The following is a 56,598-nucleotide window of genomic DNA, read 5'->3' as shown; positions in this document are numbered from 1 at the left end:
CGCCGGCCAGGGCTTCGGCTTTTTCGTAGCCCAGTTTTTTGGCCACAGCCGCCGCGCGGTTGGCACGGGCGCCAGAGGCACACACCAGCACCACGGGCAGGCTTTTGTTCTTGACGAGGCTGGGCAGGCGCTCTTCGAGTTGGCCCAGGGGCACGTTTTTAGCGCCACCCACGTGGCCTGCGGCAAATTCCTCGGCTTCGCATACGTCGATGACGACGGCTTTTTCCCGGTTGATGAGTTGCACGGCCTGGGCCGGGGAAAGCGAGCCAGCGCTAGCGCTGCGCAGTGTGGGCCACAGCAGCATGCTGCCCGATGCGAGGGCTACGACGAGCAAATACCAGTTGTCGATGAAGAATTTCACGAAGATTCCTTGGGTTGGCAAACAGAGCAATTTTAGAATGTAAGGTTTTGACCCGCTCTTTCTAGGGAAACCATGCACAAACTCGTTCTGATCCGCCACGGCGAATCCACCTGGAACCTTGAAAACCGCTTCACCGGCTGGACCGACGTGGACCTCACCCCCACGGGCGTGGACCAGGCCAAGAACGCCGGCCGCCTGCTCAAGGCCGAGGGTTACGAGTTTGATGTGGCCTACACCAGCGTGCTCAAGCGCGCCACGCGCACCCTGTGGCATGCCCTGGACGAGATGGACCGCACTTGGTTGCCCGTGGTGCACAGCTGGCGCCTGAACGAGCGCCACTACGGCGCGCTGCAGGGCCTGAACAAGGGCGACATGGCCAAGCAATATGGCGATGAGCAGGTGCTGGTGTGGCGCCGCAGCTACGACACCCCCCCGCCAGCGCTGGAAGCCACCGACCCCCGCAGCGAGCGCAGCGACATCCGCTACAGCCAGCTCAGCCCCGAGCAAATCCCGCTGACCGAGTGCCTCAAGGACACCGTGGCCCGCGTGCTGCCGTTCTGGAACGACACCATGGCCCCGGCCATTCGCTCGGGCCAGCGCGTGGTGGTGGCTGCGCACGGCAATTCCATCCGCGCCCTGGTCAAGTACCTGGACAACATCTCCGACGGCGACATCGTGGGCCTGAACATTCCCAACGGGATTCCGCTGGTTTACGAGCTGGACGAGAACCTCAAGCCCATCCGCCACTACTATCTGGGCGATGCAGAAGCTGCGGCCAAGGCCGCTGCAGCCGTGGCTTCGCAAGGCAAAGCGTAAAGACGCTGTAAATCTGCGGGAAAATCCCTCCAGATCCTGCCAAAGTGAGCGCCCGCGCGGAACTGCGACGGGCGCGGCCCTTCCAAGGTGTATATTGAAGCGGTAAAAGGTGTTGTATGGGCCAGAAACTCAAAATTGCAGGATGGGTGTCGGTAGGTGTGGTGGCCGGTGCGCTGACCACCGTGTCATTGCAGACCGTGGCACGCGGTGCCATGGTGCCGCTTCCGCTGGAAGAAATGCAGCAGCTGTCTGCCGTGTTTGGCCTTGTCAGGACCGACTATGTCGAGCCTGTGGATGACAAGAAGCTCATGACCGATGCCATCTCGGGCATGGTCTCTAGCCTGGACCCGCACTCGCAGTATTTCGACAAGAAGTCGTTCAAGGAATTCCGCGAAGGCACCACGGGCCGCTTTGTGGGCGTGGGCATCGAGATCACGCAGGAAGAGGGCCTCATCAAGGTGGTGTCCCCCATCGAGGGCTCACCTGCCTTCCGCGCTGGGCTCAAGACCAACGACCTGATCACCAAGATCGACGACACCGCCGTCAAGGGCCTGTCGCTCAGCGATTCGGTCAAGCGCATGCGTGGCGAGCCCAACACCAAGGTCACGCTCACCATCTTCCGCAAGGACGAAAACCGCTCCTTCCCGGTGACCATCATCCGTGAAGAAATCAAGACCCAGTCCGTCAAAGGCAAGGTGATGGAGCCAGGTTACGCCTGGATCCGCTTGTCTCAGTTCCAGGAACGTACGGTGGACGATTTTGTGCGCAAGGTCGAAGACGTCTACAAGCAAGACCCTAACCTGAAGGGCCTGGTGCTGGACTTGCGCAACGACCCCGGTGGTTTGCTGGATGCGGCGGTGGCGATCTCGGCAGCTTTCTTGCCTGAGAACGTGACCGTGGTCAGCACCAACGGCCAGTTGGCTGAGAGCAAAGCGACTTACAAGGCGTCGCCCGAGTTTTACCAGCGCCGCAGCGGCAGCGACCCTCTGCGCCGCCTGCCCGCAGGCATCAAGACGGTGCCCCTGGTGGTGCTGGTCAACGAAGGCTCCGCCTCTGCCAGCGAAATCGTGGCCGGTGCGTTGCAAGACCACAAGCGCGCCACCATCATGGGCAGCCAGACCTTCGGTAAGGGCTCGGTGCAAACGGTGCGGCCTTTGGGGCCGGACACGGGCATCAAGCTCACCACCGCCCGCTACTACACCCCCAGCGGCAAGTCCATCCAGGCCAAGGGCATCGTGCCTGACGTCATGATCGACGAGTCGGAAGAGGGCAATGTGTTTGCCGCCCTGCGCATGCGTGAAGCCGACCTGGACAAGCACCTGGGCAGCGGTCAAGGCGAAGAGCAAAAGGATGAGGCCCGCGAAAAGGCCCGTGAGGAAGCGCGCAAGCGTCTGGAAGAAGAAGCCAAAAAGCCAGCGGCGGAGCGCAAGCTGCCCGAGTTTGGTACCGACAAGGACTTCCAGCTCACCCAGGCGCTCAACAAGCTCAAGGGCCGCGAAGTGCTGGTGAGCAAGACGCTGACCGAGCGCAAGGAAGAAAAGAAGGAAAACTAAGCCCCGCTTGGTTTTCTGTGAACAAGGCCGGGCTCCCGCAAGGAGCCCGGCCTTTTTAACGTGGTGGATGACAAACAATGACCGATGAACAGCTGCTGCGCTACTCGCGCCACATCCTGCTCGATGAGGTAGGGATTGAAGGACAGGAGCGGGTGCTGGCCGCGCATGCATTGGTCATTGGTGCCGGTGGGTTGGGCTCGCCAGCTGCCTTGTACCTGGGCTCTGCCGGGGTGGGGCGCCTCACGTTGGTAGACCACGATGTGGTCGACCTGACCAATCTGCAGCGCCAGGTGGCCCACACCACCGACCGGGTGGGGCAGCCCAAGGTAGCGTCGGCTGCGCAGGCGGTGCACGCCATCAACCCCGATGTGCACATCACGACCTTGCAGCAGAAGGCCGATGAAGCGCTGCTCGACACCTGGGTGCCCCAGGCCAGCGTGGTGCTGGACTGCAGCGACAACTACACCACACGCCATGCCGTCAATGCAGCCTGCATTCGCCATGGTGTGCCTTTGGTGGCGGGGGCGGTGATCCGGTTTGATGGCCAGATCATGGTGTTCGACCCACGCGATGCGGCGTCGCCCTGCTACGCGTGCATGTTTGCGCCGGATGCAGAGTTTGAAGAGGTGCAATGCTCAACCATGGGCGTCTTTGCGCCGCTGGTGGGGTGATAGGCGCCATGCAGGCGGCAGAGGCGCTCAAGCTGGTGTCAGGGGCTGCGCCAGCGATGACGGGGCGGCTCTTGATGCTGGACGGACGCAGCATGGAGTGGAGCACGATGAACGTGCCGCGCGACAGCGGCTGCAAGGTTTGCGGCCATCGCGGCCTGTAACGACAGGCCTGCCGATTGGGCAGGGAGTAGGAATATTCCTACGGTCTGCGCCAGTGCTGGCTGGCAAAATTGTAAAAAAGATGCACGTACAGTAAGGGCTCGGCCGCACCTCGTTTGTGGGAGGCCAGAGCATTGGGCCAGCCTGTGAAACTCCGTACCTACATTGTTGAAGACAACGCCACCATCCGCGAAAATCTCATTGGCACTCTGGAAGAGCTTGCGTCGATAGAGCCTGTAGGTTTCGCCGAAACCGAGGACGAAGGCAAGACCTGGCTCACAGAGCGCGCAGCCCAGTGGGACTTGGCGATTGTGGATCTCTTCTTGCGCCAAGGCAGCGGCCTGGGGGTGCTGGAGGCTTGCCGTGCACGCAACCCCGATCAAAAAATGGTGGTGCTGAGCAACTACGCCACCCCTGACATCCGCATGCGCTGCGCCCAACTGGGCGTGGATGCGGTGTTTGACAAGTCCAACGAAATCGATGCGCTGGTGGATTACTGCATGGAACGCAGCCGCCCCTGAGGTGCGCTTTGCAGTGATCTTGCGGTGGTGCTGACTGTGTTTGCGCACTGTCGCCCAAGCGGTTTGGCCCATCGTTGGGAGTCGCTCTCCTCACGCGCAGGAGACCCTTGTACGGCGGCTTGCGTACCTGTGGCAAGGCCTAGGGCGCGGCGCAACCCTGGCCCATCGGGCAGGCAAAGCCTGCCCTCCCTGTCAATCAATCAGCTGGTTTTTGAGCGCGTAGTACGTCAGGTCGCTGTTGGACGAGAGTGCCATTTTTTCCATCAGCCGCGTGCGGTAGGTGCTGACGGTTTTGACGCTCAGCGACAAGTCTTTGGCAATGTCTCCGGCGGTTTCGCCTTTGGCCAGTTTCAAGAAGACCTGGAACTCGCGTTCGGACAGTTGTTCATGCGGCGGGGCATCGTCCTTGCGGTTGAGCTGCTGCGCAAGCAGGTCTGCTACGGTGGGGTGAGGTAGCGTTTGCCCAGCGAGATGACGCGAATCGCCTCCACGATCTCGGAAGGTTCGCACTCCTTGTTCAGATAGCCGCTGGCACCCTGGCGGATGAGGTTGATGGCGTAGTGTTCTTCAGGGTAGCCGCTCAGGATGAGGATGCCCATGTCTGGCGCTTTGGCACGCAGCATGGCCAGTGCATCCAGGCCGCTTTGGCCAGGCATCGACAGGTCCATCAGCAGCACGTCGATTTCATGGTTGCGCACCAGGTCGATGGCCTCACGGCCGTTAGACGCTTCGCCTTCCACCCGCAGATCAACATGCTCCGACAGGAACTGGCGCAAGCCGGTGCGAACAATTGCGTGGTCATCCACAATGCCAATTTTGATCATTGAACGTTCTTTCAAAAGGGCGGACAAGCCGCCTGCGGTGAGATGTTGAAACCCTGCGGTGGGTGCTGCTGGGCAGATAGCGCGCAGCACGCAGACCGTGAAACTTTATCCTGATTCCAATCTATGACACTGCAAGCAACCTTTCGGCGCTGGCTTCCCAAGGTGCGGCGCATGGCGCTGAGCCTGCCCATGGCCCTGCTCGCCGCCGCAGTATTGGTGGGTATCAACGAAACGGGGCACATGCGCTCGCAGGATGCCGTGCGCCAGATGAGCCAGTGGCAGGTAACGCGCGGTGCAGTCAACAGTTTGCTGCAAAGCATGCTGGACGCGGAAACGGGCCAGCGGGGTTATCTGCTCACGGGCAACGACACCTACCTGGAGCCCTACGACAAGGCCATGACGGCGGTGCAAAGCCATCTGGATACGCTGCGCAACCAGTTTGTGGATTCGAAAGAAGATTTGCAAGAGGTGGCCCACCTGTCGCGCCAGGTGTCGCGCAAGTTGGCCGAGATGGAGCTGAGCCTGCGGCTGCGCAGGCAAGGCAATGAAGATGCCTGGAAGTTCGTCTTGCACACCGACATGGGGCGCGAGAACATGGACGAAATCCGAAAGCACGCGCATGCGCTGATTGAGCGCAGCTCGGCCAAGGTCCAGCTGGGGCAGGAGCAGGTTCTGCAATCGCTGATGCTCTCGCGCATTGGCATTGCGACGGTGACGGCAATTGGCCTGCTGGCGTTTTTCATGTACCTGCGCCAAGCCCATGCGCTGCTGTTGGTCAACCAGCGCGAGCAGGCGTTGCTGGAGCATGAGCGCGACCGGCTGGAGGGCCTGGTGCGCGAGCGCACGGCCACATTGTCAGAACTGGCCAACCACCTGCAGCAAGTGCGCGAAGACGAGCGCGGCCACCTGGCCCGCGAGCTGCATGATGAACTGGGTGCATTGCTCACGGCCGCCAAGCTTGATGTAGCGCGATTGAAGTCCAAGATCGACGCCACCGTGCCGGATGTGGCAGAGCGCTTGAAGCATCTGACCGAAACGCTCAACAGCGGCATCGCCCTCAAGCGCCGCATCATTGAAGACCTGCGCCCGTCGTCCCTGTCGCACTTGGGGCTGACGGCCGCGCTGGAAATTTTGACCCGCGAGTACGCACAGCGCGCTGGCATCGAGGTGGAAACCAACCTCGAGCAGGTGGAGCTGCCTGGGGGCGCGCAGTTGACTGTTTACCGCATGGTGCAAGAAGCGCTGACCAACATTGGCAAATACGCCCAGGCCAGCAAAGTGCTGGTGTCAGTGCACGCCCACCCCAAACACGTGGCGGTGCAGGTGCATGACAACGGCACGGGTTTTGACCCTGCCAGCGTGCGCGTCTCTTCGCACGGCCTTGCGGGCATGCGCCACCGCGTGGAAGCAGCGGGTGGCCGCTTGAGCGTGCATTCCAGCCCCGGTAACGGCACGCTGTTGTCGGCCGTGCTGCCGCTGCAGCGCTGAACTGCTGCGCTCTTTCCGACCCGAGGCAGGTTGGGCAGAGTCTGCTTGCGCGCCCAGTGCACCTTTGAACAGGTTCTTGGTGCCCTGGCGAGGGTGATGGCGGCAGTGCGTCTTCCTTGGCGCTATGGAGCGCGCGCTGGGGCCGTGCCCCCTGTCCATCCCACACCCCAACATAGCCCCTACTGACGCTCCCAAGCAGCGCCACCCTCTGCGTCCGCCGGCATGCCTGCTACGGCGTGCGTCTTTCTCGGTGCGATTTCTCCATCCCATTTCGCTCTGTGCGGGTCTTGGGCAGGCCCCGTCCTACAAGGCAGCCGTCTGCGTGCTGACAAGCGCCTGCGCTGGCTACCGGCATCGGCCGCTGGCTGCGCGACCTACAGTGGACTCCAGTGTGTTGTTTCACAACTCCATGCACACCAAACCGGGCTTGCAGACATGCGCAATGTGCTGGTGGGACGTGTGCAATGACTTGCGGACCTTCATGCCAGGCGCTGCGTCGGAGGCGCTTTTTTAGTCAGGTTCCTAACCCGCCAGCAACGCTCTGGCACTTTTTGGGAGATGGTGATGTTGCATTACGCAGTTGTTTTTCTGGTGATCGCGCTGGTGGCCGCAATTTTTGGCTTTGGCGGCATTGCCGCGGGTGCCGTGGGCATCGCAAAGATTTTGTTCTTTGTGTTTGTGATCATGGCCGTGGTGACGTTCGTGTTCGGCCTGCTCAAGCGGGGCTGATTCGGGATACAGCGCTCAGGCGCACAGATGCCCCCATTCCTCATTGCCCCTGGCGGGGCTCGCATTTCACTTTCACTCTTCAGGAGTTTTCGATGAGCTTTCAAACCACTACCGACAAAATGAACCATGCCGCTCGCAACCTGGCCGACGATGTCCTGCAAAGCGCTGAAGAAGCCGTGAAGGCCACTCGCACCTTGGCCGATGGGTCTTTGGATGCGGCACAAGACCGGGTGCGCCAGTTGCGCGAGGAAGCCAGTCCCGCGATCCAGGACTTGGCCTCGCGCGCTCAAGACATTGCTGTGCGCAGCATTGACTATTGCGCCCACACCAGCGACCGCGCACGACGCCAACTGCGCCACGCCTCTGAAGCCACTTCGCGTTATGTGTCGCAGCAGCCCGGCAAGTCGGTGGCCATCGCAGTGGCGTCTGGTGCTGCGTTGGGGGCTCTGGCCCTGTGGCTATCGCGCCGCAACAGCGCGCATTGAATCGATTTTCTCTGCGGGCGCAGGGGCGGGTGCCATGCCTGGCACGCACCTTTGCGCCAGCCTCAATCCCTTGGCCACGGAGGGTGCAACAGGCCAGTGGGTTGATTGTGTTGTCAGCACCCGCGTTCTCCAATCTCCAACGAAGGAATTCCCATGAAATACGCACGTGCCCTTGCTTTTGCTGCCGTGACCGGCATCACCGTTCTGGCCGCTACGGGTTGCTCCGTGGCCCGAGACCAGCAGACTGTGGGTGCCTACGTCGATGACGCAGGCATCACCACCTCCGTGAAGGCCAAGATGGCAGAAGACAAAACCGTTTCCGCCACCTCCATCAGCGTGGAGACCTTGAACGGCACCGTACAGCTGTCTGGCTTTGCCAAGTCGCAGGCCGAGAAGAACCAGGCCGAAAACATCGCCCGCAACACCAAGCATGTGCGCGAAGTGCGCAACAGCATCGTGGTGCGCCCTTGATGTTGTAATGCCTTGACGGATCGAGGGGCTGCGAAGGCCCCTGGACCCAACAGCGACAGGGCGCAGGTGCCCACGCAGTCCCCGTCGCTCATCGCAAGCCCACCCGTTGCCATGCAGCGGGTGGGTTTGTTTTTTTCCAGAGTCTTGCCGCATGGGCCCATGCTTGCTGCATGGGGCGTGTGCGGACGAACCTGCTCAAGGGGTAAGCTTCGGCACCATGCGCGTATTCAATTGCGACCACTGCGGTCACCTGGTTTTTTTTGACAGCGTGCAATGCCTGCACTGCGGCAGCACGTTGGCATTTGTGCCCGACCAGCTCAGCATGGCGGCGCTGACCCCTGCACCCCAGGATGGCCCTGACCTGTGGCGGCGTATGGGCGAGCGCGGCGGCTCGGCCCACAGCGGCAAGCTCTACCGCATGTGCCACAACCGCACGGCCCACGGTGCCTGCAACTTTGCGGTGCCTGCCAACGACTATTCGCCGCTGTGCGTCTCGTGCCGGCAGACACGCGTGCTGCCAGACCTTTCAGAGCCCGCCAACCTGGGGCGCTGGCAACAGGTCGAGGCCGCCAAAAGGCAGCTTTTTTACACCCTGGCGCGCCTGGGGCTGGAGCCCGTGCCGGGCCGATCGGGCCCCGTGTTTGAGTTTCTGGCCGACTGGCCTGGCGGCCCAGAGGTGCTGACGGGCCACCTGGGCGGCACCATCACCCTGAATGTGGCCGAGGCCGATGACGACGAGCGCGCCCGCCGGCGCATTGCATTGGGCGAGCCCTACCGCACGCTGATTGGCCATTTGCGGCACGAGTCCGGGCATTTTTACTGGGACCAACTGGTGCGCGATGGCGGCAGGCTCGATGCCTTTCGCAGCGTGTTTGGCGACGAGCGGCAAGACTATGCCCAGGCCCTGAGCGCGCACTACGCCAAGGGCAACGACCTGGGTGACTGGGCGCAGCGCCATGTGAGCGCTTATGCGTCAGCGCACCCCTGGGAAGACTGGGCCGAAACCTGGGCGCACTACCTGCACCTGGTGGACTTGCTGGAAACCGCAGCCAGCTACCAAACTACGGTGATGGTGCCCGAGCCGCATGCTTCTTGGCTGCACAGCATGCAAGACCCCTTTGGCACCCCGCCGCCGGGGTTTGACGACATGGTGCGCCAATGGGTGCCGCTCACCCTGCTGCTCAACAGCCTGAACCGCAGCCTGGGGCAAAGCGATGCCTACCCGTTTGCCTTGTCGGCCGGGGCCATGGGCAAGCTCCGGTTTGTGCACGAGCTGGTGCAGTCTGTGCGGCTGGCGGACGACGCCCGTCGCAGCGACATGCAGTGAGTTTGCTATAAAAAATATAGCTGCTAGCGCTTATTTATCAAGCGCTAGAGGCCAATTTTTTTATGAATTAGATGGTCGTGCATGACTTCAGACAGCCTGGACCAGTCCCCAATGGTTGTCTAGCCTGGCTTGGTGCAACGCGCCCGGGTGGGTGAGTGCCTGCGTGCTGACGGGGGCTCCAGGCACCCGCTGGAGCAACAGGCTCTGGCCCAGGCCACCGGCCCACAGCCGGGCCCCGTCGGATGCCAGCGCGCACACTTCTGCCAGCGCAATCTGCCCGGTGCGCAGCCCTTGGGCATTGAACAGCACTGCGCAGCCTGCCTTGGGGCAGCTCACGGCCCAGCCCTCGGGCGTGGCCACAATGCTGCCGCCATAGCCCTGCAAGTTGGTCGGCGCTTGCACAGGGGGCACGGGGGCCTCCGCCAGCGCACTGGCTCCAGTCTGCGCTGAATGGCCCACCTGGGGCTCTGCGTGCAACGCCTGCCCATCAAAGCGGGCGTGCACGGGGGCGGCGTGGCGCAGGGCCGGGTCATCGTGCTCAGCCTGCAGCGCAATGCCCAGCACCGTGCCCGCCGGGTTCCAGGCCAGGTGGCGCAGGCTCAGGCGCGGGTCGTCCAGCCGCCACTGGCCCAGCAACTCGCCGGTGGTGCCATCCAGCCGCACCAGCGATGAGTCCATGCGGTGCATGTCGCGCTTGGCACGGCCGGTTTCGGGGGCCGTGGGCACGCCACCGTTGGCCACGATGAGGGTGGGGGCGCCGGTTTTGCTGCTGGCGCTGTGGCGGTCCCAGATCAGCTCGTGCGCATCCATGCCATGGGTAGGCCATTCGGCCACTTTCTCCAGCGTGCGCGCATCGCGCACGCCCACCAGGCTGGCGCCGGTTTCCACGTCGGTTTCTGTGGTGTAGAGCGTTTGGCCGTCTGGGCCCGCCAGCACATGGCCGTTGAAGGTGCGGTCTGGAAACGCAGCCTCGGCGGTCTGCCACCGCCACAGCGGTGCTGTGTGGCGGCCCGGGTGCCAGCGCACCATCCAGTCACCAGGGCGGCGGGCCACGGCCAGCACCGATCCATCGGGCAAGGCGACCACCCCGTGGGGGCGCGAGGGCACTTCCAACGCCGCTTGCACGCGCAGCTGCAGGCCCGCCACCGACAGCAGCCCAATGTGAAAGCTGCCCTGCGCCTCCCACGCCGCGGCCAAGGTGGCGCTGTTGGTGTGGGTGGCGTTGTTGGTGTGGGTGGCGTTGTTGGGGCGGGTGCTGGCTGCGGCAGCCTGCCCTGTGCGGGGCAGCAGCGCCCAGGTACTCAGCCCCCCCAGGCCTGCCATCAGGGCCAGGGCGGTGCGGCGCTGCAGCGCCGCTGGCGCAGTCTGGCCCGTAGCTGCTGTGGGCTCAATCCCCATCGGCATCAGAAAAACCAATGCTCACCTGCAGCGCAGGCGCCACTTCCGACTCGGCCAGGAACTTGAGCGCCGCCAGATCGCGCGCCGCCTGCTGGATGGCGGGCTTGCCTTTGACCCCGGCCTTTTGCACCTGCGCCATCGAGGCATCCACCTTCTGCGCCGCCTGGTGGAGCTTGTCGGCCAGCGGGTTCATGCCCTTGCCACGCAGATAGGTCTCCAGCGGCACCAGCGCTTCGCCGGGGGCGGGCGTGGGCGCTTGGGCGGGTTGCTGCGTCACGGTGCTCAGCCCCTTCCAGGTGGCGGCCCAGGCGGCCAGCGTGTCCTGGCTGGCGCTGCGTGGGTACTCGGGCGGCTTGCTGCCCTGGGCTGCGCGCAGGGGCTTTTCCATGTGGGCCCAGCGCAGGCGCTCAATGCCGCCCACCCACTGGTTCACGAATTCGCTCATGGCCTGGGTGGACTGCTCTTGCTGTTCCTCGGCACCCCAGTCACTGGACGCCGTGCGGGCAAAGTCGGCGGCCACAGCGGTGGCCTCGCGGGCCACGTCCAAGGCCACTTCGTGCGCGTAGCTGCAGGCGGGCGTGCCGGGCTGTGCGGGGCGCGTCCACAGCAGCCATTCCAGCGCTGGCAGGCCCTTGGCAGGGGTGCCGATGCGTTCAAAAGCCTTGGCGCCCTGGGGTTGTGCCTGGATGGCTTTTTCAACCAGTGCGGGGCGTGTGGGGGCGAAGTCGATGGCGCGCTGCGTGCGGCGCGCAATCACCGGGCCGATGGCGATGGCCGAGAGTTCTTCCCAAGCGCGGGTGGTGCTCAGCCATGCGTTGCGGGCTGATTCCAGTGCGGCCTTGGATACGTTGGTGTCCGCGTTGCCACTGCACATTGCCGCCATCGCGTTGGTCAGTGCCTGCGCGCTGCGGTCAAACGCCTGCGCCCGAGGCAGGCCCCAGTGGCCGTAAATGCCTTGCAGTGCGTGCACCGTGTCATAAAACGGCACGGCCTCGCGTTGCCAGGTGGGCGCTGCGTGGGGGGGCGTGTTTTTGACCTGTGCATGGGCAGCCAAGTGCAGGGCTGGCGCGACGGTCAGCAGCAGCGCGCACAGTGTCCATGCCTGGCTCAACGGTTTGCGCGTGCTTGCAGGTGTGCTTGTGCGGCTTTGGGGTGCATGGGTCATAGCGATTCCACAAATTTCACGAGCGCTTCGCGGTCAGCCTTCTTCATCTTGAGCACCTGGTCTTTGGCTGCCTCGGCCTCACCACCGTGCCACAGCACGGCCTCCAGCACACCCCGGGCGCGACCATCGTGCAGCAGGCGGGTGTGGCCGTTCACGTCCTTGATGAGGCCGGTGCCCCACAGCGGCGGGGTTTTCCACTGGCGGCCATTGGCGCCAAAGTCAGGGCGGCCATCGGCCAGGCGCTCGCCCATGTCGTGCAGCAGCAAGTCGGTGTAGGGCCAGATGCGCTGGCCGCTCAGTGCCTTGCTCGTCAGGTGCGGAAAGGGGCCGGTTTGCGTGACGTAGCTTGGTCGGTGGCAGGTGGCGCACTGGGCCTGCGCAAACAAGGCCTGGCCGCGCAGCACCTGGGCATCGTTGATGCTGCGGCGCGCAGGCGGCGCCAGCGTGGCCTGGTAGAAGATCACGTCGGCCAGGGTCTTGTCGTCAATCTCCACGCCCGGCTGTCCTTGCACTGCCGCGCTTTGGCCGCTGGGCGCAGCCAGGCAGTCTTTTTGCGCAGGGGTGCAGGCCTCGGCGGCAAAGTGGCGCGAGGTGATGCCCATGTCGCCCACAAACGCACCGCCCGTCTGGTGCGCAATGGTGGCCACGTTGGCCTTCCAGCCAAAGCGGCCCAGCATCATGCGGCCCGAGGGCGCATCCCACACCTGGTTGGTCGTGCCCTTGATGGGGCCTGCCGCAGCGGCTTGGTCCGCCGCATTGGCCAGGATGTCGGCCTCGGCAATGGCTTCGAGCAGGCCCACGCCGATGATCTGCGGCGCAATGCGGGGGCTCAGCATCACGTCGGGGTGCATAGGGCCGTAGCCCAGGTCGGCAAAGCCGTACGCGGGCTTTTGCAGCGCGTAGGGCGTGCCATCGGCAAACTTGCCTTTGACGGTGTCGTAGCGCAGCGTCACGCGGCCCTCGGGCTTCACGCCCTGGATGGCTGCGTTGTTGAACTGGTCGCCATAGGTGGGCTCGTGCTTGGGCCCGCCATGCGCATCGGCGCCAGGGATGGACAGGCGAATCAGCAGCGCCACCGTCGGGTCTTTGGTCTCGCCCAGGCGGTTGAAGATGGCTGGCGGCTCGCCCCGGCCGTCCTGCACATGGCAGCCGCCGCACGATCGCGCAATGAAGTGTGGCCCCAGGCCATCGCGGGCCTTGGTGGAGGCGGGGGCTTCCACCCAGTTGCGCCGAAAGAACGAGTTGCCAATGACAAAGCGCGTGCGCTCCTCATCGCTGAGGTTGGCGGCGGGGAACGAGAACGCATTGCGCCCCGTGGCAAACACCGTGGTCTCTCCGCCCGTTTTTTCACCCAAGGGGTCGGGTTGGGGCGCGGCCGTCAAAAGGCCCACGCTCAGGCAGGCTAGGGCGGCGAAACCGGTGCTGGCTGCTGCCAGGCGCGCGGCGCGCCGGCGGCGAATGGCTTGCGGACGCTGCATGCTCAAGGCTGCACCAGGGTCAGTTTGGTGATGCCAATGGCATTGGCAGCGGCGACCAGGTCCTTGCTTTGCTGCGTCAGGCTGTCGATGGTCTTCTGGATGCGCTGGCGGCCCGGTGCTTCCTTGCCGCCAATGATCTCGCGGTCAAACGGGGCCTGAATGCCCTCGGCCGCAGCCACCGATGCGGCGATTTGCTGCGTGGTCTTTTCGGCCAGAGCCGCGTCCTTCGCGGCCACCAGGTCGCGCAGCGATGGGCCCATGAGCACCGTGCCATCGGCCTGCTTGTACTGGCCCAGCCACACGTTTTGGATGCCCAGCGCGTTGGTCACTGCGTCGCGGTGGGTGTTGTCCGAGAAGCACGAGTGCTCGTCTTCCTGGTCCTGGCTGTTGAGGGCCACCTCCAGCCGTTCGCCCGCCAGCTCGCCGCGCGAGAGCGAGCCCAGGCCCACCAGCATCTTGCGCACCGATTCGCGGTTGCCCTTGACGAAGCGGGCGCGGTAGTTGTTCTTGGCGTCCGGGGCCCAGGCCTTCACCAGCGTGGTGAGGTCATCGATGAGCAGCTCGGTCACCACGTTCAGGTACTGGCGGCGGCGGTCGGCGTTGGGGGCCTTGCCGTCCACAAAGTCTTCAAAGTTGCGATCGCCCGGGCCGGTCTCCGACAGGTCCTGGCCCCACAGGAAGAACTCGATGGCGTGCCAGCCCGTTGCAATGTTCTCCTCGCCGCCGCGCTCGTTTTGCGCCGAGAGGTTTTTCTTGTTGATGACGAACTTGCGGTTGTTCACCAGGCCTGCATTGGGCTTGCCCTGCACGCTGTCCACAAACGACTCGTCCATGGGCCACGCGTTGATGCGGCCCTCAGGCCCGTTGTCGTTGTCGATGGGGCCGCCATAAAAGCGGAAGGCTTCCGTCTGCCCATAGAACTCGCGCGCCGCCAGCCAGGTCTTGCGCGCCTCGGCCAGCGTGGCGGCCGAGGGCTGCGCGGTGAAGGCTGTTACCGCCGTTTGCAGGGCCTTGGCAGCGGTAAGGGTGTCGCTGTAGCTGGTGTGCACCAAGTGTGCGTAGTGCGCCACCACTTGGGGGGCTGCTACGGCGGCTGCCGCAGCCTGGGGGGCGGCCACCGCCGCTGGGCTGGAAGGAGCCTGGGCTTGGGCCACCGATGCGGCCGAGCCCAGTGCACTGATCAGGAGTGCCATGACAGGCATGGTTTTGGTGAAAGGTGTGTGCATGATGGGCTCCTTAGAGATGGCTTGGCCTGTGCGCTGCCGCAGCAGTGCATGGCCAGGGATAGGAAGAAGGTGCGTGCGGCAGAGGTGCCAACGCTAGGGGGGCTGGGCACGCAAGCTGATCGCTGGGGCGTGCCGCAGTGAATTGTAAGTTAATAAGAGTGATTTGCATTTAATGCAGTACCTGACGCCAGGGAATACTTGACCCTGTGGAGGCACTGCGCGGCAGGCTTTGCCGTGCGGGTGCTGGTCGGGTGGTTGGTTGCTCCGGTGTTGCCCACGCCAGCAAAAAAGCCAGCCGGGCTGTATGGCCCGGCTGGCTTTTGTTGTGCCCCTTTTGCTGGGGGCAAGGCTTGTGCTTAGCCCAGTTTCATCTGGCTGGGTGTCCCGGTGAGGTAGCCCACAGCAGCGCCCGACTTGTTTTTGTAGTTGGCGCGGATCATCGGGTCCAGCGTGTCTTTGACGACGCTGTGAATGCTGCCCCAGTCGCCAGCATGCTGGAAGTTGCTCATGATGTAGGTCCAGCCGTTGATCTCGTCCACAGCGTGCAGGCCGGTGGATTCGCCACCTGCCGGGATCGACATCAGGCGCGACAGCTGCTTGGTGTCCACGTTGTAGGCCCACAAGAAGTTGTTGACGTGCTGGCTGCTGTCTTCGCCGATGAACAGCGTGCGCAGCTTTTCCGAGAACTTCAGGTTGTCGGGGTTGCAGATCTTGTTGGGGTTGCCGGTGTTACCCAGCGCGTCAGCGGTGATGTCTTCGCCTGCAAGCAGAGCCTTGGTGTCCACGGGCATCCATTCGCTGTTGATGGCGCCGCCGTCGGTGTCCTTTTGGCTGCCGCGCAGGTTCAGTGCCATGACGGCACCGGCCGACAGCTGCTTGGGCACCGAGATGCCGTTGCCGGGCACGTTGGCTGCGTTGCCTGCCACCATGGAGCTTTGCACGTTCTGCAGTGCAGAGTAGGCAATCTTGTCCTTGGCGTTGACGGTGGTGCCTTCCATTTTGGTGAAGCCCAGGCTGGCGCCCTTGAAGGCGGCGTAGCGGTGGGTTTCGAGGAAGGCTGCGGCCTTCTCCATGCCGGGGTTGATCTTGATCCACTCGGTCTTGCCGTTAGCCACGATCTTGGTGAACGTGGCGTCCTTCGGGTCAGCGCTCACCACGGTCATGATGTCCGTGGGCTTGAGCGTGTTGGCCAGGTTCTCGATCTCGGTGCTGGTGGCAGAGCCCAGCTTGATCCAGGTGAGCGCAGCGGCGCTGTTGGCTGCGGGGTCGATGGAGAAGCCAGAGCCCACCTTGGCCACATACAGCGAGCCCGAGGACAGGTCTTTTTCCTTGTCGGCCACAAACACAAAGTAGGCGCTGTTGGTGGCGTCATCGCCCATCAATGCCGTGCGCTGGTCGGGCATGACCTGCACCAGCTCGTGCGAAATGCGGCCCATGCAGAAGTGCTTCTTGATGCTGGCCGTGCCATCGGCGTTGACGGTCACTTCGGGCATGTGGCCGTAGTGGTAGGGGTTGGCCGTGGCTTCGTTGCCATACAGGTTCTTGCTGTAGGCCTTGAACATGGTGTTGCTGGCGATGCTGAAGGCATCGGGTTCGTACTCTTCGCTGGACAGGTGCGTGCCCCATGGCGAGAGGCTGGCGCCGCAGGTGATCCACAGGCCGTGCACCTTGGAGGTGTCCACGTTGTGGTACTTCACCAGGCTGAGCTTGCCTGTGTCCTGGTCTTGGTCCAGCGTCAGCACGGCGATGGGCGATGGCAGCTTGCCGTACATGTCGGTCTTGCCGTCTTGCGCCCAGGTGGTGTATTCAAACTGCACCACGGCAAACACAGGCTTGCCCTTGACGCCGTCCACCTTGGCATTGGCCACGGTCAGCAGCGAGGTGCCATCGGGCGAGTCAGAGAAGAACTGGCGCTCAGACCCTGCCACGGAGGTGTCCGTGATGGCCTTGTTGTTGATGTCGTAGTAGCCGCCAGCCAGCAGCTTGCCGCCCTTGCCATCAGACACCATGTCGCCCGTGACGAAGAAGGGCTGGTAGGCCAGTTGGAAAGAGCGCACGGAGTTGTCGCTCAGGGTCACGTTCAGTGCCGAGCCCACTGTGGTGGTTGCCATGGCGGCTGGGTTGGCCAGCGTGGGTGCGGCCATTGAGGTAAAGCTGGCGGAAACAAAGCTGGCACTGGTGCTGTCGCTACCACCGCCGCAGGCTGTCAAAAAGGAGGTGGCAGCCGTTGCGCCCAGGGGGAGCATGGGAACCCCCGCCAGAAATTGCAGTGCTTTGCGGCGGGTGGTCAGCGAGGATTGGGACATGTCTTGGTATTTCCAGTGGGGTATTGCGTTACTGCAGACCACACCACGTTCGACCCAGTGGGCCAGGCACTGCGGTCGGTGGTCGTGATCACCAGCCAGCGATGCTAGAAATATCCTGTGACACTTCGTTGATGCTTTTGTGACGATTGCGTGACGGGCATCCACTACCTGTGGCGGCCCGTGTGCGCACGCGGTACCCGGCAAATTTCTTGAGGTGGGGGGTGAGAGACCTACCAAACACCAAAGTCAGTGGCCTGGGCGGCTTGTTGCGGGGCTCTGGGCCGCTCAGTAGGGGCTGTTTTCGCCGTAAGACGGCTGCACGGTGCGCGCAGGCTTGGGCGCCGCACTGGCTGGCGCCGGGTAGTTCATCTGCCCGCTGCCATCCTTGGTGCCTTTGCGCCCGGCAATCTGCCACGCCGTGCGCTGGCCGATCAGGCTGGCCAGAAACTCCAGCTCTTCGTCGGTGTGGTTGATGGCGCCCGCAGGCGTGAGCAGCCGACCATTGCGCGGCGCGGTCTCGGCCCAGAAGGATTGGTGGTACACCGACTGGCTGACCAGGCTTTCGCTGCCAGCGGCCAGGTCCACCGTGCCATAGCAATTGCAGAAATAGCCCCGCAGGGCCTGCTCGGGGAACACCTCGGCATACACCCCTGTGCCCCGGATGCCTGCGGTGAGGGTGGGCAGGGCCACTTGCCGGTCTGTGCCCTTGCCCCACACGCTGGCCACTGCGCCGGTCAGCAAACGCAGCACCTTGACGGTGGTGGACTCCTCGCCCTTGCCGTCGCCCTCGAGCGCGACACGCGTGTTCTGCCGCAGCATGAAGGCGCTGCTGCCCACGGCAAATACGGCAGTGGAGCCTGGGCCGGTCTCAATGCGGTCGCCCGTGGCAATGCTGTCGTGTGCCGTCAGCGCCTGGCCATTGCGCAGCACGTCCCCGCGCAGCTCAACGATGTTGCTGCGGGACTGGGCTTGCGCTGCCATCCAGCCACCGGTGGCGGCCCATGCGGCGGCGGCTTGCAGCAGGCCGCGACGCCGGTGCCAGCGCAGCTCGTCTTCAGTTCGGCCCAGTAGTTGGGGCGTCGGAGGGTGGTGTGTCATGGGGTGCCTCGTGCAGCAGGCTCTCGGGCGGCTCAAAGCAGTCCCTGAAGATAAACACCGCGCAGGTCAGGATCATGGTGGCCATCATCATGGCGGCGGCCATCAGCAGGCTGCCAATGCCCTCGCCACCCAGCCCCAGCAGCAGCGAGATGATGCTGATCACCAGCGCCCCCAGCACCCCAATGCCCAGCCAGGTGAAGAGGAACACCAGGCAGGCCCCGGCGTTGCGCACGCAGGCCATCATGCTGAAGAACAAGGCCTTGACGGGCGGGACACCGTGCCAGTGCACCAGGCCCGGCGCATGCCAGAACAGCAGCGACAGGGGGAGTGACAGCAAGGTGGCCAGCCACATGGCTTTCTGAAAGCTCGGGTCTGACGTCATTTGCGCGGTGACTGGCGTGCCGTCCATGTACACCTGCACAAAGCGCCCGCCATCAACCAGCGCCGACAGGCCCATGATGCCCAGAAAGCCCAGCGCATACAGCACGCCCAGCAGCAGCATGTGGCGCAGGTGCTGGCGGCCTTTGCGGAAGGTGACCAGCAGCAGCGCCGGTGTGGGGCGGTGGCCCTGGATGGACTCGCCCGTGGCCACCATCATGGCCAGGGTGACGGAGGGCAGCAGCACCAGCGAGGCAATGCTGCCCAGCACGGGCACGCTGGCCAGCAGTTGCATCGCAACAAACGAAATAAAGAACAGCGCCGCCAGGGCCATGGGCTGGCGCCGGAACGCTTGCACGCCCAGTTTGACCCAGGTGAAGCCAGTCTTGGCGGGAACGATGTGGAGTTTCATGGAGTGGGTGGTGGTGTGGTCCGTGGCGGGCGGTGTGTGTGCCTGCTAGCTCATCGCGCGCCAGAGAGTGAATTTACCCCAGCGCGCTGCAGCCGGTCTGGGCAAAGGGCTATCGCCTGGGGTTGTGCTGGTGCGGGGCCCGAGGTTGAGGGGCGCTGCTGGCCCCGCAAACCCACCGTGTGCGCCGGTGCAGACGGCACCAGGCAACGCTTTGGCGCTTTGGCGTTGCAGAGGCGCGATGGATGGATCGATGGGACGTCAGGCTTGCACCGGGTGCGCAATGCGCCCCTGCAGCACCCGCTCAAAGTGGGTCGGGTCGTGCGGTTTGAGCATGGACGCCTCGCGGGGCAGGTAAAAGTCCCACAGGCGCGAGATCCAAAAGCGCAGCGCCCCGGCGCGCAGCATGGCGGGCAGCAGCTCGCGCTCTGCCGCTGTCAGGGGGCGCACGGACTGGTAGGCGGTGAGCATGGCCGTGGCGCGCTCGGTGTGGTGTGTGCCGGTGGGCAGGTCAATGCACCAGTCGTTCAGGCACACCGCCAGGTCAAACAGCCAGGTGTCCACGCCCGCAAAGTAAAAGTCGAAGAAGCCCGTCAGGGTGTCCTCGGCAAACATCACGTTGTCGCGGAACAGGTCGGCATGCACCGGGCCACGGGGCAGGGCGGCGTAGGTGGACGACGCTGCCACATGGTTCTGGTAGGCCAGCTCTGACTGCAGCAGCGCGGCCTGGGCAGTGTCCAGGTGCGGCAGCACCACGGGCACGGTTTCGTTCCACCAGGGCAGGCCGCGCAGGTTGGGCTGGTGGCGGTCAAAATCGCGCCCCACCAGGTGCATGCGCGCCAGCATGGCGCCCACGGCGGCGCAGTGCACGGGCTCGGGGGCCAGCTGGCTCTTGCCGCGCAGCTTGCTCACCACCGCCGCAGGTTTGCCCGCCACGGTGTGCAGGATTTCGCCGTACTTGTCGCCACGCGGCTCGGGCACGGGGATGCCGCCGTGCGCCAGGTGCTTCATCAGGTGCAGGTAAAACGGCAACTGCTCTGCCGTCAGGCGCTCAAACAGCGTCAGGACGAACTCGCCTTGCGAGCTGGTCAAAAAATAGTTGGTGTTTTCAATGCCGCCCTCAATGCCGCGCAGTTCCACCAGTTCGCCAATTTGCAATCGGCGCAGCACTTCGCGTGCATCTTTTTTGGAGACTTCGGTAAAAACAGCCATCGTTCAGCTCAGCAGGGGAGAAAGTAAGGGGCGGGGAGTCACGGGCCCAGCCCGTGCCGGGGCCATGGCCCCCATGCGGGTGCGGGGGCAGGGCGTGCAGTGCGGCGGGCCCTCAAGGCAGGCCCGCGCAGGGGTTCAGAACTTCATCACGTTCCACACACGCGGGGCGGTGTTGGTCTCCGCACCGCTGTTGCTGCCAGCGCGGCTGCGGGCGCCGTCGGGCGATTTCACTTCATAGGCGGGCATCTCGCTGCCCTTGGGCTGCACGTTGATGCTTTGCGTCTGGCCACCCACACGCACCTCGTCCACGCGGCTGCCGCCGTCTTCCACCCGAATGCGCTCGGTGCGCTGGTTGGTGCGGCCTTCAAGTTGCTCTGGATTTGATAGCTGCTCGCGCTTTTCCGTTGTGCCCTGAGGGGCATTTTGGTTCGTATTTTGGGCCAGCAGGGGGCTGGACGCCAGGCCCAGCAAAAGGAAGAGGTGGAGTGCGCGCATGGGGCCGATTGTAGAGCGCCGTCCAGAGGCAGCCTGCCCGTGCACAATCCGTGCATGACTGACAAAAAGACCCTGGTGCTGGTGGATGGCTCCAGCTACCTCTACCGCGCCTTTCACGCCATGCCCGACCTGCGGGCCGTGCCGGGTGACCCGAGCAGCGCCGCCACGGGCGCCATCCGCGGCATGATCAACATGATGCAGGCGCTGCGCAAAGAGGTGCGCGCCGACTACGCCGTCTGCGTGTTCGACGCCTCGGGCCCCACCTTTCGCGATGCCCTGTACACCGAATACAAGGCCACACGCTCGCCCATGCCCGACGACCTGCGCAGCCAGATCGAGCCCATTCACCAGGTGGTGGACCTGCTGGGCTGGAAGGTGGTAGCCGTGCCCGGCGTGGAGGCCGACGATGTGATCGCCACCTTGGCCAACGCAGCAGCCGCACAGGGCATTGAGGTCATTGTGTCCAGCGGCGACAAAGACTTGAGCCAACTGGTCAACGAGCACATCACCATCATCGACACCATGAGCGGCAAGCGCCGCGATGTGGCGGGTGTGACGGCAGAGTTTGGCGTGCCACCCACGCTGATGGTGGACTACCAGGCCCTGGTGGGTGACACCGTGGACAACGTGCCCGGCGTGACCAAGGTGGGCCCAAAGACGGCCGCCAAGTGGCTGGAGGAATACGGCTCGCTCGACAACCTGATTGCCAACGCCGAAGCCATCAAGGGTGTGGCGGGCAACAACCTGCGCGAGGCGATTGCCAGCGGGCAGCTGGCATTGAGCCGCCAGCTGGTCACCATGAAGACCGATTGCGCGCTGGCCGACTACATCCCCGGTTTGCCCGCGTTTGACGACATCACACTCGACGCACCGGACAACACCGGCTTGCTGCCGTTTTACGAAAAGTACGGCTTCAAGGGCCTGGCCAGTGCGATCAAGGGCGCAGCGGCACCCGCCACCACAGCCCCCACCGTCGCCATGCCCGGCCAAAGCGGTGATCTGTTTGCCGACCACTCTGCCAGCACCGTGGCAGAAGAGGCCCAGCACCGCACCGTGGTGTACGACACCATCCTCAACTGGGCCGACTTTGACCAGTGGCTGGAGCGCCTGCAGAAAGCCCCACTCACGGCCATCGACACCGAAACCGATTCCCTCGACGAAATGCGCGCGCAAATCGTCGGCATCTCTTTCAGCGTGCAGCCCGGCGAAGCCGCCTACATCCCCCTGCGCCACGAAGGGCCTGACGCGCCCGCGCAACTGCCGCTGGACGAAGTGCTCGCCCGCCTCAAGCCCTGGCTGCAAGACGCCAAACACCACAAGCTCGGCCAGCACATCAAATACGACCGCCATGTGTTCGCCAACCACGGCATCGAGGTGCAGGGCTACGCGCACGACACCATGCTGCAAAGCTACGTGCTCGAAGTGCACAAGCCCCACAACCTGACCAGCCTGGCCGAGCGCCACACGGGCCGCAAAGGCATCACCTACGAAGACCTGTGCGGCAAAGGCGCGCACCAGATCCCGTTTGCGCAAGTGCCCGTGGACAAGGCCGCCGCCTACTCGTGCGAAGACTCCGACCAGACCCTGGACGTACACAACGCCCTGTGGCCCCTGCTGCAGGCCGATGACAAACTGCGCTTCATCTACGAGCTGGAGATTGCCAGCAGCGAAGCCCTGTACCGGATCGAGCGCAACGGCGTGCTGATTGACGCGCCCACCCTGGCCGCCCAAAGCCACGAGCTGGGCCAGCGCATCCTGCAGCTCGAAACCGAGGCGTATGAGATTGCAGGCCAGCCCTTCAACCTGAGCAGCCCCAAGCAGCTCGGCGAAATCTTCTTCGACAAGCTGGGCATGCCGGTTGTGAAGAAGACCGCCACCGGCGCACGCAGCACCGACGAAGAAGTGCTGGAAAAGCTGGCCGAGGACTACCCCCTGCCCGCCAAGCTGCTGGAGCACCGCAGCCTCGTCAAGCTCAAAGGCACCTACACCGACAAGCTCGCCCAACTGGCCCTGCCACGCACCGGCCGCGTGCACACGCACTACGCGCAGGCCGTGGCCGTCACAGGCCGCTTGTCCAGCAACGACCCCAACCTGCAGAACATCCCCATCCGCACCCCCGAAGGCCGCCGCGTGCGCGAGGCCTTTGTGGCCCCCGCAGGCCGCGTGATTGCGAGTGCCGACTACTCGCAGATCGAGCTGCGCATCATGGCCCACCTGAGCGGCGACCACTCGCTGCTGCACGCCTTCCACGCCGGGCTGGACGTGCATCGCGCCACCGCTGCCGAAGTGTTTGGGGTGGAGGTCGATCAGGTCACCAGCGAGCAACGCCGCTACGCCAAGGTCATCAACTTTGGCCTCATCTACGGCATGAGCAGCTTTGGCCTGGCCAAGAACTTAGGGATAGAGACCAAAGCAGCTGCCGCCTACATCGACAAATACTTCCAGCGCTACCCCGGCGTAAAGCAGTACATGGACGACACCAAGGCCGCCGCCAAGTCCATGGGCTATGTCGAGACCGTGTTTGGCCGTCGCCTGTACCTGCCCGAAATCAACTCCCCCAACGGCCCCCGCCGCGCGGGCGCCGAACGCGCTGCCATCAACGCCCCCATGCAGGGCACGGCGGCCGATCTGATCAAGCTGGCGATGGTGGCGGTTCAGAAGGAGCTGGACGCGCACAAGCCGGGCATCCAAATGATCATGCAGGTGCACGACGAACTGGTGTTCGAGCTGCCCGAGGGCGAGGTGGACTGGCTCAAGACCCACATCCCGCGCCTGATGGCCGAGGTTGCGGCGCTGAAGGTGCCGTTACTGGCTGAGGTGGGGGTGGGGGCTAATTGGGATAAGGCGCATTGAAGCCCAGTGATAAGCGAGGCAGGTCAACATGTTTAAGTGTTTTTGGCCTGTAGTGCCTGTCTACTAAGCGCTGGCAGCTATGAAATTAGAAGCAGTAACCTGTTCCATAAGCCTACCGAGCCTGTATTCTGAGTTTTAGGGTTTGTTGTCCCGCCTTTGAAGTGCTGTGGACGTTCAGGCATTGGATGATGAAGGGATGCGGAGTTTTCGTAGTGCTTAGGGCGCCAGATTTGGCACCTGAACTTCGGCATCATGATTTGGTAAGGAGCGTGCCTATGGATGCGATCAATTGGAGTCAGGTAGTGACGCTTGGAATACCAGGTGTGTTGGTTGTAGCTGGTTGGTTCTTTGCTCATTGGCTCACAGTAAGACGCGAACTTTTTTCTAAAAGGCGTGTTGACCGTCTGCGTGCCCTTGAAGCTGCATACATGCGTATTTCTTCATCCAGCAATCGTCCTTTGACGATTGAAACGATAGAGCGGATAGAGACTTTCGTTGCTGAAATCCAGCTGTATGGCACCCCGTACCAAGTAAAGCTCATGAATGAGGCGGTAGAGAGTTTTCTCAAGCCTGATTTCAAGGTTAACTGGGATCAATTGCTCGAAGATCTGCGAGATACGATCAGAGCGGAACTGCGCCTTGAAAAAGTCACTGGCCCTGTTTGGTGGCTGCGATTGCCCCAGTCCCCAACAATGCCTCTCTCGCGAGTTTCATTTGCCGAAAAGCTGCGGCAACGCAAGGGGGCCTAACATTTTGTTTTGCCCAGCTTGCATTGGCGGAGCGATACCCTTCTTGCTGTTCTCAAGCACTTTGCGCACCTTGCTTTTTATGGCGCAATTCGTACTTGATAGTGCTCTCCATCTTCTGTCTGGGTAGGTGGATGCCCCTCGCCGCTTCCCGCTAAAGCTGGTGACCGACGACGCTGTGGCAAGCCAAGTCTGCAATTAGTTGGGCGTTGCAATTCCTGTCCTGAAGATCTAGCTAACGTCGATCATTTGCCCCAACCCAGCAGCAAATCAAACGTGTCGCTAGACTCATCCGGCTAACTGTTCGCTACCCCGCTAACCTCCATCTTTCAGCCCGGAGCCCTTGCATGTCCAACCCCACCCCCTACACCCCACCCGCCATCTGGCAATGGAACAAAGAAAACGGCGGCCAGTTCGCCAGCATCAACCGGCCTGTTGCCGGGGCTACGCACGATAAAGAGCTGCCTGTGGGCAAGCACCCGTTGCAGCTCTATTCGATGGGCACGCCCAATGGCGTGAAAGTCACTGTCATGCTGGAAGAGCTGCTGGCGCTGGGCCACAGCGGGGCGGAGTACGACGCGTGGTTGATCCGCATTGGCGATGGCGACCAGTTTGGCAGCGGGTTTGTGGGCATCAACCCCAACTCCAAGATCCCCGCGTTGCAAGACCGCACGGATCCGGCCAACCCGGTGCGCGTGTTTGAGTCCGGCGCCATCCTGATGTACTTGGCCGAGAAGTTCGGCAGCGCCTTCTTGCCCAAAGACGGCGCGGCGCGGGCCGAGTGCTTGTCGTGGCTGTTCTGGCAGATGGGCAGTGCACCTTTCGTGGGCGGCGGGTTTGGGCATTTTTATGCTTACGCGCCGGTCAAGATCGAATACGCGATTGACCGCTATGCGATGGAAACCAAGCGCCAGCTCGATGTGCTGAACCAGCGCTTGGCCGTGACGGAGTACGTGGCGGGCCATGAGTACACCGTGGCCGACATGGCGATCTGGCCCTGGTATGGGCTGATGGTGAAGGGCGAGGCCTACGACGCGGGCGAGTTTTTGCAGGTGCATGAATACACCCATGTGCTGCGCTGGGCCGAGCAGATTGCCCAGCGCCGCGCAGTGCAGCGTGGCCGCATGGTGAACCGGGTGCGCGGTGACTTGGCGAGCCAGTTGCATGAGCGGCACGACGCCAGCGATTTTGAGATGAAGACGCAGGACAAGCTGGCTGCGGCCCCGAAGGCTTGATGGTGTTGAAGTAAAAATGGCCGCTAGCGCTTGATAGATAAGCGCTAGCAGCTATATTTTTGATAGTGAAATGCGCGCAAAGCGCCCTGGAGTCCAGGGCGCTTTGTCGTTTATGCCGACCCTTCCAGCCGCGTTTTGTAGAGCTGCAGCACGGTCTGCGCAAAGTTGTCGAGCAGGGCATGGGCCCACCAGTTGGCGTAGGTGTTGAAGTCGGTGGACACGCGGTAGCTGACGCGCAGGTGCAGCCGGGTGCCGCCCGCCTCTGGAGTGAGGGTGTAGGCGGTGTCGTTGAGGTCAAAGTAGGCGCCGCCAATGGCGACGTGGTCGTCCAGTGCGCCAGCGGGGATGGAGTCGGGCCCGAAGCGGTAGGTCCAGCGCAGGTGGCGGCCGGGTTCCCATTCCTGGATGATTTCGTCAAAGTGCACGCCCTTGGCCCAGCGGCTTTTGCGCACGCGCTCGGTGCCTTCTTGCACCGTCACGGCCTCCACGGGCGGGGGCACGCCAATGCGGTAGGTCCAGGCGGTATCTACTTCGTGCGGCTGGATGTTGCGGATGTGGGTGATGCCTTCCCACACCACCGAGGCGGGGGCGTTGATCCACAGGCTGCGCTCTACCTGCCCCATTTGGTTGGGTGCGCCCTGCGGCATGACCAGCGCGGCAACCAGGGGCAGCACGGCAAAGCCATAGGCGGCGTGGCGGGGCCAGCGGGTGAGGCGGCATACCAGACCCATGCACAGCCCGCCCGCCATGCCCATGAAGGTGAACAGCGGCACGATGACGATGGCGCAGATCATCCCTTCGATCAGCACCAGCATGGAGCCGATGACGACCAGGCAGGTGGCCAGCGCCGGGGCCCAGGCGTAATACGACCAACTGCGCCGCTGCTGCCGCTCGGCCAGGTACACCGTGATGGCCCCGGTGGCCAGGGGCGCCAGCCAGATGAAGGCGCCCACCATGGCCGACCAGCGGCTGCTGGGTGCGCCGCTGAACGCCAGGCGCAGCAGCACGCCAAACACCATGCCGCAGACGATGGGGGCGAACTTGCCAAAGGGCAGACGTGAGGGGTTGTCGGCAGCGTCCCATGGCGAAGGGTCTACAGGCTCGATGGGCTCTGCGGGGGGCTTGGTGGGGCTGTCAGACATGGTTCCTCCCGGGATGTGTTGTGGTTTGTCGTTCGTCTGGATGAGAAAGATCCGTTCGGGCTGAGCTTGTGGAAGCCTTGCGCTGCGCTTCGACAGGCTCAGCGTGAACGGTGTGGGGTGATTGGATGCCGTGCCTTGTGCCGTGCCCTGTGTCTGTGGCCAGTGGCATTGGGCTCACCCACCCCACAGCGCGGGCTTGTTCACCATCAGCGCAAAGACCACGGCCATGGCGATGAAGGCGGGGTAGCCCAGGCCTTCCCACCAGCGCTGCAGGCGCACGTATTGCGCGGGCAGCGGGGTGCCTGCGGCGTGGGCGGCCTGGGCCATGCGGGCCATGCGGATCTGGATGGTCACCACGGGCAGCCAGCAGGCACCGGCGAGCAGGTACAGCGCAATCGACAAGGCCAGCCACGGGGTGGTGATGGGCCAGCCTGCCATGTGGGCCATGGCAATGCCCGTGAGCGGCTGCACGATCACGGCGGGGGTCGTAAACCACCAGTCGGCCCGCACCACCAGGCGGCCCACCACGGCCTGCGCGGCCACGCTGCCGCTGCGGTTGGCAAAGAACAGGTAGAACGCAGAGCCCAGGCCCGTGCCCACCAGCAGAACGCTGGAGATGATGTGGAGGGTCTTGAGAACGAGATAGGTGTTCATGGTGCGGTTTCCTCGTTGCGGGCGGAGCTGGTTCCTAAAACCACCAGGATGGCGGCGATGGGCAGGTTCTTGAGCAGGGAGCCGAGTGGATCGAGCCACAGGTGGGGCAGCAGCACGGTGGCGGTGAGGGTCATCACCCCCATCAGGCCTAGGGCGGCCCATGCGCTGTGGCGGCCGGGCCAGCGCCACAGCGCTATGCCCATCAGCAGGTCGGCCGCTGCGCCGCCCCAGATGAGGGCTTGTATCCATGCGTCGTCTGTCAGCCCGGCCTGGCGCAGCAGGGCATCGCCTTGCGTGCGGTGGGTGATGGCGCTGACCACGGCGGTGCCCAGCCACACGGCCACCAGGCTGGCGCGCAGAAGTCTGAGAGATGGGCCGGTGGGGGCGGGCAGTGGGGCTGGGTGGTGTACGGATTGGGTCATGAGGGGGCTCCGGGGTGGAGGGCGTCAGGCGCTGCGGCGGCGGGGGATGGGGCCCAGGCGCGCTCTACCAGCTGGCTGTAGTGCGTGGCGGGGTGGCCCAGCAGGGCTTGCAGCGGCGCAGGGTCGGCCACGTTGTCGGTGGCCAGCATGGCCAGCGTTTCGCTGCACCAGGGGGACACCGGCACCCAGTCGCCCAGCCGGGCCGACAGGCGGGTGAGCGGCGTGGGCAGCCGCAGCGCATGGGCGGGCGGATGGCCGCGCTGCGCCCGCAGGCTGGCTATCAGCGCGGCCATGGGCAGGGCCTCTGGGCCCACGCAGGGCACCACGCCGCGCACGTGGCTGTGGCTGCCCAGCAGCGCCACCACGGCATCGGCCAGGTCGTGCACGGCCACGGGCTGGACGCGTGCGGTGAGCACCGGCCCAGGCAGCGCCAGCACGGGCAGGCGGGCCAGCCGCATGAACAGGGTGGCACTGGCGCCACCGTGGCCAAACACCACGCTGGGGCGCAGCACCACGCCGCGCAGGGGGCTGGTGGAATCGTTGGTGACCGCTGCCAGGCCCAGCAGGTGCTCGTCGGCAGCGCGCTTGGTGCGGGCGTAGCGGGTGGTGCCGGTCTGCACGCCCAGGGCCGATATTTGCACCACATGCCGCACGCCCGCTTGTCGGCAGGCCTCAAACAGCGCCACGGGGGTGTGGTGGTGCACGGCATCGATGGGGCGGGCGGTGGTGCTGCGCAGCACGCCCACGGCGTTGACCACCGCGTCGATGCCCTGCAGGCGCGGCAGCCAGGTGGCTGCGTCGATGTCGCGGGCAAAGTCCATGGCCACGCCGCCAGCGTGTGGCTGCCGTGGTGAATTTGGCGAGTGGCCCGTGTGCACGGTGTGCCCGGCCCGGCGCAGCGCGGCGGCAATGGCCTGGCCGATGAAGCCGGTAGCCCCGGTCAGGAGCACCTGCAGGGGGACTGTGTGTGTGAGGGGCGTGGTCATGGCGGGCCTTCTAGGTTTTGGGGCTTAACGCATGCATTGGTCCGTGCATTGCTGGGCCGCTGCCCGCTCTGCGGCACGGCGCAGGGCCTTGCCGAAAAACGTTCGTATCACCCACCCTGGCACGCGGTAGCGGTTGCGCGCCACCACGGGGTACAGCGCGTTCATGCCCGCACGCAGCAGGGGGATGCGGGCGGGGGCCATCACCCAGGCGAGGCCCACGGCGGCGTAGGCCACTTCAAAGGCGGCCACGCCGCTCAGCCATTGCCCGCCTGCGGTGCGGGCGTGCATCAGGGTCAGCAGTGCGTCGCGCGTCACGCCCTCGGGGCAGGCAAAGCCGCTGGCCTGCACATCTTCAAACCGCAACTGCCCGGCCTGGTTGCGCAGCATGAGGTTGTGCATCTCGGTGTCGCACAGCGGGCAGGCGCTGTCGTAGTACAGGGTGAGGGGATAGAGGGCTGTGGTCATGGTCTCGATCCTTTCTGAAATTTCTGTCAAAAGAGAAATGTGAGGGCAAAAAAATTTCACCAAAAATTACGAGGCAGGGGGCGTGCGGTCCGTGCTGCTGGGCGCTGCTGGCGCTGCTGGAGCCGCAGGCGCATCGCCACCGCGCACAAATTTTTGTACCGTGGCGCCCATGCGCAGCACCTTCTCCAGCGTGTTGGGGGACAGGCGCAGCATCTCGTCCGCCCAGGTGCCCAGCGACTCCATCAGGTGCAGGGTTTCGCGCACGCGGTCCTGGGCGTCGGGGCTCTCTTGGGCAAAGTCGGGTTTGCGCACCAGCTCGCGCAGCATGCGGGTGGTGGGGTCAAACTCGCGCGTCTTGCGCTCGCGCACCACGGTGCGGAACAGCTCCCACACGTCGCTGCTGGTCTCGTAATAGTCGCGCCGGTCGCCCAGCACGTGGGTCACGCGGATCAGTTGCCAGTTCAGCAGCTCTTTGAGGCTGTTGCTGACGTTGGAGCGCGCCACTACCAGGGTGTCGGCGATCTCTTCGGCGTTGAGCGGGCGGCCATGGAAGAACAGCAGGGCATGCAACTGGGCCACCGTGCGGTTCACGCCCCAGGCGCTGCCCATTTCGCCCCAGTGGACGACGAATTGCTTGGCGATTGGTGTGAGTTCCATGGGGGGCAGTCTCATGGTTTCTGTAATTTCTGTCAAGAAAGAAATTGCGGGATGTGAAAGTAGCCGTTCAATCCTTGGTACGGTCCGCATGGATACGGGGGCGTAGCCAGCGCGTTGAAGCACAAATGGCTAATATGGGCCGCCGACGCTGGCGGCCCACCTGTAAGCCATGGCGCTGTGCAGGGCCTGGGCTGAGCCACGCGCTGGTGCGGCGGTGCCTGCGCCCATTCCCATGGGCTCTGGGTTGGCCCAGTCGCTCTGTGGGTTTCCTCTGCAAGGGCTTGCGCCTTTGTTTCCTTTGTTCTGATTGCACTCTGGAGGTATCTGATGCTCAACCGTGACCACCAACTGGACACCGAAGCCCTGCTGCCCGGGCGTTCTACCGAGGCGGGCGCCACCCGGCGCACGGCTCTGCAAGCTGCGCTGGGCCTTGGCTACGCTGCCGCTGCGGCTCCCGTGATGGCGCAAACCGCCATTGCCACCTCTGCCGAGGGGCTGGTGGCGGGGCAGGTGAGCTATGAGGTGGACGGCTTCAAGGTGCCCGCCTACCGCGCCGCGCCTGCGGGCAAGACCGGGCTGCCCGTGGTGTTGGTGATCCAGGAAATCTTTGGCGTGCATGAATACATTGCCGATGTGTGCCGCCGCTTTGCCAAGGCGGGCTACTTGGCCATCGCCCCCGATCTGTATGCGCGCCAAGGCAACGCGGCCAGCTACACCGAGGTGTCCAAGCTCATGGCCGAGCTGGTGTCCAAGGTGCCCGATGGGCAGGTGATGGGCGACCTGGACGGCGCCGTGAAGTGGGCCGCCGCCAACGGTGGCGACGCCGCCCGTGTGGGCGTGACGGGCTTTTGCTGGGGCGGCCGCATCACCTGGCTGTATGCGGCCCACGGCCCGGTGAAGGCGGGCGTGGCCTGGTACGGGCGCCTGGTGGGCCAGCCCACCGACCTCACGCCCAAGCACCCGGTGGAGATCGCGCCCATCCTCAAGGCGCCCGTGTTGGGCCTCTATGGTGAAAAAGATTCCGGAATCCCTCTTGACACGGTTGATAAGATGAAATCAGCCCTAGCCAGCGGTTCTGCTGCAGCCAAGGTTTCCGAGTTTGTGGTGTACCCCGATGCCCCGCACGCTTTCCATGCCGACTACCGCCCCAGCTACCGCAAGGAAGCGGCGGAAGACGGCTACAAGCGTGCCCTGGCCTGGTTCAAGACCCACGGAGTGGTTTAAGCCGCTCCGGTTTTCTGCCAGAAGCCGCCCTGAAGTTTTCGGGGCGGCTTTTTTTCGGGTGCAGTACAAGCGTTTGATAAGAAAAATGCCGCTAAGGCACTATTAATAAGCGCTAACAGCTATGACTTTGATAGCAATCTTGATCGCCACCCTGGCTGCGGGGATTGGCAGCGTGTGGGCGGCAGCCCTTTTGATGCGCATGGGCCTGGGTGGGCGCCATGACGGCGTGGGGCCCCAGCACCTGCTGAGCCTGGCAGCCGGCGCGCTGCTGGCCACGGCCTTCATGCACCTCTTGCCCGAGGCGTTTGAAAGCCAGGCGGGCGCACACGACCTGTTTGCCACGCTGCTGGTGGGCGTGGTGTTCTTCTTCCTGCTCGACAAGGCCGAGCTGTGGCACCACGGGCATGAGCACAGCCACCACGGTCACGGCGATGGTCACGCGCATGCCCACGTACACGCCCCTGCGCATGCCCATGAAAACCATGAGGGGCACGATCATGGCCACGCCCACCACCACGGCCCGCGCGCGGGCGGCTGGGCGGTGCTGACGGGCGACAGCGTGCATTGCTTTGGCGACGGCATCCTGATTGCCTCGGCCTTCATGGCCGACCTGCGCCTGGGCGTGATCGCCGCCGTGTCGGTGCTGGCGCACGAGGTGCCGCACCACATGGGTGATCTGGTGGTGCTGCGCCAAACCAGCCCCAACCGCCGCATGGCGCTGGTGAAGGTGTCGCTGGCAGGCGCCGTGACGGCGCTGGGCGGCGTGGTGGGCTACTTCTTGGTGGGGCAGTTGCAAGACTTCCTGCCGTACTTCCTGGCCGTGGCGTCGAGCAGCTTTGTGTATGTGGCGCTGGCCGACTTGATCCCGCAGCTGCAAAAGCGGCTGACGGCCCGCGAAACCATTGCGCAGATCGCCTGGCTGATTGCGGGCATGGTCGTGGTCACGATGGTGAGCGGGGCGGCGCACAGCCACTGAGGCTGTCAACGGGTTGGGCAGCAGCCCCGCTCAGGCCCCTAGTTCAAGCCCCCGTTTCAAGCGTTGCGCAGAGCCTGGGTGAGGAACTCCAGGCAGTTTTGCACCAGGGGGGGTCTTGCGTCCTGCGCGGCATGCACCATGAGCGCCACCTTGCGCGAGATCACCGGGGCCTGCAGCGGGCACACCTTCACGGTGCCTTCGTGCAGGCTGTGGGTGTACAGCCGCGAGATCACGCCCACCGCCAGCCCGCAACGCACCAGGCTGTAGAGCGATTCGCTGTACAGCAGCTGGTCGGCTCGTGCCAGATCGGCCCCATGCTGGCGCAAGGTGGCCATGGCCAGCTCATAGGTGCTGCCGCGCGCAAACAGTGCCAGCCGCTCGCCCGCCAGGTCTTGCCAGGTCAGGCGTGCACGGGGTGCCAGCCGGTGGCCCACGGGCAGCACTGCAACCAGGTCGTCTTGCGCCACGGCGATGGCTTCGATCTGCGGCGGCAAGTCCAAGGCCACGCCCAGCGCCAGGTCCACTTCACCGCGCTGCAGCGCGGCCAGCAGGTCGTCGTTGAGCGGGTCGTACAGGCGCAGGTCCACATCGGGGTGCTGCGCCAGCCACTGCTGCAGAGGCGCGGCCAGCAGGTGCATGGCCGAGGGCAGGGCGGCCACGCGCAGGACGCGCTTGCCATCATGGAGCGTGCGAAACAGCCCATCCACCCCTTGCTCATAGCCATTGATGAGCCGCTCGACCTGCGGCAACAGCAGGGCGCCCTGCGCGGTAAGGCGCACATGGTGCGTGCTGCGCTCCAGCACCGGGGCGCCCAGCACGGCCTCCAGCTCGCGGATGGAGGCCGACAGCGCGGGCTGCGTGAGCGACAGCGCCTCGGCCGCCTGCCGAAAGCTCATGGCCCGGGCCACGGCCTGAAAGCTGCGCAACTGGCGCAGCGTGGGCGCACGGTGCGCGGGGGCGGGCTCAGTAGTGAGTGGCTTTGCAGGGGGCTTGCTCATAAATTGCTTTTATTGCGCCATCAAATTAAATCACTTCCGTTATCACCCCGCGCTGCATAGCATGCGGCCATGCCCACCTTTGTCGCGCCCGCAGACCCGCTGTACACCTTTCTCCATGCCCTGCCCAAGGTGGAGCTGCACTGCCATTTGCTCGGCACCGTGCGGCGCACCACGTTCACCCACCTGGTGCGCCGGGCGGGCGCGGCCATCAGCGATGCCGAGATCGAGGCCTTCTACACCCGGGGTGAAAAGCCCGTGGGCGTGCTGCGGGTGCTGCGTGCGCTGGACGCCGAACTCATCCGCAGCCCCGACGACCTGCACCGCCTGACTTACGAATACCTGCAGGATGCCGCTGCGCACCAGGTGCGCTATGCCGAGTTCTTCTGGAACCCCACGGGCACCGCCCAGCAGTCGGGGCTGGCCTACCCGCAGGCGCTGGGCGGCATCGTGCGCGCCATTGCCGATGCCGAGGCCGATTTCGGCATCACCGGCCGTTTGATTGCAGCGATTGACCGCGAGGCCCCGCCCGCAGCCGCCACCGAGATGGTCGAGTGGGTGCTGGCCCACCGGCGCGACGAGGTGATTGGCATTGGCATTGATTACCGCGAGGTGGACCACCCGCCCGAGTGGTTTGCCCCGGCCTATGCGCTGGCGCGCCGGGGCGGGCTCAAGACCACGGCCCATGCGGGCGAGTTCGGCATGCCCTGGAACAACGTGCGCACGGCCATCGACGTGCTGCAGGTGGACCGCATCGACCACGGCTACACGGTGCTCGACAACCCGGCGCTGGTGCGCGAATGCGCCGACCGGGGCATCGTCTTCACCGTGGTGCCCACCAATTCGTACTACCTGCGCACCTTGGCCCCTGAGCGCTGGGCGCTGGACCACCCCATCCGCCACATGCCTGCGGCGGGCCTGCGCATTCACCCCAACACCGATGACCCCACGCTGCACCACGTGAACCCCACACAGGCTTGGGCCATGATGGTGCGCGACTTTGGCTTTGGTGCGGCCGACCTGCGCAGCTTTCTTGTCAACGGCCTGGATGCCGCGTGGATCGACGATGGCACGCGCCGTGCGTGGCGTACGCAGTGGCTGGCGGCGTTTGACCAGCAACTGGCGCCAGTGCAGGCCTCTGCTTTTGCTGCCGCGCCACCCTGAAGGAGTTTTTTTGATGTTGTCCCTTTTGTCGCCCCTCTCGGCACTGTCTTCATTGCCACCTTCCGTGCCTTCCCGCACCCGGCGTCTCGCCTTGCACCTCGCCGCAGCCGTGCTGGCGGGCGGCTGCGGCGTGGCCGCGCAGGCGCAGCCCGCTTGGCCTGCGGCCAAGCCCATCACGCTCATCGTTCCATTCAGCGCTGGGGGCAGTGTGGATGTGACGGCGCGGCTCATTGCCCAAAAGCTGGGCGAGCGCCTCAAGCAAAGCGTGGTGATTGAGAACGTGGCCGGGGCTGGGGGCGTGATCGGCATGGAAAAGGCCGCCAAGGCCGCGCCGGACGGCTACACCTTCGTCCTGGGGGCCGACAGCCCCGCCGCCATTGCGCGGCTGGTGAACCCGGTGGCGGTGCGCTACGACACGCTCAAGGACCTGGCCCCCGTGGGCCTGGTGACCACGGCCCCCATGGTGATCGTGGCCCGCCCGGGCCTGCCTGCCAACAACCTGGCCGATGTGATCCGCCTGGCGCGCGAAAAGCCAGGGCAGCTCAGCTACGCCACGTCGGGTGTGGGCACGGTGCTGCACCTGGCCATGGAGCGCGTCAAAGACCAGAGCAAGACCTTCATGGTGCATGTGCCATACCGAGGCGGCGCCCAGATCGTGACCGATGTGATCGGCAACCAGGTGGACTTGGCTGTGCTCATCAGCGTGACGGCGGCGCCGCACATCCACAGCAAGAAGCTCAAGGCCATCGCCCTGACGGACGGCCAGCGCCTGCCATCGTTGCCTGACGTGCCGACCGTGGCCGAGACCGCAGGCTTCAAAGGGTTTGACATGGTCTCGTGGACGGGCCTGTTCGCCCCCGCGCAGACGCCCCCCGCCGTGGTGGAGCGCCTGAACCGCGAGCTGGGCGAAGTGCTGCGCATGGACGATGTGCGCGCCAAGCTGGCCGACGGCGGCGCCGTGGCGGGCAAGGGCAGTGCGGCGGAGTTTGCGCGGTTTGTGCAGACCGAAAGCGCCCGGTATGCCGCAATCGTGAAGGCCGCGAACATCAAGGAATAAGCGGCCAGCGGGTTGCTGCTTGCCGTGCGGCGCCGTGCCCCCTGGCCCTTGATGCAGGTCAGTGGGTTGGCGAGTGCCTGGGGCCCGGGGCAATTTGCGCCAGACAAAAGGCGGTGGCTGTGCCATCCTGATGGCATGAACTCTGCCGCATCTGCCCCGCCCCATTCCACTGGGGTGCGTTTGGGCCTGCTCGCCCAGCCCACGCGTTTCCTGTTCTTCACCGGCAAGGGCGGGGTGGGCAAGACCTCGCTGTCCACGGCTGCGGCCATTGCCCTGGCAGATGCGGGCCGCCAGGTGCTGCTGGTCAGCACCGATGCGGCCTCCAACCTGGATGAAATGCTGGGCGTGCCGCTGTCCAACCAGCCAGTGGCCGTGCCCGGGGTGCCGGGGCTGCACATGCTCAACATCGACCCCGATACCGCCGCCGAGGCCTACCGCCAGCGTGTGCTGGCGCAGCTGGAGGCCACCGCCACCAGCGATGAACGCGCGACAGTGCGCGAGCAACTCTCGGGCGCCTGCACCACCGAGATCGCTGCGTTCGACGAATTTGCCGCACTGCTGGCCAGCGAGGGCAGCGACATTGGCCATGTGTTCGACCATGTGGTGTTCGACACTGCGCCCACCGGCCACACGCTGCGCCTGCTGAGCCTGCCCAAGGCCTGGACCGGATTCCTGGCGGGCAACGACCGGGGGGCGTCGTGCCTGGGCCCGCACTCGGGGCTGAAGATGCAGGAGGCGCGCTTCAACGCCGCCCTGGCCGCGCTGAGCGACCCGGCCCTGACCACCGTGGTGCTGGTCACCCGCCCCGACCCCCGACCCATGCAAGAGGCCGCGCGCACCGCGCTGGAGCTGCGCGCCTTGGGCCTGGCCAACCAGCGCCTGGCCATCAACGGCGTGTTCCATGCCAGCCGACCGGGGCAGGACGCTGTGGCCGACGCCATTGAAGCCCTGGGCCGTCAGGCCATGGACCAGATGCCCGATGCGCTGGCCCAGTTGCCACGCGACGAGGTGCCGCTGCGCGCCTTCGACACCGTGGGCCTGCCCGCGCTGCGGGCATTGCTGGGCGGTGGCGATGTGCCATTGGGCGCGCCTGCTGCCACGGCGGGTGTGCTGTTGCAGGCAGAACCGCTGTCATCCCTGGCCGACGCGCTGGCCGCCAAGGGCCATGGCCTCATCATGGTGATGGGCAAGGGCGGCGTGGGCAAGACCACCATCGCCGCCGCGCTGGCCGTGGGCTTGGTGCAGCGCGGGCACAGCGTGCACCTCACCACCACCGACCCGGCGGCCCATGTGCAAAGCCAGCTCGATGGCAGCCTGCCGGGGCTGAAAGTGGGGCGCATCTACCCACAGGCCGAAACCCAGGCCTACATCGACAAGATCATGGCCACACGCGGCAAGGTGCTGGACGACGCGGGCCGCGCCCTGCTGCTGGAAGACTTGCAATCGCCCTGCACCGAAGAAGTGGCCGTGTTCCACGCCTTCAGCCGCGTGGTGAACGAGGCCCGCAGCGCCTTTGTGGTGCTGGACACGGCGCCCACCGGCCACAGCCTGCTGCTGATGGACGCCACCGGCGCCTACCACCGGCAGATGACGCAGCAGTACGAAGGCCGCGCGGGCGGCGCGATGGCCAAACACATCATCACGCCGCTCATGCGCCTGCAGGACGCGGATATGACCCATGTGGTCATCGTCACCCTGCCCGAGGTCACGCCCGTGAGCCAGGCCGCCGCGCTGCAGGACGACCTGCGCCGCGCCCGCATCGAGCCCTGGGCCTGGGTCATCAACAAAAGCGTGGCGGCCACCGGCACCAGCGACCCGTTGCTGCAGGCCCGCCTGGTGGGTGAGCAGCAGCAGGCCGCACGCATTGCCAACGGCCTGGCGCAACGCACCTATGTGTTGCCCTGGCTGGCCCAGCCGCCGGTGGGGGTTGCGGCACTGGGGGCTTTGGTGGATGCGCCGAAATTTGCTATGAAATAAATAGCTGCTTGCGCTTGCTGATATTGCCTTGGAGTCCAAAAATACCTAAAAACAGGCACTCAGTAGCAGGGCATGGTGTGAAGGGCGCAAACCGTTACAGGCAACAAAAAACCCTGCTTGGCGAACCAAGCAGGGTTTTTGATTTGGTGGTGGTACCGGGACTTGAACCTGGGACATCAGCATTATGAATGCTGCGCTCTAACCAACTGAGCTATACCACCGAAGCCTCAAATTATAGACCAAAAAAATCACTGGTGCACAAAATTGGCCTTGCGCTTTGCAACGAAGGCGTCCATGCCCTCTTTTTGGTCTTGGGTGGCAAACAGCGCGTGGAACAGGCGGCGTTCAAACATGACCCCGTCGGCCAGGGTGCCTTCAAACGAGCGGTTGACCGACTCCTTGGCCGCCATCACGGCGATGCGCGAGAAGTCCGAAATGATCAGCGCGGCGCCCAGGGCTTCGTCCAGCAGCTTGTCAAAAGGCACCACACGGCTCACCAGCCCGGCGCGCTCGGCCTCGGTGGCGTCCATCATGCGGCCGGTCAGCGCCATGTCCATGGCCTTGGATTTGCCCACGGCGCGTGGCAGGCGCTGCGTGCCGCCGGCGCCGGGGATCACGCCCAGCTTGATCTCCGGCTGGCCAAACTTGGCGTTGTCTGCGGCAATGATGAAGTCGCACATCATGGCCAGCTCGCAGCCGCCACCCAGGGCAAAGCCGCTCACGGCGGCGATCACGGGCTTGCGGATGCTGCGGATGGCTTCCCAGTTGCGGGTGATGTAGTCGCCCTTGTAGGCGTCGGCAAAGCTGTACTTGGCCATGGCGCCAATGTCTGCACCGGCGGCAAACGCTTTTTCGCTGCCCGTCACGATCATGCAGCCGATTTTTTCATCGGCATCGAACGCCTTGAGGGCCTCGCCCAGTTCGTTCATGAGCTGGTCGTTCAGCGCGTTGAGTTGCTTGGGACGGTTGAGCGTGATGATGCCGACCTTCTCGCCTTCGGTGCGCACTTCAATGGTTTCGTAAGCCATGTTGTCTCCTGGTTTGGGGTATCAGAACCGGTGGGAATCGCTTGGAACAGATTCTTGGAACCTGTGGCTCAAGCCTGTTCAAAACGGTAGCCAATGACTATACCCATGCGGCTTGCACGGGGCTGTCGCGCCACCGTCAAGCCGCCGTCAGGCGGAGCCTGCCAGCCAGCGGCTGGTGGCTGCAGCATCGGTGCAGGTCAGGCCCACGTTGTCGGGCGTTGCCGGGCGGCTGCGGCCCTTGGCGGGGGCGGGGGAGGTGCCGGGCAACGGCAGTTGCAAAGGCAATTCCAGCAGGCGCCCATCGCGTGCCACCACGGCGGTCAGCTGCTTTTGGCTGCCGGCGTAAAAGCCGACATCGTCGAGCTTGCTGATGCGCCAGCCCTGGCCCTTGACCTGCACGCCCAGCCATTCGTCGCCGGGGGCCAGGCCCGCCTTCTCGGCGGCGCCGCCGCGCAGCACGGTCTTGATCTGCACGCTGTGGTTTTCGGCCACGCGCAGGCCCAGGCGCTGCGCCAGCTGGGCGGGCTCGCTTTTCGCGGCCACGCCGTGGGCGGCCAGTAGCTCGGCCAGGGGCAGCTCATCGGTGCTGTGCACCCATTGCTGGAGGTCGCGGGCGTAGGAGCGGCCTGCCAACTGTTCCAACACGGCCAGCACGTCGGCTTCGGCCATGGGGCCTGCCTTGCAGCGGCTCCACAGCCCGCGCATCACATCGTCCAGTGTGGTCTTGCCTTCCTGGCGCAGGCGCAGGTCCAGGCACAGCGCCACCAGCGAGCCTTTGGTGTAGTAGCTCACCGTGGCGTTGGGGGTGTTTTCGTCCTGGCGGTAGTACTTCACCCAGGCGTCAAAGCTGGCCTGCGCCACCGTTTGCACCTTGCGCCCCGGGGTTTGCAGCACCTGGTTGATGGTTTTGGTGATGAGCTTGAGGTAGGTGGCGTCATCGATGAGCCCGGCGCGGCGCAGCAGCAGGTCGTCGTAGTAGCTGGTGAAGCCCTCAAAGAACCACAGCAGCTGGGTGTAGTTTTCCTGGTCGTAGTCGTACGTCGCAAACTCGGCAGGCCGCAGGCGCTTGACGTTCCAGGTGTGAAAGTACTCGTGGCTGATGAGCCCGAGCAGGGTGGTGTAGCCATCGCTTTGGCGCTTGTCGCCCACGCGGGGCAAGTCACGCCGCCCGCAGATCAGGGCGGTGGAGTTGCGGTGCTCCAGCCCGCCGTAGCCGTCGTGCACCGCGTTGAGCATGAACAGGTAGCTGCCAAACGGCGCCTTGCCTTTGCCGTGCCAGAACCGAATGGCGGTTTCGCAGATTTTTTGCGTATCGGCCAGCAGGCGCTCGCCGTCAAACGATGGAGCGGCCCCGGCCACCACAAACCGGTGGGCTACACCACAGGCTGTGAAGTGGCCCTGCCAAAAGTCCCCCATCTCCACAGGGCAGTCCACCAGTTCGTCGTAGTGGGCTGCGCCATACAGGCCAAAGCCCTTTTTGTCGGTCTTGAGCGGCGCAAGGCCCGTGGCCACCGACCACGCTGCTGTGGCAGGCGTGGGTGCGATGTACAGGCTGTGGCGGGCGGCTTCTTGCCCGTGCACGCGCAGGCACAGGCTGGTGCCGTTGAAGAAGCCCCGGGCGCTGTCCAGCCAGGCGGTGCGTACCGAGTTGTCGTAGGCATACACCTCGTAGGTCAGCACCAGCGGCGCGTCCTCGCGGCACTGCGCCACCCAGGAGTGCTTGTCGCCCTGGTGCAGCGGCACCGCGCGCTTGCCCTGGCGGGCCTGCAGGTTCTGCAGGTTCTTTGCAAACTCGCGCACCAGGTAGCTGCCCGGAATCCACACCGGCAGCGACACCGTCTGCCGCGCCTGGGGCTGCGCAATGGTCAGCGTGACCTGGTACAGGTGGGCTTGCAGGTTGGCTGCAGCCACCTCGTAGTGAACCGGTGCGGGGACGGCAGTGGTTTTGGGCATGGCGTTGCTGCGGGGTGCGCAGAGCGTGTGGGGGGCGTGTGGTGTGCCGATTTGGGGTTGGTTCAAACCCTCTGGGGCGCCCGCCGGGCGGGCGCCGCTTAGTCATGATTGACGCAAAACAGGGCTCAGGCAAGCGGTTCGCCTTGCGGCGGGGCCGGTGCCACGTCCCGGTTTGCGTCAGCCGTGTCAGTTCTTGCTGGTGGTGTCGCTGGCGGCTTCGGCCAGGCGCTTTTCCACCTCTTGCGCGTCCACGGCGCCGGGGACACGGGTGCCGTTGGCAAAAATCAGGGTGGGGGTGCCGGTGATCTTGTGCTTGCGGCCAAAGGCCAGATTGCGCTGGATGGCGGCCGTGTCGCAGCTGGCGTTGCTGGGTTGCTTGTCGCGCACCATCATGTCTTGCCAGGCCACCACGCGGTCTTTGGCGCACCAGACGTTGCGCGACTTTTCGGCCGAATCCGGACTCAGGATGGGGTAGAGGAACAGGTAGATGGTGACGTTGTCCACGTTCTGCAAATCCCGCTCAAAGCGTTTGCAGTAGCCGCAGTTGGGGTCTTCAAACACGGCCACCTTGCGCTTGCCGTCGCCACGCACGATGGGGAAGGCGTCTTTCAGGGGCAGCTCCGAGAATTCGACCGCCGTGAGCTTGTTGATGCGGTCTTCGGTCAGGTTGCGCCGGGCCTTGGTGTCGATCAGCTCTCCCTGGATGACGTAATTGCCTTTGGCATCGGCGTAGAAAACGTCGGTGCCAATGCGCACTTCATACAGGCCCGGCATGGCGGTGGGGCGCACCTCGTCAATCTTGCCCATTTGTGGAATGCGCTCGGCCAGGGTTTTGCGGATGGCCGATTCCTGGGCCTGGGCCGACAGGCCCAGGGTGAGGGCCGCAGCAGCCAGCAGGAGGGAGATGAGTTTCATGGGCAGATCAATCAAAAAAGAGGGGCGGGTTGTCTGGGGGGCTCAGGTCGGTGGGAGTGTGCTCAAAGCCCGTGGGTTCCCATGGCTTGGCGGGCAATCCAGTTTTTGATCGGGCCACTGCGCTCCACGCCGCGAAGGCCCCAGTTGCGCAGGGCTTGCAGCGGGTTTTCGGGGCGTGAGAACAATTGTTGCAGGCCGTCGGTGGCCAGACTCATGGGCAGCATGGCGGCTTTGCGCTCGCGCTCGTAGCGGCGCAGCAGGCGCAGGTCGGCCACGCTGCGCCAGTAGTCGCGCCCATGCAGCACGGCGGCCAGCGCCTGGGCGTCGGCCAGGCCCAGGTTCAGGCCCTGGCCTGCCAGGGGGTGGATGTTGTGGGCGGCGTCGCCCGCCAACACCCAACTGCGTGTGGTTTTGCCCGACTCGGCCATGGGCCCGCACCAGCGCGAGGCCTGGGCCTGTTGCAAAGGCCATGCTGCGCGGGAGGCGACCAGCTCCAATTGGCCCAGCGCGCCTTGGCTGGCGGCCTGCAGTTCTTCGGCAAAGGCCTCGGGTGCCATGTCCAGCAGTGGGGCCACTTGCTCGCGCTCGACCGACCACACCACGGCCACGGTGTGCCCATCGGCGCCATTCAGGGGCAAAAAGGCCAGGATGCCCTGCGGCAAAAACCACTGCCTTGCGATTTGGCCGTGGGGGTGCTCGCACGCTAGGCGGGTGGCAATGGCGTGCTGCGTGTAGGGGGTGACGTCAAATTCCACGCCAAACTCGGCCCGTGTGCTGCTGGCACGGCCTTCGCAGACGATGGTCAGGGCGGCGTCCACCGGCGCAGGCACCACCTCCACCTGGGGTTGGTAGCGCACGGCTTCGGCCAGACGCTGCTCCAGTGCGGGCACGTCCACAATCCAGGCCAGGGCATCGGCGCCCTGGGTGGCGGCGTCGAAGTGCACAGTGCTGCCTTGGTCTCCCTGCACCTGCATGCGGGTGACGGCTGTGGCGTGCTCGGGGTCGGGCCAGCTGCGCAGCGACTCCAGCAGCGTGCGCGAAGCGGTGTTGAGGGCATAGGCCCGCACGTCGGTGGCTGGGGACTGGATGGCAGGGGGCGCAACCAGGGCCACGCGCAAGCGTTCGCGGGCCAGCAGCAAAGCCAGGGTGCGGCCGACAATGCCAGCCCCACGGATACAGATATCAAAGGTGTGCGCCATGGCAGGGATTGTAGGAGCGGCCCGGCAGCCTGCTGGTGCAGTGCAGAATCGCCCCATGGGCGCCCGTGGGCGGGCTTTTGGCTGTGCCACCGAAGCAAGTGAGCTGGTGCGCCCCTTTTGTCCCCATTTTTCAGGAGCGCTGCAGCGTGTCGTCATTTGAAGCCGAATCCGATGTGACTGGAACCATTGCCCGGTTGTTTGTCTACCCCGTGAAGTCCTGTGCGGGCATTGAAGTGCAAGAAGCCCTGTTGACCGAAACCGGCCTGGACCTGGACCGTGCCTGGATGGTGGTGGATGCCCAGGGCCAGTTTCTGACCCAGCGCAGCCTGCCGCGCATGGCACTCATCCGCCCGCAGCTCAAATTGGACGAACTGGTGCTGCGCGCCCCCGGCATGCTGGCCCTGCATGTGGCGCTGGATGTGGTCGAGGCGCCCGCCACCGTCACGGTGTGGGATGACACCGTGCCTGCCTGGGACATGGGGGCCGTGGCAGCGCAGTGGTTCAGTGACTTTCTGGGCCAGCCTTGCCGCTTGGTGCGGTTTGACCCCGACCACCGGCGCTGGTCCAGCAAGCAGTGGGCGGTTGATGTGGCGGCCCACACCCAGTTTGCCGATGGCTTTTCGCTGCTGGTGACGAGTGAGGGGTCCGTGGACGGGCTCAACGAACGGCTGGCGGCCGCAGGCCATGGGGCTGTGGGGGTGGAGCGGTTTCGACCCAACCTGGTGCTGGGCGGGGTGGATGCACATGACGAAGACCGCATTGAGGACCTGCGCATTGACGCAGGAGCGCAGAGTGTGGTGCACCTGCGCCACGTCAAGCCCTGCGCCCGTTGCCCGATCCCCAATATCGACCCCACCACGGCCGAAAGCAGCCCGGTGGTAGGCGATGCCCTGAGCGCCTACCGCAGTGACAAGCGCTTGCAGGGGGCTATCACCTTTGGCATGAACGCGGTGGTGGTCCGCGGTGCGGGCACGCTGCTGCGCGTAGGACAGCGGTTTGGCGCCAACTATTGTTTTGATTGAGGTTGGGGGCTCTTTTTCAGCAGAAAAGGGGCTCTGCCTGCTGCTTTGCGCGCCGCTGGGGCCGCTGACATAAAATCACGCCCCGAGGCTCATGGGCGCGCGGCGCCCACCCCAGGTTGATCCCCATGAATGTTCCGATTGCGTTGGCCGCCTTGCAGGCGCAGGCTGCCGAGCCTGTCCGTTTGCGTGAAATCCCGTACAACTACACCTCGTTCTCTGACCGGGAGATCGTGATCCGCTTACTGGGCTCCTCCGCCTGGGACCTGCTGGACCAACTGCGCAAAGAGCGCCGCACGGGCCGATCTGCCCGCATGCTGTACGAAGTGCTGGGCGACATCTGGGTGGTGCAACGCAACCCCTACCTCCAGGACGATCTGCTGGACAACCCCGACCGCCGCAAGCTGCTGGTCGATGCGCTGAACCACCGCCTGGGCGAAATCGAAAAACGCCGCACCCCCAACGACGACGCCGAGCGCGACCGCCTGGTGGGGGAGCTGGTGGTGGCCGCGCGCCGCGCGGTGCAAGAGTTCAACGCCACCTTCGAGAACGCTGCGCAGTTGCGCCGCCAGGTGCAAAAGACGCTGGGCCGCCTGACGGCCAAGGACAACATCAAGTTCGACGGCCTCTCGCGCGTGAGCCACGTGACAGACGCCACCGACTGGCGTGTCGAATATCCCTTCGTCGTGCTCACCCCCGACACCGAGGCCGAAATGGCCGCGCTGGTCAAGGGTTGTATCGAGCTGGGGCTGACCATCATCCCGCGTGGGGGCGGCACGGGCTACACCGGCGGCGCCATTCCACTCACCTGGAAGAGCGTGGTCATCAACACCGAAAAGCTCGAAGCCATGACCGAGGTGGAGCTGCGCCGCCTGCCGGGTCTGGACAGGGATGTGGGCACCATCTGGACCGAAGCGGGCGTGGTCACGCAGCGCGTGGCCGACGCGGCCGAGCGCGCCGGTTTTGTGTTTGCGGTGGACCCCACCAGTGCCGAGGCTTCCTGCATTGGCGGCAACATTGCCATGAACGCAGGCGGCAAAAAGGCCGTGCTGTGGGGCACGGCGCTGGACAACCTGGCCAGCTGGCGCATGGTGACGCCCGATGCCCAGTGGCTGGAGGTGACGCGCCTGGACCACAACATGGGCAAGATCCATGACGTGGAAATCGCCACCTTCGAGTTGCAGTATTTCGAGGCCGATGGCAAGACGCCTGTGCGCACCGAGCGCCTGAGCATTCCGGGCCGCACCTTCCGCAAGGAAGGCCTGGGCAAGGACGTGACCGACAAGTTCCTGGCGGGCCTGCCGGGCATCCAGAAGGAAGGCTGCGACGGCCTCATCACCAGTGCGCGCTGGGTGGTACACCGCATGCCCGAGCACACGCGCACCGTGTGCCTGGAGTTCTTTGGCAACGCCAAGGACGCCGTGCCCAGCATCGTGGACATCAAGGACTACATGTTTGCCGAGCAAAAGCGCAGTGGCGTGTTGCTGGCGGGCCTGGAGCACCTGGACGACCGCTACCTCAAGGCCGTGGGCTACGCCACCAAGAGCAAGAAGGGCAACGGTGGCCTGCCCAAGATGGTGCTGATCGGCGACATTGCCGGGGACGACGCGGACGAAGTGGCCCGCGTGACCAGCGAAGTGGTGCGCCTGGCCAACACCCGCAGCGGCGAGGGCTTTATTGCCATCAGCGCCGATGCGCGCAAGAAGTTCTGGGCAGACCGCAAGAAGACGGCCGCCATCAGCCGCCACACCAACGCCTTCAAGATCAACGAAGACGTGGTGATCCCACTGCCGCGCATGGCCGAATACACCGACGGCATCGAGCGCATCAACATCGAATTGAGCCTGCGCAACAAGCTCAAGCTGTGCGATGCGCTGACCGACTTTTTCGAGCGTGGCAACCTGCCCCTGGGCAAGCAAGACGCTGCCGAGGACGTGCCTGCGGCCGAGCTGCTGGAAGACCGCGTGGCCCAGGCCATTGCCCAGGTGGCCGAAGTGCGTGCCCTGTGGCAAGGCTGGCTGAACAACGTCGAAACGCTGTTCCCGCAACTGCAAGACCACACCCTGCGGGCCAGCTGGAAGACCCAACTGCGGGCGCCGCTGCAAGGCATCTTCACCGGCGCGGCGTTCAAGCCCATCCTGGACGAGGCCGTGGCTATCCACAAGCGCGTGCTCAAGGGCCGCGTGTGGGTGGCGCTGCACATGCACGCGGGCGATGGCAACGTGCACACCAACTTGCCGGTCAACAGCGACGACTACGAAATGCTGCAGACCGCGCACGAGGCCGTGGCGCGCATCATGGTGCTGGCGCGCAGCTTGAATGGCGTGATCTCGGGCGAGCACGGCATTGGCATCACCAAGCTGGAGTTCCTGACCGACGACGAGCTGCGTCCCTTTGCCGACTACAAGCGCAAGGTGGACCCCGAGGGCCGTTTCAACAAGGGTAAGCTGCTACGAAATCAGGAGCTGCTAGCGCTGGATGGGAAAGCGCTAGAGGCCAAAAATGCTTCTAATGCACCCGTGATGCATGCCGACTTGACCAATGCCTACACGCCCAGCTTCGGGTTGATGGGGCACGAGTCGCTGATCATGCAGCAAAGCGACATTGGCGCCATTGCCGAGAGCGTGAAGGACTGCCTGCGCTGCGGCAAGTGCAAGCCCGTGTGCTCCACGCACGTGCCGCGCGCCAGCCTGCTGTACAGCCCGCGCAACAAGATTTTGGCCACCTCGCTGCTGGTCGAAGCCTTCTTGTACGAAGAGCAAACGCGCCGTGGTGTGTCTATCAAGCACTGGCAAGAGTTTGAAGACGTGGCCGACCACTGCACGGTGTGCCACAAGTGCTACACGCCTTGCCCGGTCAAGATCGACTTTGGCGACGTGACCATGAACATGCGCAACCTGTTGCGCAAGATGGGCAAGAAGACCTTCCGCCCTGGGAATGCGCTGGCCATGGCCATGCTCAATGCCACCAACCCGGACACCATCAAGTTCCTGCGTACCGCTGTGGTGGACGTGGGCTACAAGGCCCAGCGCGCCGTGGTGGACATCCTGCGCACCGTGGGCCGCAAGCAGACGGCCAAGCCGCCTGCAACGGTGGGCACCGCGCCGATCAAGGAGCAGGTGATCCACTTCATCAACAAGAAGCTGCCCGGCGGCCTGCCCAAGAAGACCGCCCGCGCGCTGCTGGACATCGAAGACAAGAACTACGTGCCCATCATCCGCAACCCGCAGGCCACCACGGCCGAGTCGGAGGCGGTGTTCTACTTCCCCGGCTGCGGGTCCGAGCGCTTGTTCTCGCAAGTGGGCCTGGCCACCCAGGCCATGCTGTGGCATGCGGGCGTGCAGACGGTGCTGCCACCGGGTTACCTGTGCTGTGGCTACCCGCAGCGCGGCAGCGGCCAGTTCGACAAGGCCGAGAAGATGATCACGGACAACCGGGTGCTCTTCCACCGCGTGGCCAACACGCTCAACTACCTGGACATCAAGACCGTGGTGGTGAGCTGCGGTACTTGCTACGACCAGCTGCAGGGTTACCAGTTCGACAAGATCTTCCCGGGCTGCCGCATCATCGACATCCACGAATACCTGCTGGAAAAGGGCATCACCCTGCAAGGCAAGGGCGCTTACCTGTACCACGAGCCTTGCCACAACCCCATGAAGCAGCAGGACAGCCTGAAGACCGTGAAGGCGCTGGTGGGCGAGCAGGTGCTCAAGAGCGACCGCTGCTGCGGCGAATCCGGCACGCTGGGCGTGTCGCGGCCCGATATTTCGACGCAAGTGCGCTTTCGCAAGGAAGAAGAAATCCGCAAGGGTGAAGCCGCCTTGCGCACCAGCGGTGCTGTGGGCGCAGAGGACAACGTCAAGATCCTGACCAGTTGCCCCAGCTGCTTGCAGGGCCTGAACCGCTACGAGGGCGACCTGCAAAACGGCCTGCTCGAAGCCGACTACATCGTCATCGAGATGGCCAAGCAGATCCTGGGTGAGAACTGGATGCCTGAGTATGTGCAGCGCGCCAACCAGGGTGGCATCGAGCGGGTGCTGGTGTAGCAATGAAGCTCCCCTGAGTCGCTTCGCTCCTTCCCCCTCTCTCGCTGCGCGGGAGGGGGACGACGCCCTCGCCGCGGGGCGGCCCTTGCTCGGCGTCCACGGCTATAGGCTGCGCCGGTTGCGGGCTGCATTTGATATGAGAAGCTCCGTGGAGTTATCCCAATGAGCTGCCCCCTGTGCGAAGAAGACGGCGGTGCGCTGGTCTGGCGTGGCGAGAAGCTGCGCGTCATCCGCGCGCAGGAGGCGGGTTTTCCGGCCTTCTACCGCGTGGTGTGGGCGGCGCATGTGGCCGAATTTTCTGATCTGTCGGCCGCCGATCGCAGCCACTGCATGGAGGCGGTGACGGTGGTGGAGCAAGCCCTGCGCCAGCACCTGGCCCCCACCAAGGTCAACATCGCGGCGCTGGGCAACATGGTGCCGCACCTGCACTGGCACGTGATTGCACGCTTTGATTGGGACAGCCACTTCCCCGCGCCGGTCTGGGCCGCAGCGCAACGCCCTGGCCCTGCAGACCAAGAGGCTGCCGTGCATGCGCTGCTGCCCGCGCTGGAGTCTGCACTGCGGGCGCGTCTGGATGCCGTGATGCCTGTCGCGTGAGCGGTAGCTTTCCCAGTTTTTGACGGGCGCAGGCCCGCTTCCATTTTTTGACAGGTGATTGCATGGCTGGTTTGAAAACAGGCGCTCCGACGCCCACCGCGCTCACGGTCCACGAGGCCTCTCGCGTACTGGAGGTGGCATTTTCGGACGGTGCCGCGTTCCGCATCCCGTTTGAGCTGATGCGCGTGTACTCCCCCTCGGCCGAAGTGCAGGGCCACGGGCCCGGCCAGGAAGTGCTGCAAACCGGCAAGCGCGAGGTGACGCTGGTGAACCTAGAGCCGGTGGGCAACTATGCCGTCAAGCCTACGTTTTCGGACGGCCACGACAGCGGTATCTTCAGCTGGGACTATCTCTACGAGCTGGGCCAGCAGCAAGACGCCTTGTGGCAGCAATATGCTGAGCGCCTGGCCGCTGCCGGTGTGGAGCGTGATGCCCCCATGGCCGCCAAAGGTGGTGGCCATGCCTGCGGTAGCCACTGAAGTGCGACGCGCCCGTCAGGGGATGGAGCCGCGCGGCAGTGCAAATGCTATAAAAATAGTAGCTGCTAGCGCTTATTCTGAAAGCGCTAGCCCCCTTTTTGATATCAACCCTGCGACGGATGCCCCATATCAGTGCGGGGTTGTCGCTGTACGGCAGGCGCGCAGGCGCCTAGCATGAATGCCATGAGCAACACCCACTTTGGATTTGAGTCGGTCGACGAAACGGAAAAAGCACAGCGCGTGCGCGGTGTGTTTGATTCGGTTGCGTCAAAGTACGACGTGATGAACGACCTCATGTCGGGCGGTCTGCACCGCGCCTGGAAGGCCTACACCGTGATGGTGGCCAACCTGCGCGAAGGCAGTCAGGTGCTGGACATTGCGGGGGGCACGGGCGATCTGTCGCTGGCGTTTGCCAAAAAGGTCGGCAGCACCGGGCGCGTGGTGCACACCGACATCAACGAGGCCATGCTGCGCACGGGACGCAACCGCCTGATCGATGCGGGCGTGGTGCTGCCCACGCTGGTGTGTGACGCCGAACAACTGCCGTTTCCTGATGCGCATTTCGACGTGGTGAGCGTGGCCTTTGGCCTGCGCAACATGACCCACAAAGACCGCGCCTTGGCAGAAATGTGCCGTGTGCTCAAGCCCGGCGGCAGGCTGCTGGTGCTGGAGTTTTCCAAGGTCGCCAAGCCGCTGGAGAAGGTGTACGACTGGTATTCCTTCAAGGTGCTGCCGCAACTGGGCAAGCTGGTGGCGGGAGACGACGCCAGCTACCGCTACCTGGCCGAGTCCATTCGCATGCATCCAAGCCAGGAAGATCTCAAATCCCTCATGCAGCAAAGCGGTTTTGGGCATGTGGACTATCACAACATGACTGGCGGAGTAGTGGCTTTGCATGTTGGAATCAAGTGCTGAGCGCAATGTGTGCGCTCAATGCTGATGAATGACTCAACGGAGATGACATGATGAAACTGTGGTCTGTGGTTTTGGTGGCGCTGATGGCGGTGGTCCATGTGGACGCCGAAGCCAAGCGCATGGGGGGTGGTAAGTCCGTTGGACAGCAATCGAGCAACGTGACCCAACGCGAATCGTCTGGCGGCGCGGCACCTGCCCAGAACGCCACAAACAACGCAGCCGCTGCCAAGCCTGCCGCACCGGCGGGCGCAGCGCCTGCTGCCGCAGCGCCCAAGAGGCCTTGGGGCGCCATGCTGGGCGGCTTGGCGGCAGGCTTGGGCCTGGCGTGGCTGGCCAGCTCTTTGGGCCTGGGTGCCGGGTTCGGCCAGTTCTTGATGATTGCACTGCTGGCCTTGGCGGCGGTTGCGGTGATTGGCATGGTCATGCGCGCTCGCCGCTCGGGTGCTGCCAGCCCGGCAGGTGGCGCACCGTTCGCCTTCCAAGGTGCGGGCGCTGGGGCTGCCACACCGGCAGCGGCCCAGGTCCCCAACACCTACCGCCCTGAGAACGTGGGCAACGACGCGTCGGCCCGCCCCTGGGAGCGCAGCAGCATGGCCTTTGATGCCTCGCGCCAGGCCCAAGGCTCTGGTGTGGTGATCGGCTCTGGCCTGGCAGGCTCGCAAAACTGGGGCGTTCCAGAAGGCTTTGACACCGACGGTTTCCTGTCGGCCGCCAAGCGCAACTTCGTGACGCTGCAAGCCGCCTGGGACCGCTCTGACATTTCCACGCTGCGCTCGATGATGACGGACAGCATGCTCGAAGAAATCCGCACCCAACTGGCCGAGCGCGAGTCGCAGCGCGGTGCAGAGCCCAACCACACCGATGTGGTCATGATCGAAGCGCAGTTGCTGGGCATCGAAGAAATGGACGACCGCTACATGGCCAGCGTGGAGTTCTCCGGCATGATCCGTGAAGAACTCTCGGCAGGCCCCAGTCCCTTCCGCGAAGTCTGGAACATGACCAAGGGCAAGACTGGCAACAGCGGCTGGCTGGTGGCTGGCGTGCAAGCTCTGCAGTAAACGCGCAGGGTCATCCCAGTTCAGGGAATAATCGGGGACTATGGCAACACAGTCCCCTTTTTCATTTCTGGATGGCATTTTTGACCGCGTCACTTCTGGGCCGCAGCCTCCGCAATGGCTGGTCCACGAAGTGCATCAGCGCGCCGTGCTGTTCATCAACCACGTTCTGATGCAAGAGCCCGAGGCCATGGAGCGCCTGCGCCGCCAAAAGGGCCGCGTTGCGCGTGTGCAGTGGCGCCACTATTCCATGGCGTTGCTGGTCACACCTGCCGGGTTGTTTAACCTGGCGGGCGAGGGCGATACCCCTGATCTGCGGCTGGAGGTGACCGAGCTGTCGCCGCTGGCCTTGGCCCAAGGCGCCTTGCGGGGCGACAAGCCCGCCATTCGCATCGAGGGCGATGTGCAACTGGCGGCAGAAATCAACTGGCTGGCCGACCATGTGCGCTGGGATCTGGAGGAGGACCTGGCCCGCTTGATGGGCGATGCGCCCGCCCACCAGCTGTGCAACGTGGCCCGGCGCGCCGCACAGGCGCTGCGCCAGTTTGTCGGGGCCCGCGTGTCCCAGGGTGCCGTGGTGCCCGCCTCTGCACCAGACGGCGTGGACCGGGCCGCGGCATGAAGCGTTTTTTGCGCGGCTGCACCATCTTGTGGGTGGTGTTCCGGTACGGTCTGGACGGTTTGGTTCTGGACAGCTTTCAAAAGCCCGGTTTGCGCTGGTTGTCGCGCATGCTGTCGTTTGGGCGCAAGCTGGACGCGCCGCGAGGCCAGCGCCTGCGCGAGGCGCTGGAGCAACTGGGCCCCATCTTCGTCAAGTTTGGCCAGGTGCTCTCCACCCGGCGTGACCTGTTGCCGCCCGACATTGCCGACGAACTGGCATTGCTGCAAGACCGGGTGCCGCCGTTTGACCCCAACGTGGCCATTGCCACCATCGAGCGCGCTTTTCGCAAACCGGTCGATACCGTGTTCACCTCGTTCGAGCGTGTGCCTGTGGCCAGCGCATCGATTGCGCAGGTGCACTTTGCCACGCTGATTGACCGCGATGGCGTGCAGCGCGAGGTGGCCGTCAAGGTGCTGCGCCCTGGCATGCTGCCTGTGATTGAAAAAGACCTGAGCCTCATGCGGATGATGGCGGGCTGGGTCGAGAGCCTGTCGGCCGATGGCAAGCGCCTCAAGCCACGCGAGGTGGTGGCCGAGTTTGACAACTACCTGCACGATGAGCTGGACCTGGTGCGCGAGGCGGCCAACGCCGCGCAGCTGCGGCGCAACATGCAGGGGCTGGATCTGGTGCTGATCCCTGAGATTTTCTGGGACTTCTGCCACCCTGAAGTGATGGTCATGCAGCGCATGAAGGGCGTGCCCATCAGCCAGGTGGATCGCTTGCGCGACGCGGGGGTGGACATTCCCAAGCTGGCGCGCGATGGCGTCACCATCTTCTTCACCCAGGTGTTCCGCGATGGGTTCTTCCACGCCGACATGCACCCAGGCAACATCCAGGTCAGCCTGGAGCCTGAAACCTTTGGGCGCTACATCTCGCTGGACTTCGGCATTGTGGGCACGCTCACCGAGGTGGACAAGGAATACCTGGCGCAGAATTTTGTGGCGTTTTTCCGCCGCGACTACAAACGCGTGGCCGAGCTGCACATTGAAAGCGGCTGGGTGCCGCCCGAGACACGGGCCAACGATCTCGAATCCGCCATTCGGGCGGTGTGCGAGCCGTATTTTGACCGCCCGCTCAAAGAGATTTCGCTGGGCATGGTGCTGATGCGCCTGTTCCAGACCTCGCGCCGGTTTCATGTTGAAATCCAGCCCCAACTGGTGCTGCTGCAAAAAACCCTGCTCAACATCGAAGGCCTGGGCCGCCAGCTGGACCCTGAGCTGGACCTGTGGAGCACGGCCAAGCCCTTCCTGGAAAAGTGGATGCTGGAGCAAATGGGGCCGCAGAGGCTGTGGCGCGATATGCGTGCCGAGGCCCCGCATTACGCCAAGCTGCTGCCCGAGCTGCCCAGGCTGCTCCACGACTTTTTGCGCCGCCGCCCCTCCGAAGAGCACACAGCCCTGCGAGAGCTGGTGGAGACCCAGAAGCGGACCAACCGCTTGCTGCAACTGATCTGCAGCGTGGGCTTGGGCTTTGTGCTGGGTTTGCTGGCCATGCAGGTGCTGGTGCGCATTCGGTTGTTTTAAGTCCCGTTTGCCGTGGGCAGATTCCAGGGGCCCTGCGGGGCCCCTGGCACCACTTTCGCTTAGGTTTTTCTTTCCTCCAACGTCCGCGACATCAAGGAGCATGCCGTGCTGTTGACCCTGGTCATCGTCTATCTGCTGATCACTATCGCCATTGGCCTGCTGGCCGCCAGGCGCGTCAAGAACGCGGCCGATTTCGCCATTGCCGGGCGACATTTGCCGCTGTACATGATCATCACCACCACGTTTGCGACCTGGTTTGGGTCGGAAACCGTGCTGGGCATTCCGGCCAAGTTCATTGAAGGGGGGCTCGGCAATGTGGTCGAGGACCCTTTTGGTGCAGGCTTTTGCCTGATTTTGGTGGGGCTGTTTTTTGCGGGACGTCTGTACCGGATGACCCTGCTGACCATCAGCGACTACTACCGCGAGCGCTTTGGCCGCACGGTGGAGGTGGTGTGTTCGCTGATCATCATGCTCAGCTACCTGGGGTGGGTGTCCGCTCAGGTGACGGCGCTGGGGTTGGTGTTCAACCTGCTTTCGGGCGGGGCCATCAGCATCTCGGTAGGCATGGTCATTGGGGTGGTGTCCATCTTGGCCTACACCCTGTTTGGTGGCATGTGGTCCGTGGCGGTGACCGATTTCATCCAGATGATCATCCTGGTGGTGGGCTTGGCCATCATTGCCGTGTTTGCGGGCAACATGGCTGGCGGCGCCGGCAAGGTGCTGGAGTTCGCCTCCAGCCGCGAGCTGTTCCGCTTCCTGCCCGAGCCCAAGTTTCACGACATCGCGTTTTTCGTTGCGGCCGCCATCACCATGATGTTTGGCTCCATTCCGCAGCAAGACGTGTTCCAGCGTGTCATGTCGGCCAACAACATCCAGGCCGCCACGCGCGGCCCCGTGATTGGTGGCATCTGCTACATCCTGTTTGCCTTTGTGCCCATGTTTCTGGTGGCCAGTGCGTTGATCATCATGCCGGGCGAAACCGCCGAGCTGCTCAAGGACGACCCGCAAAAAGTGCTGCCCATGCTGGTGTTGTCCAAGATGCCTTTTGTGATGCAGGTGCTGTTCTTTGGCGCCTTGCTGTCCGCCCTCAAATCCACCGCCTCGGCCACCTTGCTGGCGCCCAGCGTGACGTTTACCGAGAACATCTGGCGCCAGTTCCGCCCGCACGCGTCTGACCGCCAGCATCTGCTGACCATGCGCGTCACCACACTGGTGTTCAGCCTGTTTGTGCTGGCATATGCGATTTACATGCAGGGCACGCCCATCTATGAACTGGTCTCGGGCGCCTACCAGGTGCCTTTGGTGGGGGCGTTTGTGCCCCTGGTGTTTGGTTTGTATTGGAAGCGTGCCACTACCCAGGGGGCTATTTTTGCCATTGTGCTGGGGTTGCTGACCTGGCTGCTGTTCTTGGCAACACCCGCTGGCAAGGAGTTTCCGGCCCAGTTGGCAGGCGTTCTGGCCGCCCTGGTGGGCATGCTTGCGGGCTCGTTGGGCCCCCAGGCCATTCGCAACAGCCATGCGGGGCACCACCGCGTGGTGGGGGTGGAGTGACGCCCAGAGCCTGGCGAGGGCTGTGGCGCAGAGACGCCCGCCTATAATTAAAGGTTTTGCACTTTCCCTCAACGCTCTGACATGCCTATCTACGCCTACAAATGCGGCTCCTGCGGCCATGCCAAGGATGTGCTGCAAAAAATCTCCGACGCGCCGTTGACCACTTGCCCCGCTTGCGGAGCAGAAGCCTTTTCCAAACAAGTCACTGCCGCGGGCTTTCAGCTCAAGGGATCAGGCTGGTATGTGACGGATTTTCGTGGCGGCAGCGGTGGCAGTTCTGCCCCTGCCCCTGCGACCGAATCCAAGTCCGATGCCGCAGCGCCTGCTGCCAGCGCGCCAGCGCCTGCCCCCGCAGCTGCTCCTGCCCCTTCGGCAGGCGGCGGTGGCTCCTCTTCTTCGACCTGACAGGCCGCCATGTCCGCCTTGCGCAAATGGCTGTTCACCGGATTGCTGGTCATCGTGCCCGGCGTCATCACCGCGTGGGTGCTGAACTGGATCGTCAGCACGCTGGACCAGACGCTGCAAATCCTGCCCGGTGCGTGGCAGCCAGACAAACTCCTGGGGATTCACATCCCAGGGTTTGGCGTGCTGCTGACGCTGCTGATCCTGTTGGTGGTCGGGGCTGTAGCCAGCAATTTTGCAGGACGCAAACTGGTGCAATGGGGCGATGCCCTGGTACACCGCATTCCGGTGGTGCGCTCCATTTACTCCAGCGTCAAGCAGGTTTCTGACACCCTGTTTTCAGAAAGCGGCAACGCCTTTCGCACCGCCGTGCTCGTGCAGTGGCCGCGCGAAGGGGTCTGGACGATTGCGTTCATCACTGGGGCTCCCAATGGTGAAGTCGCAGCCTATTTGCGCGACGAGTTTGTGAGCGTGTATGTGCCCACCACCCCCAATCCCACGGGCGGTTACTTCGTCATGCTGCGCAAGAGCGATTGTGTGGAGCTCGATATGAGCGTGGATGCCGCGCTCAAGTACATCGTCTCGATGGGGGTTGTCGCGCCAGCCGACCCCAATCAGTTGCCTCTCAAATAATTTTCTTTTCATTCATTGCGCCACAGCGGCGCCGGAAGTAATGCCATGGCCATGCGCTCCCACTATTGCGGTCTTGTGACCGAAGCCCTGATGGGCGAAACCGTGACCCTGTCGGGTTGGGTGAACCGCCGCCGCGACCACGGTGGTGTGATCTTCATTGACCTGCGCGACCGCGAAGGCTACGTGCAGGTGGTGTGCGACCCTGACCGTGCCGAGATGTTCAAGACCGCCGAAGGCGTGCGCAATGAGTTTTGCGTGCAGGTCAAGGGCCTGGTGCGCGCCCGCCCGGAGGGCACGACCAACGACAGTCTCAAGAGCGGCAAGATCGAAGTGCTGTGCCATGAGCTGAATGTGCTGAACCCTTCGGTCACACCTCCGTTCCAGATGGACGACGAGAACCTGTCGGAGACCACCCGCCTCACGCACCGCGTGATGGACCTGCGCCGCCCGCACATGCAGCGCAACATGATGCTGCGTTACAAGACCGCGATCCAGGTGCGCAACTTCCTGGACAAGGAAGGCTTCATCGACATCGAAACGCCCATGCTGGGCAAGAGCACGCCCGAAGGCGCACGCGACTATCTGGTGCCCAGCCGTGTGCACGATGGCCAGTTCTTCGCGCTGCCCCAGTCGCCCCAGCTGTACAAGCAGATGCTGATGGTGGCGGGCTATGACCGCTACTACCAGATCACCAAGTGCTTCCGCGACGAAGACCTGCGTGCCGATCGCCAGCCCGAGTTCACCCAGATCGACTGCGAGACCTCGTTCCTGAACGAAGAAGAAATCCGCGCCATCTTCCAGCGCATGATCACCGAGGTGTTCCAGACCCAGTTGGGCGTGGACCTGGGCGAGTTCCCGATCATGACGTACCAGGACGCGGCCTACCGCTTTGGCTCGGACAAGCCCGACCTGCGCGTGAAGCTCGAATTCACCGAGCTGACCGACGTGATGAAGGACGTGGACTTCAAGGTGTTCTCGGGGGCCGCCAACATGAAGGGCGGCCGTGTGGTGGCCCTGCGCGTGCCCGGTGGCTCGGTCGAAGGCGGCGGCATCAGCCGTGGTGAGATCGATGCCTACACCGAATTCGTCAAGATCTACGGTGCCAAGGGCTTGGCCTACATCCGCGTCAATGAGCTGGCCAAGGGGCGCGACGGCCTGCAGTCGCCCATCGTCAAGAACATCCACGACGCTGCGCTGGCCGAAGTGCTCAAGCGCTCGGGCGCACAAGACGGTGACTTGCTGTTCTTCGGTGCCGACAAGGAAAAGATCGTCAACGACGCCATTGGCGCGCTGCGCATCAAGATCGGCCACAGCGAATTCGGCAAGAAGAATGGCCTGTTCGAAAACCGCTGGGCGCCGCTGTGGGTGGTGGACTTCCCGATGTTTGAACATGACGAGGAAGAAAACCGCTGGACAGCCGTGCACCACCCCTTCACCAGCCCCAAGGATGGCCACGAGGACCTGATGGACACCGATCCAGGCAAGTGCATTGCCAAGGC

At 64.3% G+C, this 56,598-nt stretch carries 49 protein-coding genes, 1 tRNA gene and 2 pseudogenes (2 of these 52 only partly in view); 29 read left to right on the top strand and 23 right to left on the bottom strand.

Features of this window, described 5'->3' with window-relative positions; translation table 11 throughout:
* A protein-coding gene (locus EAG14_RS15955) for a rhodanese-like domain-containing protein (RefSeq protein WP_099740344.1) crosses the window boundary here: on the bottom strand, positions 1-361 show its 5' portion. Its footprint begins 47 nt before the window's first position; the window shows 361 of its 408 coding nt (coding positions 1-361); its start codon is at positions 359-361; its stop codon lies off the left edge, out of view.
* A 72-nt stretch (positions 362-433) separates the two neighbouring features.
* On the opposite strand from EAG14_RS15955, the gene gpmA reads away from it, so the two are divergent.
* The 4 genes and pseudogenes from gpmA (at position 434) to EAG14_RS15935 (ending at position 4,081) form a co-directional block, all read left to right on the top strand.
* Complete coding sequence (gene gpmA, locus EAG14_RS15950; protein ID WP_121729476.1) at positions 434-1,177, top strand: 2,3-diphosphoglycerate-dependent phosphoglycerate mutase; 744 nt, start codon at positions 434-436, stop codon at positions 1,175-1,177.
* A 116-nt stretch (positions 1,178-1,293) separates the two neighbouring features.
* Positions 1,294-2,730, top strand: coding sequence for a S41 family peptidase (locus EAG14_RS15945; RefSeq protein WP_121454711.1), 1,437 nt, complete (start codon positions 1,294-1,296; stop codon positions 2,728-2,730).
* A 77-nt stretch (positions 2,731-2,807) separates the two neighbouring features.
* Positions 2,808-3,562 (top strand): annotated as a pseudogene (locus EAG14_RS15940) (ThiF family adenylyltransferase).
* A 144-nt stretch (positions 3,563-3,706) separates the two neighbouring features.
* On the top strand, positions 3,707-4,081 hold the full coding sequence (locus EAG14_RS15935) for a response regulator (RefSeq protein ID WP_099659054.1): 375 nt from the start codon (positions 3,707-3,709) through the stop codon (positions 4,079-4,081).
* A 192-nt stretch (positions 4,082-4,273) separates the two neighbouring features.
* Here EAG14_RS15935 and EAG14_RS15930 read toward each other — a convergent pair.
* Positions 4,274-4,905: pseudogene (locus tag EAG14_RS15930) on the bottom strand (response regulator).
* Between the two features lie 123 nt (positions 4,906-5,028).
* Between EAG14_RS15930 and EAG14_RS15925 the strand changes: the two are divergent.
* The 5 genes from EAG14_RS15925 to EAG14_RS15905 all read left to right on the top strand — a co-directional run bounded on the left by EAG14_RS15925 (position 5,029) and on the right by EAG14_RS15905 (position 9,405).
* Complete coding sequence (locus EAG14_RS15925; protein ID WP_121729475.1) at positions 5,029-6,393, top strand: CHASE3 domain-containing protein; 1,365 nt, start codon at positions 5,029-5,031, stop codon at positions 6,391-6,393.
* Positions 6,394-6,957: 564 nt separating this feature from the next.
* Positions 6,958-7,122, top strand: a complete 165-nt coding sequence (locus tag EAG14_RS15920; RefSeq protein ID WP_121456255.1) for a DUF1328 domain-containing protein — start codon at positions 6,958-6,960, stop codon at positions 7,120-7,122.
* A 92-nt stretch (positions 7,123-7,214) separates the two neighbouring features.
* Complete coding sequence (locus tag EAG14_RS15915; protein ID WP_121729474.1) at positions 7,215-7,607, top strand: hypothetical protein; 393 nt, start codon at positions 7,215-7,217, stop codon at positions 7,605-7,607.
* Positions 7,608-7,760: 153 nt separating this feature from the next.
* Entirely contained in the window at positions 7,761-8,078 is a 318-nt protein-coding gene (locus EAG14_RS15910) for a BON domain-containing protein (protein ID WP_121729473.1), read from the top strand.
* Between the two features lie 217 nt (positions 8,079-8,295).
* Positions 8,296-9,405 (top strand): putative zinc-binding metallopeptidase, encoded by a 1,110-nt coding sequence (locus EAG14_RS15905; protein WP_099659055.1) that lies wholly within the window; start codon positions 8,296-8,298, stop codon positions 9,403-9,405.
* Between the two features lie 87 nt (positions 9,406-9,492).
* Here the strand turns inward: EAG14_RS15905 and EAG14_RS15900 are convergent, their stop codons facing one another.
* The 9 genes from EAG14_RS15900 to EAG14_RS15860 form a co-directional block, all read right to left on the bottom strand.
* Positions 9,493-10,809: a DUF1513 domain-containing protein gene (locus EAG14_RS15900; protein WP_240456807.1), complete on the bottom strand. Its 1,317-nt coding sequence runs from the start codon at positions 10,807-10,809 to the stop codon at positions 9,493-9,495.
* The gene (locus tag EAG14_RS15895) at positions 10,793-11,968 is read right to left on the bottom strand and encodes an imelysin family protein (RefSeq protein ID WP_121729472.1); all 1,176 of its coding nucleotides are present in this window, start codon (positions 11,966-11,968) and stop codon (positions 10,793-10,795) included. The genes EAG14_RS15900 and EAG14_RS15895 overlap by 17 nt, the downstream gene beginning before the upstream one ends.
* Positions 11,965-13,446 carry a di-heme oxidoredictase family protein gene (locus tag EAG14_RS15890; RefSeq protein ID WP_121729471.1) on the bottom strand — a complete coding sequence of 494 codons (1,482 nt, stop codon included), beginning with the start codon at positions 13,444-13,446 and terminating at the stop codon, positions 11,965-11,967. The genes EAG14_RS15895 and EAG14_RS15890 overlap by 4 nt, the downstream gene beginning before the upstream one ends.
* A gap of 2 nt (positions 13,447-13,448) precedes the next feature.
* Positions 13,449-14,672, bottom strand: coding sequence for an imelysin family protein (locus EAG14_RS15885; protein WP_099740351.1), 1,224 nt, complete (start codon positions 14,670-14,672; stop codon positions 13,449-13,451).
* A gap of 356 nt (positions 14,673-15,028) precedes the next feature.
* Complete coding sequence (locus EAG14_RS15880) at positions 15,029-16,978, bottom strand: PhoX family phosphatase (RefSeq protein WP_099740352.1); 1,950 nt, start codon at positions 16,976-16,978, stop codon at positions 15,029-15,031.
* A 285-nt stretch (positions 16,979-17,263) separates the two neighbouring features.
* Positions 17,264-18,076: a FecR family protein gene (locus EAG14_RS15875; protein WP_240456806.1), complete on the bottom strand. Its 813-nt coding sequence runs from the start codon at positions 18,074-18,076 to the stop codon at positions 17,264-17,266.
* Positions 18,033-18,866 (bottom strand): BPSS1780 family membrane protein, encoded by an 834-nt coding sequence (locus EAG14_RS15870; protein ID WP_121729470.1) that lies wholly within the window; start codon positions 18,864-18,866, stop codon positions 18,033-18,035. Before EAG14_RS15870 ends, EAG14_RS15875 begins: the two co-directional genes overlap by 44 nt.
* A gap of 258 nt (positions 18,867-19,124) precedes the next feature.
* Complete coding sequence (locus EAG14_RS15865) at positions 19,125-20,075, bottom strand: homoserine kinase (RefSeq protein ID WP_121729469.1); 951 nt, start codon at positions 20,073-20,075, stop codon at positions 19,125-19,127.
* Positions 20,076-20,210: 135 nt separating this feature from the next.
* Positions 20,211-20,570, bottom strand: coding sequence for a hypothetical protein (locus tag EAG14_RS15860; protein ID WP_099658270.1), 360 nt, complete (start codon positions 20,568-20,570; stop codon positions 20,211-20,213).
* Positions 20,571-20,624: 54 nt separating this feature from the next.
* On the opposite strand from EAG14_RS15860, the gene polA reads away from it, so the two are divergent.
* From polA to yghU, 3 genes are all read left to right on the top strand, one after another.
* Complete coding sequence (gene polA, locus EAG14_RS15855) at positions 20,625-23,423, top strand: DNA polymerase I (protein ID WP_121729468.1); 2,799 nt, start codon at positions 20,625-20,627, stop codon at positions 23,421-23,423.
* 275 nt (positions 23,424-23,698) lie between these two features.
* Positions 23,699-24,172: a hypothetical protein gene (locus tag EAG14_RS22885; RefSeq protein WP_162996017.1), complete on the top strand. Its 474-nt coding sequence runs from the start codon at positions 23,699-23,701 to the stop codon at positions 24,170-24,172.
* A gap of 344 nt (positions 24,173-24,516) precedes the next feature.
* The gene (gene yghU, locus EAG14_RS15845; protein ID WP_121729466.1) at positions 24,517-25,404 is read left to right on the top strand and encodes a glutathione-dependent disulfide-bond oxidoreductase; all 888 of its coding nucleotides are present in this window, start codon (positions 24,517-24,519) and stop codon (positions 25,402-25,404) included.
* Positions 25,405-25,514: 110 nt separating this feature from the next.
* Here yghU and EAG14_RS15840 read toward each other — a convergent pair whose 3' ends face one another.
* The 6 genes from EAG14_RS15840 to EAG14_RS15815 form a co-directional block, all read right to left on the bottom strand.
* Entirely contained in the window at positions 25,515-26,546 is a 1,032-nt protein-coding gene (locus tag EAG14_RS15840) for an SRPBCC family protein (RefSeq protein ID WP_121729465.1), read from the bottom strand.
* Positions 26,547-26,720: 174 nt separating this feature from the next.
* Positions 26,721-27,200, bottom strand: coding sequence for a DUF2269 domain-containing protein (locus tag EAG14_RS15835; protein WP_121729464.1), 480 nt, complete (start codon positions 27,198-27,200; stop codon positions 26,721-26,723).
* The gene (locus tag EAG14_RS15830; RefSeq protein WP_121729463.1) at positions 27,197-27,622 is read right to left on the bottom strand and encodes a DoxX-like family protein; all 426 of its coding nucleotides are present in this window, start codon (positions 27,620-27,622) and stop codon (positions 27,197-27,199) included. Before EAG14_RS15830 ends, EAG14_RS15835 begins: the two co-directional genes overlap by 4 nt.
* The gene (locus EAG14_RS15825) at positions 27,619-28,578 is read right to left on the bottom strand and encodes an NAD-dependent epimerase/dehydratase family protein (protein WP_121730512.1); all 960 of its coding nucleotides are present in this window, start codon (positions 28,576-28,578) and stop codon (positions 27,619-27,621) included. Before EAG14_RS15825 ends, EAG14_RS15830 begins: the two co-directional genes overlap by 4 nt.
* A gap of 54 nt (positions 28,579-28,632) precedes the next feature.
* Positions 28,633-29,073 carry a thiol-disulfide oxidoreductase DCC family protein gene (locus EAG14_RS15820; protein ID WP_121729462.1) on the bottom strand — a complete coding sequence of 147 codons (441 nt, stop codon included), beginning with the start codon at positions 29,071-29,073 and terminating at the stop codon, positions 28,633-28,635.
* 66 nt (positions 29,074-29,139) lie between these two features.
* Complete coding sequence (locus tag EAG14_RS15815) at positions 29,140-29,730, bottom strand: GbsR/MarR family transcriptional regulator (protein ID WP_121729461.1); 591 nt, start codon at positions 29,728-29,730, stop codon at positions 29,140-29,142.
* Positions 29,731-30,057: 327 nt separating this feature from the next.
* Between EAG14_RS15815 and EAG14_RS15810 the strand changes: the two genes are divergently transcribed.
* Both EAG14_RS15810 and EAG14_RS15805 read left to right on the top strand, forming a co-directional pair.
* Positions 30,058-30,954 (top strand): dienelactone hydrolase family protein, encoded by an 897-nt coding sequence (locus EAG14_RS15810; protein ID WP_121729460.1) that lies wholly within the window; start codon positions 30,058-30,060, stop codon positions 30,952-30,954.
* A gap of 121 nt (positions 30,955-31,075) precedes the next feature.
* A complete protein-coding gene (locus EAG14_RS15805; RefSeq protein WP_121729459.1) occupies positions 31,076-31,930 on the top strand; it encodes a ZIP family metal transporter in 855 nt (284 codons plus the stop codon).
* A 56-nt stretch (positions 31,931-31,986) separates the two neighbouring features.
* Here the strand turns inward: EAG14_RS15805 and EAG14_RS15800 are convergent, their stop codons facing one another.
* Positions 31,987-32,928, bottom strand: a complete 942-nt coding sequence (locus EAG14_RS15800) for a LysR family transcriptional regulator (RefSeq protein WP_121729458.1) — start codon at positions 32,926-32,928, stop codon at positions 31,987-31,989.
* 69 nt (positions 32,929-32,997) lie between these two features.
* Here EAG14_RS15800 and add point away from each other — a divergent pair, with 69 nt between their 5' ends.
* The 3 genes from add (at position 32,998) to arsA (ending at position 37,123) form a co-directional block, all read left to right on the top strand.
* Positions 32,998-34,089, top strand: a complete 1,092-nt coding sequence (gene add, locus EAG14_RS15795) for an adenosine deaminase (protein WP_121729457.1) — start codon at positions 32,998-33,000, stop codon at positions 34,087-34,089.
* Between the two features lie 13 nt (positions 34,090-34,102).
* On the top strand, positions 34,103-35,146 hold the full coding sequence (locus EAG14_RS15790) for a tripartite tricarboxylate transporter substrate binding protein (protein ID WP_121729456.1): 1,044 nt from the start codon (positions 34,103-34,105) through the stop codon (positions 35,144-35,146).
* Positions 35,147-35,281: 135 nt separating this feature from the next.
* Positions 35,282-37,123, top strand: coding sequence for an arsenical pump-driving ATPase (arsA, locus tag EAG14_RS15785; RefSeq protein WP_205603416.1), 1,842 nt, complete (start codon positions 35,282-35,284; stop codon positions 37,121-37,123).
* A gap of 144 nt (positions 37,124-37,267) precedes the next feature.
* On the opposite strand, the gene EAG14_RS15780 is transcribed toward arsA, so the two are convergent.
* The 5 genes from EAG14_RS15780 to EAG14_RS15760 form a co-directional block, all read right to left on the bottom strand.
* Positions 37,268-37,344: transfer RNA gene (locus EAG14_RS15780), tRNA-Met, on the bottom strand.
* A 27-nt stretch (positions 37,345-37,371) separates the two neighbouring features.
* Positions 37,372-38,151, bottom strand: coding sequence for an enoyl-CoA hydratase (locus EAG14_RS15775; protein WP_099658283.1), 780 nt, complete (start codon positions 38,149-38,151; stop codon positions 37,372-37,374).
* A 147-nt stretch (positions 38,152-38,298) separates the two neighbouring features.
* Positions 38,299-40,104, bottom strand: a complete 1,806-nt coding sequence (locus EAG14_RS15770) for a M61 family metallopeptidase (RefSeq protein ID WP_121729455.1) — start codon at positions 40,102-40,104, stop codon at positions 38,299-38,301.
* A 186-nt stretch (positions 40,105-40,290) separates the two neighbouring features.
* Positions 40,291-41,019, bottom strand: a complete 729-nt coding sequence (locus tag EAG14_RS15765; RefSeq protein WP_099740369.1) for a DsbC family protein — start codon at positions 41,017-41,019, stop codon at positions 40,291-40,293.
* A gap of 62 nt (positions 41,020-41,081) precedes the next feature.
* Entirely contained in the window at positions 41,082-42,218 is a 1,137-nt protein-coding gene (locus tag EAG14_RS15760) for an FAD-dependent monooxygenase (protein ID WP_121729454.1), read from the bottom strand.
* A 146-nt stretch (positions 42,219-42,364) separates the two neighbouring features.
* On the opposite strand from EAG14_RS15760, the gene EAG14_RS15755 reads away from it, so the two are divergent.
* The 12 genes from EAG14_RS15755 to aspS form a co-directional block, all read left to right on the top strand.
* Positions 42,365-43,240 (top strand): MOSC domain-containing protein, encoded by an 876-nt coding sequence (locus tag EAG14_RS15755; RefSeq protein ID WP_121730510.1) that lies wholly within the window; start codon positions 42,365-42,367, stop codon positions 43,238-43,240.
* Positions 43,241-43,365: 125 nt separating this feature from the next.
* A complete protein-coding gene (locus tag EAG14_RS15750) occupies positions 43,366-47,283 on the top strand; it encodes an FAD/FMN-binding oxidoreductase (protein ID WP_121729453.1) in 3,918 nt (1,305 codons plus the stop codon).
* A gap of 162 nt (positions 47,284-47,445) precedes the next feature.
* Positions 47,446-47,880: an HIT family protein gene (locus EAG14_RS15740; protein WP_121729451.1), complete on the top strand. Its 435-nt coding sequence runs from the start codon at positions 47,446-47,448 to the stop codon at positions 47,878-47,880.
* A gap of 62 nt (positions 47,881-47,942) precedes the next feature.
* Positions 47,943-48,359, top strand: coding sequence for a gamma-butyrobetaine hydroxylase-like domain-containing protein (locus EAG14_RS15735; RefSeq protein ID WP_099658289.1), 417 nt, complete (start codon positions 47,943-47,945; stop codon positions 48,357-48,359).
* Between the two features lie 183 nt (positions 48,360-48,542).
* Positions 48,543-49,274 (top strand): bifunctional demethylmenaquinone methyltransferase/2-methoxy-6-polyprenyl-1,4-benzoquinol methylase UbiE, encoded by a 732-nt coding sequence (gene ubiE / locus EAG14_RS15730; RefSeq protein WP_099658290.1) that lies wholly within the window; start codon positions 48,543-48,545, stop codon positions 49,272-49,274.
* A gap of 47 nt (positions 49,275-49,321) precedes the next feature.
* A complete protein-coding gene (locus tag EAG14_RS15725; RefSeq protein ID WP_121729450.1) occupies positions 49,322-50,332 on the top strand; it encodes a Tim44 domain-containing protein in 1,011 nt (336 codons plus the stop codon).
* A 40-nt stretch (positions 50,333-50,372) separates the two neighbouring features.
* Positions 50,373-50,951: an SCP2 domain-containing protein gene (locus EAG14_RS15720; RefSeq protein ID WP_099658292.1), complete on the top strand. Its 579-nt coding sequence runs from the start codon at positions 50,373-50,375 to the stop codon at positions 50,949-50,951.
* Complete coding sequence (gene ubiB, locus EAG14_RS15715; RefSeq protein WP_121729449.1) at positions 50,948-52,513, top strand: ubiquinone biosynthesis regulatory protein kinase UbiB; 1,566 nt, start codon at positions 50,948-50,950, stop codon at positions 52,511-52,513. The genes EAG14_RS15720 and ubiB overlap by 4 nt, the downstream gene beginning before the upstream one ends.
* Before the next feature lie 105 nt (positions 52,514-52,618).
* On the top strand, positions 52,619-54,064 hold the full coding sequence (locus EAG14_RS15710) for a sodium:solute symporter family protein (protein WP_121729448.1): 1,446 nt from the start codon (positions 52,619-52,621) through the stop codon (positions 54,062-54,064).
* A gap of 81 nt (positions 54,065-54,145) precedes the next feature.
* A complete protein-coding gene (locus EAG14_RS15705; RefSeq protein ID WP_099658295.1) occupies positions 54,146-54,469 on the top strand; it encodes an FmdB family zinc ribbon protein in 324 nt (107 codons plus the stop codon).
* Positions 54,470-54,478: 9 nt separating this feature from the next.
* Positions 54,479-55,099, top strand: coding sequence for a DUF502 domain-containing protein (locus EAG14_RS15700; protein WP_099658296.1), 621 nt, complete (start codon positions 54,479-54,481; stop codon positions 55,097-55,099).
* Between the two features lie 45 nt (positions 55,100-55,144).
* Positions 55,145-56,598, top strand: the 5' portion of a protein-coding gene (aspS, locus tag EAG14_RS15695) for an aspartate--tRNA ligase (RefSeq protein WP_099658297.1). 361 nt of this gene lie beyond the right edge of the window; the window shows 1,454 of its 1,815 coding nt (coding positions 1-1,454); its start codon is at positions 55,145-55,147; the stop codon falls past the right edge of the window.

The organism is Acidovorax sp. 1608163, from assembly GCF_003669015.1.
Taxonomy (GTDB): Bacteria; Pseudomonadota; Gammaproteobacteria; order Burkholderiales; family Burkholderiaceae_C; genus Acidovorax.
This window is presented reverse-complemented; position numbering and strand designations above follow the sequence as displayed.

Bases quoted from the DNA above. Each gene is read 5' to 3' on its own strand.
- arsA (WP_205603416.1), top strand. From the start codon at position 35,282: ATGAACTCTGCCGCATCTGCCCCGCCCCATTCCACTGGGGTGCGTTTG.
- EAG14_RS15810 (WP_121729460.1), top strand. From the start codon at position 30,058: ATGCTCAACCGTGACCACCAACTGGACACCGAAGCCCTGCTGCCCGGG.
- EAG14_RS15830 (WP_121729463.1), bottom strand. From the start codon at position 27,622: ATGACCCAATCCGTACACCACCCAGCCCCACTGCCCGCCCCCACCGGC.
- polA (WP_121729468.1), top strand. From the start codon at position 20,625: ATGACTGACAAAAAGACCCTGGTGCTGGTGGATGGCTCCAGCTACCTC.
- EAG14_RS15760 (WP_121729454.1), bottom strand. From the start codon at position 42,218: ATGGCGCACACCTTTGATATCTGTATCCGTGGGGCTGGCATTGTCGGC.
- EAG14_RS15815 (WP_121729461.1), bottom strand. From the start codon at position 29,730: ATGGAACTCACACCAATCGCCAAGCAATTCGTCGTCCACTGGGGCGAA.
- EAG14_RS15920 (WP_121456255.1), top strand. From the start codon at position 6,958: ATGTTGCATTACGCAGTTGTTTTTCTGGTGATCGCGCTGGTGGCCGCA.
- EAG14_RS15885 (WP_099740351.1), bottom strand. From the start codon at position 14,672: ATGCACACACCTTTCACCAAAACCATGCCTGTCATGGCACTCCTGATC.
- add (WP_121729457.1), top strand. From the start codon at position 32,998: ATGCCCACCTTTGTCGCGCCCGCAGACCCGCTGTACACCTTTCTCCAT.
- EAG14_RS15805 (WP_121729459.1), top strand. From the start codon at position 31,076: ATGACTTTGATAGCAATCTTGATCGCCACCCTGGCTGCGGGGATTGGC.
- EAG14_RS22885 (WP_162996017.1), top strand. From the start codon at position 23,699: ATGGATGCGATCAATTGGAGTCAGGTAGTGACGCTTGGAATACCAGGT.
- ubiE (WP_099658290.1), top strand. From the start codon at position 48,543: ATGAGCAACACCCACTTTGGATTTGAGTCGGTCGACGAAACGGAAAAA.
- EAG14_RS15900 (WP_240456807.1), bottom strand. From the start codon at position 10,809: ATGCCGATGGGGATTGAGCCCACAGCAGCTACGGGCCAGACTGCGCCA.
- EAG14_RS15875 (WP_240456806.1), bottom strand. From the start codon at position 18,076: ATGACACACCACCCTCCGACGCCCCAACTACTGGGCCGAACTGAAGAC.
- EAG14_RS15700 (WP_099658296.1), top strand. From the start codon at position 54,479: ATGTCCGCCTTGCGCAAATGGCTGTTCACCGGATTGCTGGTCATCGTG.
- EAG14_RS15820 (WP_121729462.1), bottom strand. From the start codon at position 29,073: ATGACCACAGCCCTCTATCCCCTCACCCTGTACTACGACAGCGCCTGC.
- EAG14_RS15750 (WP_121729453.1), top strand. From the start codon at position 43,366: ATGAATGTTCCGATTGCGTTGGCCGCCTTGCAGGCGCAGGCTGCCGAG.
- yghU (WP_121729466.1), top strand. From the start codon at position 24,517: ATGTCCAACCCCACCCCCTACACCCCACCCGCCATCTGGCAATGGAAC.
- EAG14_RS15765 (WP_099740369.1), bottom strand. From the start codon at position 41,019: ATGAAACTCATCTCCCTCCTGCTGGCTGCTGCGGCCCTCACCCTGGGC.
- EAG14_RS15925 (WP_121729475.1), top strand. From the start codon at position 5,029: ATGACACTGCAAGCAACCTTTCGGCGCTGGCTTCCCAAGGTGCGGCGC.
- EAG14_RS15880 (WP_099740352.1), bottom strand. From the start codon at position 16,978: ATGTCCCAATCCTCGCTGACCACCCGCCGCAAAGCACTGCAATTTCTG.
- gpmA (WP_121729476.1), top strand. From the start codon at position 434: ATGCACAAACTCGTTCTGATCCGCCACGGCGAATCCACCTGGAACCTT.
- EAG14_RS15735 (WP_099658289.1), top strand. From the start codon at position 47,943: ATGGCTGGTTTGAAAACAGGCGCTCCGACGCCCACCGCGCTCACGGTC.
- EAG14_RS15910 (WP_121729473.1), top strand. From the start codon at position 7,761: ATGAAATACGCACGTGCCCTTGCTTTTGCTGCCGTGACCGGCATCACC.
- EAG14_RS15740 (WP_121729451.1), top strand. From the start codon at position 47,446: ATGAGCTGCCCCCTGTGCGAAGAAGACGGCGGTGCGCTGGTCTGGCGT.
- EAG14_RS15705 (WP_099658295.1), top strand. From the start codon at position 54,146: ATGCCTATCTACGCCTACAAATGCGGCTCCTGCGGCCATGCCAAGGAT.
- ubiB (WP_121729449.1), top strand. From the start codon at position 50,948: ATGAAGCGTTTTTTGCGCGGCTGCACCATCTTGTGGGTGGTGTTCCGG.
- EAG14_RS15775 (WP_099658283.1), bottom strand. From the start codon at position 38,151: ATGGCTTACGAAACCATTGAAGTGCGCACCGAAGGCGAGAAGGTCGGC.
- EAG14_RS15800 (WP_121729458.1), bottom strand. From the start codon at position 32,928: ATGAGCAAGCCCCCTGCAAAGCCACTCACTACTGAGCCCGCCCCCGCG.
- EAG14_RS15945 (WP_121454711.1), top strand. From the start codon at position 1,294: ATGGGCCAGAAACTCAAAATTGCAGGATGGGTGTCGGTAGGTGTGGTG.
- EAG14_RS15835 (WP_121729464.1), bottom strand. From the start codon at position 27,200: ATGAACACCTATCTCGTTCTCAAGACCCTCCACATCATCTCCAGCGTT.
- EAG14_RS15725 (WP_121729450.1), top strand. From the start codon at position 49,322: ATGATGAAACTGTGGTCTGTGGTTTTGGTGGCGCTGATGGCGGTGGTC.
- EAG14_RS15865 (WP_121729469.1), bottom strand. From the start codon at position 20,075: ATGGCTGTTTTTACCGAAGTCTCCAAAAAAGATGCACGCGAAGTGCTG.
- EAG14_RS15890 (WP_121729471.1), bottom strand. From the start codon at position 13,446: ATGCAGCGTCCGCAAGCCATTCGCCGCCGGCGCGCCGCGCGCCTGGCA.
- EAG14_RS15790 (WP_121729456.1), top strand. From the start codon at position 34,103: ATGTTGTCCCTTTTGTCGCCCCTCTCGGCACTGTCTTCATTGCCACCT.
- EAG14_RS15840 (WP_121729465.1), bottom strand. From the start codon at position 26,546: ATGTCTGACAGCCCCACCAAGCCCCCCGCAGAGCCCATCGAGCCTGTA.
- EAG14_RS15905 (WP_099659055.1), top strand. From the start codon at position 8,296: ATGCGCGTATTCAATTGCGACCACTGCGGTCACCTGGTTTTTTTTGAC.
- EAG14_RS15720 (WP_099658292.1), top strand. From the start codon at position 50,373: ATGGCAACACAGTCCCCTTTTTCATTTCTGGATGGCATTTTTGACCGC.
- EAG14_RS15915 (WP_121729474.1), top strand. From the start codon at position 7,215: ATGAGCTTTCAAACCACTACCGACAAAATGAACCATGCCGCTCGCAAC.
- EAG14_RS15770 (WP_121729455.1), bottom strand. From the start codon at position 40,104: ATGCCCAAAACCACTGCCGTCCCCGCACCGGTTCACTACGAGGTGGCT.
- EAG14_RS15860 (WP_099658270.1), bottom strand. From the start codon at position 20,570: ATGCGCGCACTCCACCTCTTCCTTTTGCTGGGCCTGGCGTCCAGCCCC.
- EAG14_RS15895 (WP_121729472.1), bottom strand. From the start codon at position 11,968: ATGACCCATGCACCCCAAAGCCGCACAAGCACACCTGCAAGCACGCGC.
- EAG14_RS15870 (WP_121729470.1), bottom strand. From the start codon at position 18,866: ATGAAACTCCACATCGTTCCCGCCAAGACTGGCTTCACCTGGGTCAAA.